43 protein-coding genes (1 of these 43 cut by a window edge) are annotated in these 57,671 nt (G+C 70.2%); 25 read left to right on the forward strand and 18 right to left on the reverse strand.

The features are described 5' to 3' along the window. Positions 1-291: the 3' portion of a hypothetical protein gene (locus tag ACFW9O_RS29650; RefSeq protein WP_384613534.1), read on the forward strand. It extends 993 nt beyond the left edge of the window; only the last 291 of its 1,284 coding nucleotides appear in the window; its start codon lies beyond the left edge, outside the window; its stop codon occupies positions 289-291. A 125-nt stretch (positions 292-416) separates the two neighbouring features. Here the strand turns inward: ACFW9O_RS29650 and pyk are convergent, their stop codons facing one another. From pyk to pta, 3 genes are all read right to left on the reverse strand, one after another. After that, positions 417-1,847: a pyruvate kinase gene (pyk, locus tag ACFW9O_RS29655; protein ID WP_351168738.1), complete on the reverse strand. Its 1,431-nt coding sequence runs from the start codon at positions 1,845-1,847 to the stop codon at positions 417-419. A 74-nt stretch (positions 1,848-1,921) separates the two neighbouring features. Beyond that, positions 1,922-3,142 (reverse strand): acetate kinase, encoded by a 1,221-nt coding sequence (locus ACFW9O_RS29660; RefSeq protein WP_384613536.1) that lies wholly within the window; start codon positions 3,140-3,142, stop codon positions 1,922-1,924. Next, complete coding sequence (gene pta / locus ACFW9O_RS29665; RefSeq protein WP_384613537.1) at positions 3,139-5,220, reverse strand: phosphate acetyltransferase; 2,082 nt, start codon at positions 5,218-5,220, stop codon at positions 3,139-3,141. The genes ACFW9O_RS29660 and pta overlap by 4 nt, the downstream gene beginning before the upstream one ends. A 307-nt stretch (positions 5,221-5,527) precedes the next feature. On the opposite strand from pta, the gene ACFW9O_RS29670 reads away from it, so the two are divergent. Next, positions 5,528-6,553 (forward strand): ATP-dependent 6-phosphofructokinase, encoded by a 1,026-nt coding sequence (locus tag ACFW9O_RS29670; RefSeq protein WP_351168744.1) that lies wholly within the window; start codon positions 5,528-5,530, stop codon positions 6,551-6,553. Positions 6,554-6,631: 78 nt separating this feature from the next. Here ACFW9O_RS29670 and ACFW9O_RS29675 read toward each other — a convergent pair whose 3' ends face one another. The 3 genes from ACFW9O_RS29675 to ACFW9O_RS29685 all read right to left on the reverse strand — a co-directional run bounded on the left by ACFW9O_RS29675 (position 6,632) and on the right by ACFW9O_RS29685 (position 9,744). Next, on the reverse strand, positions 6,632-7,255 hold the full coding sequence (locus ACFW9O_RS29675) for a helix-turn-helix domain-containing protein (RefSeq protein ID WP_384613599.1): 624 nt from the start codon (positions 7,253-7,255) through the stop codon (positions 6,632-6,634). A 165-nt stretch (positions 7,256-7,420) separates the two neighbouring features. After that, positions 7,421-8,095, reverse strand: coding sequence for a response regulator (locus ACFW9O_RS29680; RefSeq protein WP_351168746.1), 675 nt, complete (start codon positions 8,093-8,095; stop codon positions 7,421-7,423). Beyond that, positions 8,092-9,744, reverse strand: coding sequence for a sensor histidine kinase (locus tag ACFW9O_RS29685; protein WP_351168748.1), 1,653 nt, complete (start codon positions 9,742-9,744; stop codon positions 8,092-8,094). The genes ACFW9O_RS29680 and ACFW9O_RS29685 overlap by 4 nt, the downstream gene beginning before the upstream one ends. Positions 9,745-9,898: 154 nt before the next feature. Between ACFW9O_RS29685 and ACFW9O_RS29690 the strand changes: the two genes are divergently transcribed. Further along, a complete protein-coding gene (locus ACFW9O_RS29690; RefSeq protein WP_351168750.1) occupies positions 9,899-11,278 on the forward strand; it encodes a cation:dicarboxylate symporter family transporter in 1,380 nt (459 codons plus the stop codon). A gap of 153 nt (positions 11,279-11,431) precedes the next feature. Here ACFW9O_RS29690 and ACFW9O_RS29695 read toward each other — a convergent pair whose 3' ends face one another. Next, entirely contained in the window at positions 11,432-12,895 is a 1,464-nt protein-coding gene (locus ACFW9O_RS29695) for a glycoside hydrolase family 16 protein (RefSeq protein ID WP_384613539.1), read from the reverse strand. 180 nt (positions 12,896-13,075) lie between these two features. Here ACFW9O_RS29695 and ACFW9O_RS29700 point away from each other — a divergent pair, with 180 nt between their 5' ends. The 7 genes from ACFW9O_RS29700 (at position 13,076) to ACFW9O_RS29730 (ending at position 20,186) form a co-directional block, all read left to right on the forward strand. After that, a complete protein-coding gene (locus tag ACFW9O_RS29700; protein ID WP_329207224.1) occupies positions 13,076-13,480 on the forward strand; it encodes a MerR family transcriptional regulator in 405 nt (134 codons plus the stop codon). A gap of 3 nt (positions 13,481-13,483) precedes the next feature. Continuing rightward, positions 13,484-13,825, forward strand: coding sequence for a thioredoxin (gene trxA / locus ACFW9O_RS29705; RefSeq protein WP_384613541.1), 342 nt, complete (start codon positions 13,484-13,486; stop codon positions 13,823-13,825). A gap of 425 nt (positions 13,826-14,250) precedes the next feature. After that, the gene (locus ACFW9O_RS29710; protein ID WP_384613542.1) at positions 14,251-15,036 is read left to right on the forward strand and encodes a class I SAM-dependent methyltransferase; all 786 of its coding nucleotides are present in this window, start codon (positions 14,251-14,253) and stop codon (positions 15,034-15,036) included. Continuing rightward, positions 15,033-17,681 carry an SUMF1/EgtB/PvdO family nonheme iron enzyme gene (locus ACFW9O_RS29715; RefSeq protein ID WP_384613544.1) on the forward strand — a complete coding sequence of 883 codons (2,649 nt, stop codon included), beginning with the start codon at positions 15,033-15,035 and terminating at the stop codon, positions 17,679-17,681. The genes ACFW9O_RS29710 and ACFW9O_RS29715 overlap by 4 nt, the downstream gene beginning before the upstream one ends. A 53-nt stretch (positions 17,682-17,734) precedes the next feature. Beyond that, positions 17,735-17,941, forward strand: coding sequence for a hypothetical protein (locus ACFW9O_RS29720; RefSeq protein WP_384613545.1), 207 nt, complete (start codon positions 17,735-17,737; stop codon positions 17,939-17,941). 56 nt (positions 17,942-17,997) lie between these two features. After that, positions 17,998-19,212 (forward strand): hypothetical protein, encoded by a 1,215-nt coding sequence (locus ACFW9O_RS29725; RefSeq protein ID WP_384613547.1) that lies wholly within the window; start codon positions 17,998-18,000, stop codon positions 19,210-19,212. 323 nt (positions 19,213-19,535) lie between these two features. Beyond that, positions 19,536-20,186 carry a hypothetical protein gene (locus ACFW9O_RS29730; RefSeq protein ID WP_384613549.1) on the forward strand — a complete coding sequence of 217 codons (651 nt, stop codon included), beginning with the start codon at positions 19,536-19,538 and terminating at the stop codon, positions 20,184-20,186. Positions 20,187-20,216: 30 nt separating this feature from the next. Here the strand turns inward: ACFW9O_RS29730 and ACFW9O_RS29735 are convergent, their stop codons facing one another. Then, positions 20,217-20,552 (reverse strand): hypothetical protein, encoded by a 336-nt coding sequence (locus tag ACFW9O_RS29735; RefSeq protein WP_384613550.1) that lies wholly within the window; start codon positions 20,550-20,552, stop codon positions 20,217-20,219. 71 nt (positions 20,553-20,623) lie between these two features. Between ACFW9O_RS29735 and ACFW9O_RS29740 the strand changes: the two genes are divergently transcribed. Next, positions 20,624-21,151, forward strand: a complete 528-nt coding sequence (locus ACFW9O_RS29740; RefSeq protein WP_384613552.1) for a DinB family protein — start codon at positions 20,624-20,626, stop codon at positions 21,149-21,151. A 102-nt stretch (positions 21,152-21,253) separates the two neighbouring features. On the opposite strand, the gene glgB is transcribed toward ACFW9O_RS29740, so the two are convergent. The 4 genes from glgB to ACFW9O_RS29760 all read right to left on the reverse strand — a co-directional run bounded on the left by glgB (position 21,254) and on the right by ACFW9O_RS29760 (position 29,316). After that, the gene (gene glgB, locus ACFW9O_RS29745) at positions 21,254-23,755 is read right to left on the reverse strand and encodes a 1,4-alpha-glucan branching enzyme (protein WP_384613554.1); all 2,502 of its coding nucleotides are present in this window, start codon (positions 23,753-23,755) and stop codon (positions 21,254-21,256) included. A gap of 49 nt (positions 23,756-23,804) precedes the next feature. Continuing rightward, positions 23,805-25,244, reverse strand: a complete 1,440-nt coding sequence (locus tag ACFW9O_RS29750; RefSeq protein ID WP_384613555.1) for a maltokinase — start codon at positions 25,242-25,244, stop codon at positions 23,805-23,807. Between the two features lie 248 nt (positions 25,245-25,492). Further along, the gene (gene treS, locus ACFW9O_RS29755) at positions 25,493-27,199 is read right to left on the reverse strand and encodes a maltose alpha-D-glucosyltransferase (protein WP_351168766.1); all 1,707 of its coding nucleotides are present in this window, start codon (positions 27,197-27,199) and stop codon (positions 25,493-25,495) included. Then, the gene (locus ACFW9O_RS29760) at positions 27,196-29,316 is read right to left on the reverse strand and encodes an alpha-1,4-glucan--maltose-1-phosphate maltosyltransferase (protein WP_384613557.1); all 2,121 of its coding nucleotides are present in this window, start codon (positions 29,314-29,316) and stop codon (positions 27,196-27,198) included. The genes treS and ACFW9O_RS29760 overlap by 4 nt, the downstream gene beginning before the upstream one ends. 711 nt (positions 29,317-30,027) lie before the next feature. Between ACFW9O_RS29760 and glgP the strand changes: the two genes are divergently transcribed. From glgP to ACFW9O_RS29775, 3 genes are all read left to right on the forward strand, one after another. Continuing rightward, on the forward strand, positions 30,028-32,718 hold the full coding sequence (glgP, locus tag ACFW9O_RS29765) for an alpha-glucan family phosphorylase (protein ID WP_384613558.1): 2,691 nt from the start codon (positions 30,028-30,030) through the stop codon (positions 32,716-32,718). A 252-nt stretch (positions 32,719-32,970) separates the two neighbouring features. Beyond that, positions 32,971-34,761 (forward strand): SpoIIE family protein phosphatase, encoded by a 1,791-nt coding sequence (locus ACFW9O_RS29770; protein ID WP_384613560.1) that lies wholly within the window; start codon positions 32,971-32,973, stop codon positions 34,759-34,761. Positions 34,762-34,993: 232 nt separating this feature from the next. After that, positions 34,994-36,223: an alginate lyase family protein gene (locus tag ACFW9O_RS29775; RefSeq protein WP_384613562.1), complete on the forward strand. Its 1,230-nt coding sequence runs from the start codon at positions 34,994-34,996 to the stop codon at positions 36,221-36,223. 119 nt (positions 36,224-36,342) lie between these two features. Here the strand turns inward: ACFW9O_RS29775 and ACFW9O_RS29780 are convergent, their stop codons facing one another. The 3 genes from ACFW9O_RS29780 to ACFW9O_RS29790 all read right to left on the reverse strand — a co-directional run bounded on the left by ACFW9O_RS29780 (position 36,343) and on the right by ACFW9O_RS29790 (position 42,448). Continuing rightward, positions 36,343-38,376 (reverse strand): M4 family metallopeptidase, encoded by a 2,034-nt coding sequence (locus ACFW9O_RS29780; protein ID WP_384613564.1) that lies wholly within the window; start codon positions 38,374-38,376, stop codon positions 36,343-36,345. A 383-nt stretch (positions 38,377-38,759) separates the two neighbouring features. Then, positions 38,760-40,646: an ABC transporter ATP-binding protein gene (locus ACFW9O_RS29785; protein ID WP_384613566.1), complete on the reverse strand. Its 1,887-nt coding sequence runs from the start codon at positions 40,644-40,646 to the stop codon at positions 38,760-38,762. After that, complete coding sequence (locus tag ACFW9O_RS29790; RefSeq protein ID WP_384613568.1) at positions 40,643-42,448, reverse strand: ABC transporter ATP-binding protein; 1,806 nt, start codon at positions 42,446-42,448, stop codon at positions 40,643-40,645. Before ACFW9O_RS29790 ends, ACFW9O_RS29785 begins: the two co-directional genes overlap by 4 nt. 152 nt (positions 42,449-42,600) lie before the next feature. Here ACFW9O_RS29790 and ACFW9O_RS29795 point away from each other — a divergent pair, with 152 nt between their 5' ends. From ACFW9O_RS29795 to ACFW9O_RS29810, 4 genes are read left to right on the forward strand one after another with little or no spacing between them, the layout of a single operon-like run. Beyond that, positions 42,601-43,515 carry an ABC transporter ATP-binding protein gene (locus ACFW9O_RS29795; RefSeq protein WP_384613570.1) on the forward strand — a complete coding sequence of 305 codons (915 nt, stop codon included), beginning with the start codon at positions 42,601-42,603 and terminating at the stop codon, positions 43,513-43,515. 8 nt (positions 43,516-43,523) lie between these two features. Beyond that, positions 43,524-44,291, forward strand: a complete 768-nt coding sequence (locus ACFW9O_RS29800; protein ID WP_384613572.1) for an ABC transporter permease — start codon at positions 43,524-43,526, stop codon at positions 44,289-44,291. Positions 44,292-44,323: 32 nt separating this feature from the next. Next, complete coding sequence (locus ACFW9O_RS29805) at positions 44,324-45,604, forward strand: sensor histidine kinase (protein WP_384613574.1); 1,281 nt, start codon at positions 44,324-44,326, stop codon at positions 45,602-45,604. A gap of 22 nt (positions 45,605-45,626) precedes the next feature. After that, entirely contained in the window at positions 45,627-46,283 is a 657-nt protein-coding gene (locus tag ACFW9O_RS29810) for a response regulator (protein WP_384613576.1), read from the forward strand. 9 nt (positions 46,284-46,292) lie between these two features. Here ACFW9O_RS29810 and glgX read toward each other — a convergent pair whose 3' ends face one another. Further along, on the reverse strand, positions 46,293-48,413 hold the full coding sequence (gene glgX / locus ACFW9O_RS29815; protein ID WP_351168790.1) for a glycogen debranching protein GlgX: 2,121 nt from the start codon (positions 48,411-48,413) through the stop codon (positions 46,293-46,295). A 269-nt stretch (positions 48,414-48,682) separates the two neighbouring features. On the opposite strand from glgX, the gene ACFW9O_RS29820 reads away from it, so the two are divergent. From ACFW9O_RS29820 to ACFW9O_RS29845, 6 genes are all read left to right on the forward strand, one after another. Further along, complete coding sequence (locus tag ACFW9O_RS29820; protein ID WP_384613577.1) at positions 48,683-49,903, forward strand: Ig-like domain-containing protein; 1,221 nt, start codon at positions 48,683-48,685, stop codon at positions 49,901-49,903. A gap of 204 nt (positions 49,904-50,107) precedes the next feature. After that, positions 50,108-51,361: an Ig-like domain-containing protein gene (locus tag ACFW9O_RS29825; protein WP_384613579.1), complete on the forward strand. Its 1,254-nt coding sequence runs from the start codon at positions 50,108-50,110 to the stop codon at positions 51,359-51,361. Between the two features lie 93 nt (positions 51,362-51,454). Beyond that, positions 51,455-52,222: an enoyl-CoA hydratase-related protein gene (locus ACFW9O_RS29830; protein WP_351168796.1), complete on the forward strand. Its 768-nt coding sequence runs from the start codon at positions 51,455-51,457 to the stop codon at positions 52,220-52,222. A gap of 251 nt (positions 52,223-52,473) precedes the next feature. Next, positions 52,474-52,989 carry an ATP-binding protein gene (locus ACFW9O_RS29835; protein ID WP_384613601.1) on the forward strand — a complete coding sequence of 172 codons (516 nt, stop codon included), beginning with the start codon at positions 52,474-52,476 and terminating at the stop codon, positions 52,987-52,989. A 423-nt stretch (positions 52,990-53,412) separates the two neighbouring features. Beyond that, the gene (locus tag ACFW9O_RS29840; protein ID WP_384613581.1) at positions 53,413-54,204 is read left to right on the forward strand and encodes a polysaccharide deacetylase family protein; all 792 of its coding nucleotides are present in this window, start codon (positions 53,413-53,415) and stop codon (positions 54,202-54,204) included. Next, on the forward strand, positions 54,204-55,391 hold the full coding sequence (locus ACFW9O_RS29845) for a beta-propeller fold lactonase family protein (protein WP_384613583.1): 1,188 nt from the start codon (positions 54,204-54,206) through the stop codon (positions 55,389-55,391). Before ACFW9O_RS29840 ends, ACFW9O_RS29845 begins: the two co-directional genes overlap by 1 nt. A 55-nt stretch (positions 55,392-55,446) precedes the next feature. On the opposite strand, the gene ACFW9O_RS29850 is transcribed toward ACFW9O_RS29845, so the two are convergent. Then, positions 55,447-56,085, reverse strand: coding sequence for a GNAT family N-acetyltransferase (locus tag ACFW9O_RS29850; RefSeq protein WP_384613584.1), 639 nt, complete (start codon positions 56,083-56,085; stop codon positions 55,447-55,449). A gap of 92 nt (positions 56,086-56,177) precedes the next feature. Between ACFW9O_RS29850 and ACFW9O_RS29855 the strand changes: the two genes are divergently transcribed. Beyond that, entirely contained in the window at positions 56,178-56,393 is a 216-nt protein-coding gene (locus ACFW9O_RS29855) for an EF-hand domain-containing protein (protein WP_356424057.1), read from the forward strand. Positions 56,394-56,607: 214 nt separating this feature from the next. Here ACFW9O_RS29855 and ACFW9O_RS29860 read toward each other — a convergent pair whose 3' ends face one another. Beyond that, positions 56,608-57,585, reverse strand: a complete 978-nt coding sequence (locus ACFW9O_RS29860) for a terpene synthase family protein (RefSeq protein ID WP_384613587.1) — start codon at positions 57,583-57,585, stop codon at positions 56,608-56,610. Positions 57,586-57,671: the final 86 nt, after the last annotated feature.

Raw genomic sequence — 57,671 nt, forward strand, 5'->3', positions numbered from 1 at the left:
ATCAAGGACCTTCACCAGCTCACGAAGGGCCCTGGCGGTACCACCGGTCACGTCGAGGCGCGGAGCGGCTCCACGTCCACGATCCGCAACGGCACGGTGACGATGTACACGGAGGAGCTGAAGGGCAACCTCTTCGGCCTCATCCCGATCACCTTCAGCCCGGAGACCCCGCCGCCGCTGAACGTACCGTTCGCGTTCTTCACGGACGTGAAGGTGACCCAGGCAGGACAGTTCGGCGGCACTCTCTCGGTCCCCGGACTGCACAACTACTTCACCGGCGGCATCAGCTAGCCGGTGATCCGGATCCGTCCGGGAGCCGCAACAACGACTGCGGGCCGCGCCTCTTCAGGAGGCGCGGCCCGCAGTCGTCGTCCGGACGGCCGGCGGTCGGCGACAAGGCGCGGACCGCCGGTGCGTCAGTCGCGCTTCTCGCCGCCCAGGTGGTGGACCCGGACCATGTTCGTGGTCCCGGGGACACCGGGGGGCGAGCCGGCGGTCATGACCATGATGTCGCCCGTGTTGTAGCGGTTCAGCTTCAGGAGCTCCTCGTCGACCAGGTCGACCATCGCGTCCGTGTTGGCCACGTGCGGCACCACGTGGGCCTCGACGCCCCAGCTCAGGGCGAGCTGGCTGCGGGTGGACTCGTCCGTGGTGAAGGCGAGGATCGGCTGGGTCGTGCGGTAGCGGGAGAGCCGGCGGGCGGTGTCACCGGACTTGGTGAAGGCGACCAGTGCCTTGCCGTCCAGGAAGTCCGCGATCTCGCAGGCCGCACGCGCGACCGAACCACCCTGGGTACGGGGCTTCTTGCCCGGCACCAGCGGCTGGAGGCCCTTGGACAGGAGCTCCTCCTCGGCGGCGACGACGATCTTCGACATCGTCTTGACGGTCTCGATCGGGTACGCGCCGACGGACGACTCCGCGGACAGCATGACCGCGTCCGCGCCGTCCAGGATCGCGTTGGCGACGTCGGACGCCTCGGCGCGGGTCGGCCGGGAGTTGGTGATCATCGACTCCATCATCTGGGTCGCCACGATCACCGGCTTGGCGTTGCGGCGGCACAGCTCGATGAGGCGCTTCTGCACCATCGGGACCTTCTCGAGCGGATACTCGACGGCCAGGTCGCCACGGGCCACCATCACACCGTCGAAGGCGGCGACGACGCCCTCCATGTGCTCGACGGCCTGCGGCTTCTCGACCTTGGCGATGACGGGGACCCGGCGACCCTCCTCGTCCATCACCTTGTGCACGTCCTTGACGTCCTCGGCGTCCCGCACGAAGGACAGGGCGACCAGGTCGCAGCCCATCCGCAGCGCGAACCGCAGGTCCTCGACGTCCTTCCCGGAGAGCGCGGGGACGTTCACCGCCGCGCCGGGCAGGTTGATGCCCTTGTGGTCGGAGATGACACCGCCCTCGATGACGATGGTGGTGACGCGCGGGCCGTCGACCGAGATGACCTTGAGCTCGACGTTGCCGTCGTTGATCAGGATCGGGTCGCCCTTGGTGACGTCGCCGGGCAGACCCTTGTAGGTCGTACCGCAGATCGACTTGTCGCCGGCCACGTCCTCCGAGGTGATGACGAACTCGTCCCCGCGGACCAGCTCGACGGGGCCCTCGGCGAACTTCGCCAGGCGGATTTTCGGGCCCTGCAGGTCGGCGAGCACGCCGACCGCGCGGCCGGTCTCGGCGGCGGCCTTGCGGACCCGGTCGTAACGGCCTTGGTGCTCCTCGTGGGTACCGTGACTGAAGTTGAAACGGGCCACGCTCATGCCGGCCTCGATCAGAGCGACGAGCTGCTCATGCGAGTCGACGGCGGGACCGAGGGTGCAGACGATTTTGGAACGGCGCATGAGGCGGATCCTATCGGTTTGTTTCGCTGCGGAATATTCCGTCTGGTGGAAGATACAAAGGGGCGCGGGCCCGCTCAGTTGTGGACCAGTGCGAAGGTCTGGCCGGCGATCTCCAACTCTTCGTCCGTCGGCACCACGGCGACCGCCACCCGTGCGTCGACGGGGGAGATCAGTCGCGGTTCACCGGACCGTACGGCGTTGAGATCCGCGTCCACCGCCAGGCCGAACCCCTCCAGTCCCGCGATCGCAGCCTCCCGTACGGGAGCGGCGTTCTCCCCGACCCCCGCCGTGAACACCACGGCATCCACCCGGCCGAGGACCGCCGAATAGGCGCCGATGTACTTCTTCAGCCGGTGGATGTAGATGTCGAACGCGAGCGTGGCACGCTCGTCGCCCTCGTCCACCCGGCGCCGGATCTCCCGCATGTCGTTGTCGCCGCAGAGGCCGACCAGACCGCTCTTCTTGTTCAGCAGGACATCGATCTCGTCCACCGACATCCCCGCGACCCTCTTGAGGTGGAAGGTGACGGCCGGATCGATGTCTCCCGAACGCGTACCCATCACCAGCCCCTCCAAGGGGGTCAGCCCCATGGACGTCTCCACGCACCGGCCGCCGGCGACCGCGGAGGCCGAGGCGCCGTTGCCCAGATGCAGCACGATCACGTTCACGTCGGCCACCGGCCGGCCCAGCAGCTCGGCCGTCCTGCGCGAGACGTACGCGTGGGAGGTGCCGTGGAAGCCGTAGCGGCGGATGCGGTGCGCGTCGGCCGTCTCCACGTCGATCGCGTACCGCGCCGCGTGCTCCGGCATCGTCGTGTGGAACGCCGTGTCGAAGACGGCGACCTGCGGCAGGTCCGGGCGCAGTGCCCGTGCCGTACGGATTCCGGTGATGTTCGCGGGGTTGTGCAGGGGGGCCACCGGGACGAGCCGTTCGATCTCGGCCAGTACCTCGTCGGTGATCACGGTGGGCTCGCTGAACTTCAGCCCGCCGTGCACCACCCGGTGGCCGATGGCCACGAGTTCGGGGGAGTCCAGGCCGAGCCCGTCGGCCGCCAGCTCCTCGGCCGCGGCCTTCAGGGCCTGCTCGTGGTCGGCGATCCTTCCGGTGCGCTCACGGGGTTCGCCGCCGGAGGGGGTGTGCACCAGCCGGGAGGTCTCCTCCCCGATCCGCTCGACCAGGCCGGTCGCCAGCCGCACCCGCTCGCGCATGTCCAGGAGCTGGTACTTGACCGACGAGGAGCCCGAGTTGAGGACGAGCACGCGGCCCGCCCCGCCGGTGGTTCGGTCGGTGGTCATCGGGTCCGCTCCTCGCCCTGCGCCTGGATCGCCGTGATGGCCACGGTATTGACGATGTCCTGCACGAGGGCGCCGCGCGACAGGTCGTTGACCGGCTTGCGCAGCCCCTGCAGGACCGGGCCGACCGCGACGGCCCCGGCCGAGCGCTGGACGGCCTTGTAGGTGTTGTTGCCGGTGTTGAGGTCCGGGAAGATCAGTACGGTCGCCCGCCCCGCCACCTCGGACGCCGGCAGCTTGGTCGCCGCGACGGACGGCTCGACCGCCGCGTCGTACTGGATGGGGCCCTCGATCCTCAGGCCGGGGTGCGAGGCGCGCACCCGCTCGGTGGCCTCCCGCACCTTGTCGACGTCGGCGCCGCTGCCCGAGGTGCCCGTCGAGTACGACAGCATCGCGATCCGGGGGTCCACACCGAAGCGTGCCGCGGTGACCGACGACTGCACCGCGATGTCCGCGAGCTGCTCCGCGTCCGGGTCCGGATTGACGGCGCAGTCGCCGTACACCAGGACCCTGTCGGCGAGGCACATGAAGAAGACCGAGGAGACGATCGAGGCGTCCGGCTTGGTCTTGATGATCTCGAAGGCGGGGCGGATGGTCGCCGCGGTGGAGTGCACCGAGCCGGAGACCATGCCGTCGGCCAGACCCTCCTGGACCATCAGGGTGCCGAAGTAGTTGACGTCCGCGACGACGTCGTGGGCGAGCTCCACCGTCACGCCGCGGTGCGCGCGCAGCAGCGCGTACTGCTCGGCGAAGCTCTGGCGCAGCTCGGAGGTCTGCGGGTCGATGAGCTGGGTCCCGGCGAGATCGATGCCGAGGTCGGCGGCCTTCTTGCGGATGACGTCCACGTCGCCGAGGAGCGTCAGATCGCAGACGTCCCGGCGCAGCAGCACATCGGCCGCACGCAGGACGCGCTCCTCCGTGCCCTCGGGCAGGACGACCCGGCGCCGGTTCGAGCGGGCCTGTTCCAGCAGCTCGTGCTCGAACATCATCGGGGTGACCCGGCCGCTGCGGGACACGGAGATCCCCTCCAGCAGGGCGCCGGTGTCCACGTGGCGCTCGAAGAGACCGAGTGCGGTCTCCGCCTTGCGGGGCGTCGCCGCGTTCAACTTTCCTTCCAGCGAGAAGAGTTCGGCCGCCGTGGGGAAGGATCCACCGGTCACCGCGATGACCGGGGTGCCGGGTGCGAGGCGGGCGGCCAGCCTGAGTATCTCCTCGCCGGGACGCTCGTCCAGGGTCAGCAGGAGGCCCGCGATGGGCGGGGTGCCCGCGCTGTGCGCGGCGAGCGCGCCGATGACCAGGTCCGCGCGGTCGCCGGGGGTGACGACCATGCAGCCCGGGGTCAGTGCCTTGAGGAGGTTCGGCAGCATCGCGCCGCCGAAGACGAAGTTCAGCGCGTCCCTGGCGAGGCCCGAGTCGTCGCCGAGCAGAACCGTTCCGTCCAGCGCCGCGGTGATCTGGGCGACGGTCGGCGCGGAGAGCGCCGGGTCGTCGGGCAGGACCGAGCAGGGGACCGGCAGCGTCGCCGCGAGCCGCTCGGCGATGGCGGCCCGGTCCTCGGACGCCACCCGGTTCACGATCATCGCCAGGACGTCGCAGCCCAGACCGGCGTACGCACGGTAGGCGTTGCGCGTCTCCGCCCGTACCGACGCGGCGTCCTGGCCCCCGCCGCCGACCACAGCGATCACCGAGGCACCGAACTCGTTGGCGAGCCGGGCGTTGAGCGCGAGCTCGTCCGGGAGCTGGGTGGCGGCGAAGTCGCTGCCGAGGACCAGCACCACCTCGTAGTCGCGTGACACCCGGTGGAAGCGCTCGACGAGCCGGGAGACCAGCTCGTCGGTACCCTGCTCCGCCTGGATGGCGGACGCCTCGTGGTAGTCCAGCCCGTAGACGGTCTCCGGGCTCTGCGAGAGCCGGTAGCGGGCCCGCAGCAGCTCGAACAGCCGGTCGGGTCCGTCATGGACCAGCGGACGGAACACCCCGACCCGGTCCACCTGACGCGTCAGTAGCTCCATGACTCCCAGATCGACGACCTGTCGGCCGTCTCCCCGGTCGATCCCGGTCACGTACACGCTGCGCGCCACGCGTGCTCTCCCGTCCTGGCTGGCTGGCATTGCCCTCTTGACGATACCTACCGAGACGGGTAAATCGCCCGCCGGGCGGCACCCGCGCACGGCCGTCGCCGGCCCCTGCCGGACCCGCCCACGACCCGTGCCGCACCGCACCGGAGCGGTCGCAGGCGTGAGACCGAGCGGTCCCCGGCGTGAGACCGGAGCAGTCGGAAGCGCGAGTGCCGGACCGGGCGTGGGACAATCGTCGTGGCTCACGGTACGGGGGTTTGTCGAGCGGCCCCCGAAATGCATGGCCCCAGCGAGCAGGAGACAGAGCACGATGCGCATCGGAATTCTCACCGCAGGCGGAGACTGCCCAGGCCTCAACGCCGTGATCAGGTCGGTCGTGCACCGTGCCGTCGTGGGTCACGGCGATGAAGTCATCGGGTTCGAGGACGGGTTCAAGGGCCTGCTCGACGGGCACTACCGGCCCCTCGACCTCAACGCGGTGAGCGGCATCCTGGCACGCGGCGGCACGATCCTCGGCTCCGCCCGGCTGGAGCGCGACCGGCTGCGCGAGGCCGCCGAGAACTGTGAGGAGCTGTCCCGCCGTTACGGCATCGACGCCCTCATCCCGATCGGCGGCGAGGGCACACTCACCGCCGCCCGGATGCTCTCGGACGCCGGAATGCCCGTCGTGGGCGTCCCGAAGACGATCGACAACGACATCTCCGCCACCGACCGGACCTTCGGCTTCGACACGGCCGTGGGGGTCGCCACCGAGGCCATAGACCGCCTCAAGACGACCGCCGAGTCGCACCAGCGGGTCATGGTCGTCGAGGTGATGGGCCGCCACGCGGGCTGGATCGCGCTGGAGTCCGGAATGGCCGGCGGTGCCCACGGGATCTGCCTCCCGGAGCGGCCCTTCCAGGTCGAGGACCTCGTCAAGATGGTCGAGGAGCGCTTCTCGCGCGGCAAGAAGTTCGCCGTCATCTGCGTCGCCGAGGGCGCGCACCCGGCCGAGGGCTCCATGGCGTACGCCAAGGGCGAGATCGACCAGTTCGGCCACGAGCGCTTCCAGGGCATCGGCAACCGCCTCGCCGTCGAGCTGGAGAGGCGGCTCGGCAAGGAGGCCCGGCCGGTCATTCTCGGCCATGTGCAGCGCGGCGGCACGCCGACTGCGTACGACCGGGTGCTCGCGACCCGCTTCGGGTGGAACGCGGTGGAGGCCGTCCACCGCGGCGATTTCGGCCGGATGACGGCCCTGCGCGGCTCCGACATCGCCATGGTGCCGCTCGCCGACGCCGTCACCCGCCTGAAGACCGTGCCCAGTGACCGCATGTACGAGGCCGAGTCGGTCTTCTGACCGGAACGGGGCCGGTCCTCCGGCCGGAGCCGTGTTCCGGTTGCCGGAACACGGCGCGGACCGGCCGCACGGCCGGGCTCAGATGCCGGCCGTGCGCCAGAACTGCTCGACCACCCGGTCCAGGAACGCCCGCCCGGCGTCGCCCGACGCCCCGGACCGTTCCCGGCCCGTGCTGTCCCAGCTCAGCGTCGTCACCATCAGGGCCTGGTAGTCGCTCTGCAGCTGCTGCAGCACGTCCTGCACCAGGACCCGGTCCAGCGGTACGAGCTTGGCCACCGGCCGGACGTACGCCTGCCAGCGCGTCGTCACCGCCCTGTTCAGCAGCTCCGCCAGCTCCTCGTTGCGGCCGGTCGCCGTGACGAACTGGGCGGCCGACATGTCCAGGGCCTCGCAGAGCGCCATGGCCTGGCGTTCGTTGCCGCGCCAGCGGCCCGAATCCTCCATCCGCAGATACGCGGCACCGGTCGTCCCGAGCTCCCGCGCGAGGTCGTCCACGGTGATGTCCCGGGCCAGCCGGTGCTCGCGCAACGTGATTGCGGCGGCCAGCAGTTCACCGGGCGCGCACCACAGCACACCGGCGAGCGCCATGAGTTCGCGTTCGCCGGGCAGGGCGACACCGCGCTCCCATGCCATCACGGTCTCGGCGGTGATCTGGATTCCGTACTGGGCGCCGAGGCCGTACGCAACATGGCCGGGAGCCATTCCCAGTGCCTCACGCAGACGGCGCGCGGCGGGGGCATTGAAGGGCGGAGTGGGTTGCACGGCCCCACCGTAGGAGCACGGGAAGGGCCTGGCTACAGGCTGTTCCTAACAGTTCACCCTTCGTATGATCCTCCTAGGAGAGGGCGCTCCTCGATCTTCGAACGGTCAGCGAGTTTCGGCCACCCACCGGTACCGCAGTTCCGGGCGTCCCACGTGGCCGTAGCTCGGCCGGCGCTCGGCGCGGCCGGCCGTCACCAGATGCTCCAGATACCGGCGTGCGGTGATCCGGGAGATCCCCAGCTCCTCCGCGGCGGCCGCCGCCGTCACCCCGTCCGGGGACTCCCGCAGGGCCCGGGTCACCGCCTCCAGCGTCGGACCGCTCAGTCCCTTGGGCAGCGCCGCCGGGTGTGCGATCCGCAGGGCGCCCAGCGCCCGGTCCACCTCCTCCTGGCCGCTCGCCTCACCGGCCGCCGCCCGGAACTCGGCGTAGCGCACGAGCCTGTCGCGGAGGGTGGGGTAGGTGAACGGCTTCAGCACGTACTGCACGACCCCGAGCGACACGCCCTCCCGCACCACCGCCAGATCGCGCGCCGACGTCACCGCGATGACATCCGCACCGTGCCCGGCCGCCCGCAGGGCCCGCAGGAGCTGGAGCCCGTGCCCGTCGGGCAGGTACAGGTCGAGCAGCAGCAGATCCACCGGCATCCGGTCCAGCGCCCGCACGGCCTCCGCCCGGGTGTGCGCGACGGCGGCGACCTCGAAGCCGGGTACCCGGCCCACGTACAGCTGGTGGGCGTCGGCCGCCACGGGGTCGTCCTCCACGACCAGTACCCGGATCATGCCCGGACCGCCTGCGCCGGCCGGCCGGTCAGGGGCAGCCGCACCGTGAATTCCGCGCCGCCGTCCTCCCCCCGGCCGAGGACGACCGTCCCGCCGTTGCGCAGGACCGCCTGACGCACCAGCGCCAGCCCGAGCCCGCGGTCCGCCCCGTGCGTCGTCCAGCCGCGCCGGAACACCTCGTCCACGTCGTCCGGGCCGACGCCCGGCCCGGTGTCGGCGACCCTCAGCAGCAGCTCACCGCCGTCGGTGAGCGCGGTGACGGTGACCCGTGGCCGCGTCGCGCCGCGCTGGGCGGGTACGGGCACGTCGCCGCCTCCCGCTCCCGTCTCCGACGCGGCGTCCACCGCGTTGTCGATCAGATTGCCCAGGACCGTCACCAGATCACGCGGCGCGAGAGCCGGCGGCAGCGCCCCGTCGTCGATCAGGCTGTCCTCCGCGAGGACGAGCTCCACACCGCGCTCGTTGGCCTGCGCGGCCTTGCCGAGCAGCAGGGCGGCCAACACCGGCTCGGCGACCGCCCCGACGACCCGGTCGGTGAGGACCTGCGCCAGCTCCAGTTCCGCCGTCGCGAAGTCGACCGCCTCCTCGACCCGGCCCAGCTCGATCAGCGACACCACGGTGTGCAGCCGGTTGGCCGCCTCGTGCGCCTGCGAGCGCAGCGCCTGCGTGAAGCCGCGCTCCGAGTCGAGCTCGCCCGACAGGGCCTGCAGCTCCGTGTGGTCCCGCAGTGTCACCACCGTGCCGCGCTTCTCCCCGCCCACGACGGGGCTGGTGTTGAGGACGATGACCCGGTCCGCGGCCAGATGGACCTCGTCGACCCGCGGCTCGGACGCCAGGAGGGCCCCGGTCAGCGGCGGGGGGAGGGCGAGCTCGTCGACCTTCCGCCCGACCGACCCCGGTGCCAGGCCCAGCAGCTCCCGGCCCGCGTCGTTGATCAGCGCGATCCGGCGCTGTCCGTCCAGCATCAGCAGCCCCTCACGCACCGCGTGCAGGGTGGCTTCGTGGTAGTCGTGCATCCGGCCCAGCTCGCGTGCGTTCATCCCGTGGGTGTGCCGGCGCAGCCTGGCGTTGATCACGTATGTGCCGAGCCCGCCGAGCGCCAGTGCCGCGCCCGCCGCCATGCCCAGGGCGCCGAGCTGTTCGCGTACCTGGTTGGAGACCCGGTCGACGGTGATGCCGGCGCTGACCAGGCCGACGATCCGGTCCCCGTCACGGATCGGCGTGACGACCCGTATCGACGGCCCCAGTGTGCCGGTGTACGTCTCCGTGAAGGTCTCACCCCGCAGGGCCGGGGCGGTGTTCCCGATGAACGTCCTGCCGATCTCCGAGGGGTGCGGATGGGTCCAGCGCACCCGGTTCGGATCCATGATCGTGACGAAGGTGATCCCGGTGTCCGCGCGGACCCGCTCCGCGTACGGCTGGAGCACGGCGGTGGGGTCCGGGGTGCGGATCGCTTCCCGCACGGACGGGGATCCGGCCATGGCGAGGGCGGCTGCCCGTACCTGCCGGTCCGCGGTCTCCTCCGCCTGTGCCCGGCCGGAGGCGTACGCGAAGAAGGCGCACCCGGCCACGACCGCGGCCACGAGCAGGGCCTGCATCGCGAAGAGCTGGCCGGCCAGGCTGCGGGGGAGCGTACGGGACAGGCGCATGGCCCCAGTCTGCACGGCGGGACCCACCGGCCCAAGGTGGCTCGAAAGCGTCCGTGAACGATATGAACGCAAGGGTGACCGCGGTCACAGGGGAGTGGATAGTCACCGGGGCCCCCTGGGACGGGGGAGCGACCGCAACTCCGAGGAGACCACCGTGGCAGAGAAAGTCGCACGACGGGACCGAACGCACTATCTCTACCTGGCTGTGATCGCCGCCGTGGTGCTGGGCATCGCGGTCGGCTTCGTCGCCCCGGGCGTGGCCGTGGAGCTCAAGCCCATCGGCACCGGGTTCGTCAACCTCATCAAGATGATGATCTCGCCGATCATCTTCTGCACGATCGTGCTGGGCGTCGGCTCCGTACGCAAAGCCGCCAAGGTCGGCGCCGTCGGCGGTCTCGCCCTCGGCTACTTCCTGGTGATGTCGACCGTCGCCCTGGCCATCGGCCTGGTCGTCGGCAACATCCTGGAGCCCGGCTCCAGCCTCCACCTCACCGACGCGGCACGCGCCGCAGGTGAGGAGCAGGCGGCGGGGGCGAGCGAGTCCACGGTGGACTTCCTGCTCGGCGTCATCCCGACCACCATGGTCTCGGCCTTCACCGAGGGCGAGGTCCTGCAGACCCTGCTCATCGCCCTGCTCGCGGGCTTCGCCCTGCAGGCCATGGGCTCGGCCGGTGAACCGGTCCTGCGCGGCATCGGCCACATCCAGCGCCTCGTGTTCCGCATCCTCGCCATGATCATGTGGGCGGCCCCGGTCGGCGCGTTCGGAGCGATCGCGGCGGTGGTCGGCGAGACCGGCGTGGACGCGCTGAAGTCGCTCGCGATCATCATGGTCGGCTTCTATGTCACCTGCGCGCTCTTCGTGTTCGTGATCCTGGGCGCGATCCTGCGGGTGGTGGCAGGGCTCAACATCTTCTCCCTGCTGAAGTACCTGGGCCGCGAGTTCCTGCTGATCCTCTCCACCTCCTCCTCCGAGTCGGCCCTGCCGCGGCTGATCGCGAAGATGGAGCACCTGGGCATCAGCAAGCCCGTCGTCGGTATCACCGTGCCGACCGGCTACTCCTTCAACCTCGACGGCACCGCGATCTACCTGACGATGGCCTCGCTCTTCATCGCCAACGCGACGGGCGACCCGCTGAGCATCAGCGAGCAGATCTCGCTGCTGATCTTCATGGTGATCGCCTCGAAGGGCGCCGCGGGCGTCACCGGCGCCGGACTGGCCACCCTCGCGGGCGGCCTGCAGTCCCACCGTCCCGAACTGGTCGACGGCGTCGGCCTGATCGTCGGCATCGACCGCTTCATGAGTGAGGCCCGCGCCCTGACCAACTTCGCGGGCAACGCGGTCGCCACGGTGCTGGTGGGCACCTGGACCAAGGAGATCGACCGGGCGCGGGTGGACGAGGTCCTCTCCGGCCACCTGCCGTTCGACGAGAAGATGATCGTGGACGAGGGCCCCGCGGAGCCGCACGTCCCGGACCCGCATGTCCCCGACGCCAGGGACGGCGGCGAGGAGCGGCCCTCGCTGGTGAAGGCGTAGGACTCGGGTACGTGAGCGCGGCCGGTGCGGTGTTCCGTACCGGCCGCGCCCGCGTTCCCGGGTACAGGGTGTTCGTGCCGGCCCCCGGGGGACGGTGACCGTCTCACCGGCCTGCACACGGGACGCGTTCCACAGGGCGCGGAACCTTGGTCCTCAGCCGAACGGGATGCGGACGACCGACTGGTTGCCGACGCCCACCGTGCCCGTACCGTTGCCGATGGCGTTCCAGATCTCGACCTTCACCGTGCCGTTGGCCAGGTTGCCGTGGCTGCCGGTGGAGGACTTGAGGCCCTTGGCCTGGGTGTAGTGCTCGTACCCGTTGACCGGATCGGTGGCGAAGTAGTTGTACGTCTCCGTGCGGTCCCAGGTCCCGTCACCCGTGCGGTCGTAACTCACCCGCACCTGTTGTCCGTTGGCGACGGTGGTGCCCGAGTCCGCGAACACGTCGAACTGCGTGGCCCCTCCGTCGTACGCCCGGGTGATGCCCGTCGCGGTGAAGGTCTGAGGGCTGTGCGGGGTGCCGTCGTAGTTGCCGCCGCCCGCCGACGCGACCGTCACCGACGAGGCCGAGGACTGGGCGGCGCCGAGACCTCCGCCGCTGCGCAGGGCGAGGGTGGAGGAGCCGGACGGCGGGTCGGTGGGCGGCGGGTCGGTGGTTCCGCCGCCGCCCTTGGTCCAGACGCCCACGTAGTCCACCAGCATGGGGCGGCCCGGCACTGTCGCGGCGGTCGGGGTCGGGCCGCCGAGCGCGTTCGGGAAGGCGCCGCCGATCGCGAGGTTCAACAGGAGGAAGTACCCGGCGTGGTCGGTCATGTTCGCCCACGTCCCGGCGTCCAGCTGGTTCTGGGTGACGCTGTGGAAGAGCTGGCCGTCCACGTACCAGCGCAGGGCGTTGGGGGTGACGGCGCGGTCCCACTCGAAGCGGTACGTGTGGAAGGCGGACTGGCAGCTGGCGCCGGGGCAGGTTCGGCTGTTGCCGAGGCCGGTGGTCTCGTTGCAGGGGCCGCCCGGGTTGACCCCGCAGTGGAGCACGCCCCAGACGGAGTTGATCCCGTTGACGTTCTCCATGATGTCGAACTCGCCGATACCCGGCCAGTTCCAGTAGTTGCCGCGGTACGGGGAACCGAGCGCCCAGAAGGCGGGCCAGTAGCCCAGGGCGGCGTTGCCGGTCACGTTCGGCATCTGGACGCGGCCCTCGATGCGCAGGGTGCCGCCGACCGGGGCCTTGAAGTCGGCCCTCCTGGTCTCGATGCGGCCGGACGTCCAGTTGCCCGCCCCGTCGCGGAGCGGCGTGATGCGCAGGTTGCCGCTGCCGTCGAGGCTGACGTTGTCAGGGCTCGCGGTGTAGTTCTGGACCTCCCCGGTGCCCCAGTTGCCGGGGCCGCCGGGATAGCCGTGCCCTGTGTCGATCTGCCAGTTCGCGGAGGACGGCAGGCTGCGGTTCGCGCCGTTGAAGTCGTCGCTCCACTGCAGGTTCCACCCGGGGGTGGTCGGCACGTCACCGCGGGCGGGCCCGGATCCGGCGACGGTGATCACCCCGGCCAGGGCGAGGGCCAGGGCGGTCAGGGCGGAGAGGACGGTCGTACGTCTGTGGGGGATCGTGCGGCTCGTACGCAAGGGAACCTCCGGTGGGGGCGTGCTGGGAAGGTTGCTTTTGAGAGCGCTCTCACAGGTATTTAGATGCACCCGGGGCAACCGTCAATGGTCCTGGCCGCTCCACTTCCCGACCGGTCGGCCGGGCACCCCTCCCGTCCGGTGCCTTGCCTTGACGCCGACGTCAAGGATTACCGTCGGCGTATGCGAATCGGGGAACTGGCCGAACGCGCCGGGACGACAACACGGACGCTGCGGTACTACGAGTCACGCGGCCTGCTGCACGCACGCCGCGCGGAGAACGGCTACCGCACGTACGACGAGGGCGACCTGCGGCTGATCCAGCAGATCCGGACCCTTCAGGACTTCGGGTTCGACCTGGAGGAGACCCGCCCCTTCGTCGACTGCCTGCGCGCCGGCCACCCGGCGGGCGACGCCTGCCCCGCGTCCCTGGCCGTCTACCGCCGCAAGCTCGACGAGCTCGACTCGCTCATCGGGCAGCTGCGGACGGTGCGTACCGAGGTGGGCGCACAGCTCGCCCGCGCCGAACTGGAGGCGGCGGCCGAGCGTCCCGGCGGCCCCGAACCACGATGTGAACTTGGAGGATGACAGATGATCCACGCAGAAGGTGTCGCCGAGATCACCGATACGACATTCGACGAGGAGGTCCTGCGAGCGGACCTCCCGGTCCTGGTCGAATTCACCGCGGACTGGTGCGGCCCCTGCCGCCAGCTCGCCCCGGTGCTCAGCGCGATCGCGGCGGAGGAGGCCGACCGGATCAAGGTCGTCCAGCTGGACGTGGACACCAACCCCGGTATCACGAGCCGCTACGCGGTGCTGTCGATGCCGACGCTGATGGTGTTCCGGGACGGCGAACCGGTGAAGTCGATGGTCGGCGCCCGCCCGAAGCGGCGGCTGCTGCAGGAGCTGGAGGACGTGTTCGCGGCGGTGTGAGGCGGGCTGCCCGGCTGCTCTCCGGCCGAGCTGGAAGAGGACGCTCGCCATGCCGCGAGGTGGCGGTCGACGGCCAACGAGTCACTGCAGTCCGGTGCGTGCTTGGCGTAGGCGACGAATGCCGCGACTGCGGCAGTGGTCTCACCGAGTTCCGCGGGGCACTCGGACGCGTAGTAGCGGCACTGCAGGGTTTCGGGTGATCGGGACCGCACCGCAGGCTGAAGGCCGCGGCCGCCTGCTCGAACAGGCCTTGGGGTGAGGCTCTGTGCTGCGGGTGGCGGAGCGTCTCACCGAGATCGGCAGAGACAGGAGGCCGCTGCATCGGCGAGGGGCAACGGCGTATTACACGCTGTTGTCGTCCCCGCACTCCGCGATAGCCTCTTACTGTCCACCGCACCAGGGCCGGTGACGCGCGAGGGGGGACCGTGGAGCGGCGCGATGTGCAAGGGCACTACGAAGAACTAGCCGCCGATTATGACGAACACTGGGTGTACGGGCCGGACTACATCCCCTGGATGGCGGCCCGTATCGTCGAAGCCCTGCGGCTGACTGCATCTGACCGTATCGCCGACATCGGTTGTGGCACAGGCCTTTTCGCGCGGGAAGTAGTGAAGGCTGTCATGCCCACTCATCCTGTCCTGTGCGTCGACCCGTCGGAAGCGATGCTGCGCCAGATCGGCAACCCGCCCCTGGCCGACCTGAACCCGGTCGTCGCGTCAGCGGAAGGCATCGCCGACGGAGACGTCGATCTGCCGCACGGTCAGCTCGATGCGATGTGGCTCAAGGAATCAGTCCACCACCTCGCGGATCCGGCGCGGACGTTGCGTGGTCTGGCCGGTCGGCTGGCACCCGGTGGGCGTCTGCTGGTGGTGATGCTCCCGGCCACGATCCGGTACCCGTTGTTCAAGGCGGCACTCACCCGCTTCGAGGAGCTCCAACCGGACCCGGCTGACATCGTGGAGCATCTGACGGCCGCCGGCATGGAAGCCGGGCTGACCCATGTCGAGCACGAACTGCGCATCGACCGCGACAAGTACTTCGGCATGGTTCGTGCTCGCTACATGTCCCTGCTGTCCACGTTCAGCGACGTCGAGATCGAGCAGGGGATCGAGGAGATGAGGGCCGCCCATCCCGAACCCGTCCTTACGTTCCCCGACCGGTTCGCCTTTGTTCACGGGCAATTGGGAGCCGAGCAAGGTGGTAGCCAGTGAGCACCGTGGTCGATGAACGACTGCGTCGGCTTCGAGGGGAACTCGACGATCATTCGCGGATCGCGGACCACCTCGGGCTCGACCTGGAGCGCCCCTTACGCTCCCTCAACGATGGCTATCCCGAGAATGCTGTCGCGCTTGTCGGCAAACTGACCGAACGGCTTCTCAAGGAGCTGTGGCGACACCACAACCTTGAGGGTGACCCTGCGACCAAGGCGCTGAACGACCTGGTCAAGCGTTGCCGCCCGCATATCCGCAGCAGCACGGTGATGGATGCGCTCGACGACATCCGGCGCCTTCGCAACCGTTCCACGCACGACGGATACGAGATCAGCGACGAGGACGGACTGCTGGCCGTGCGCCGGCTCGTCGATGTGCTGGTCTGGTTCACGAACACGGGGAGTGCGGCTCTCCTCGGCGGAGAGCCGGACGTGGCTCCTGAGGTGGCCCGGCGCTGCGAGTTCCTGGCGGGTCTGTACGTCACCTTGGGTTATCGGCAGGCCAAACGCTTCGTACTCAGCCCTGACACGGTCTACCAGTTGTTCTGCCGTGAATCGGGAATGCGGCTGGAGTACGTGGAACTCATGCTCTCCCGGGACGCGGACGATCTGAGCACAGTTCTCGCCTCCACCGGCGGGGAGTTGCTGCGCACGAGGTTGCCCAAACTCACCAGATTCGTCGTTCTTGAGGAGGACGCGGACAGAACGGCGTCCGGTGCACTCCATGATCTGCTGGGGCTGGACTTTCGGATCATCCGCTATGACGGATTCGTGGACACGATCGTCGACCTGGAAACACATCTCGGCGCTCTCTCGTCCCCGGCCGGACCAGCCGAACCCCGGACACCGGTCAGTGTCGCCGTACTGTCCACCGACCCGCACACCGGCGAATCCCAGGTGACGGAATCCGAGGACGCGGCAGAGCTGCTCACCCGGCTCGCACGGGGCAGTGCCAACGTGCTCGTCACAGGCCGTCCCGGAAGCGGGAAGAGCACACTTTTGCGCACTCTCGCGGTCACCCCCGGAACTCGCCGGTTCCGCTTCTACTTCGACCTCGGGCTCAAACCCAAGGACGAGCCGTTCTCGGAGTACGCCGCACGACTCCTGGCACCGGCCATGGCGTCGGACCGCTCCCGTGCCTACGACCTCTTCCTCTACCTGATCCGTTCAGGAACCGCGCTCTGCGTGCTCGACGCCGTCGACGAGGGCGTCGAAGAGTCGAGCCCCGCCGGGTTCCTGAAGCTTTTCGTAGATCTCGCGGCCGTGCTATCGGCCGAGTCCGCGGTGGTCATGAGCTCGCGTGTGTCCTTCCTCGCCGACTCGCCACAGGTTCGCCAGCTGTTGGACAGCGGCGCAGGCCGTTCCGAACAGCTCGTCGAGCAGATGTACGCAAACGGAGTCGACCCGGCCAGGGTCCCGCACTTCCACCTCCTCCGCCTTGCCGAACCCGAAGCGACACCGTTGGAGAAGCGGCTCACCGCCTCGCTGGAGCTTCCTGCCGGGCGTCCTCTTGCCGATATTCTTGGCGCGCACATCACCCGGACCCTGGCCGCGCACGGCCGGGCAGACGACGAGCACCTGCTCGTCTCCCTCGGGCATGCTTTTCTGACAGACCGGACGGTGTTCTCCCTGCTCGACCTGCACCGCTCACTGGGTGCCGGGATGTTCACCGACGGACAGCTCGACTTCGACGCCTGTGTGCTCTCTCCCGTGCTGCGGAAGGTCGGGCCCGATCACGTTGCCTTCGCGCATACGGCGTACCAGGAGCTGCTGGCCGCGCGTTACCTGGCCGAGGACGAACACAGGGACACGGCAGCGGACGTACCGGGCGGTGCATTCCTCACAGAGCAGGTGAGGGCGTTCCTCGCGGGCCTCGCCACCACTTCGGTGAGCGACGACTGCGTGTTGCCGGCCGGGTCGTACTTGGTCGGCCCGGCGGAACGGCTGCTTCTGCGCCGCGTTCCACGATCTGTCCGATTCGACCGTAACGCCGTGACAGTGGCGCGCTATCGCCGCTTCCTCGAAGCGCTGGACGACGACGGCACCTCGCCATGGGACCATCCCGACCAGCCGGCCAATGTCACACACCGCCCCTGGACCGACCGGTTGCGCGAAGCCGACTACTACGCGGACGCACGGTACGACGCGTACCCGGCTGTCTGCGTCAACTGGTGGAGTGCCTATGCCTTCGCGGCCTTCGAGGGCAAGAGGTTGCCTACATCCCTGGAGTGGGAGGCCGCGGCGCGGGGAACAGATGGTCGACTGTTCCCGTGGGGTGACACCCCCGACGCCGGTCTGGTCAACTGCGCGGACTCCTGGGTAGGGCATCCCGTAGTCACGTACCAGGCGTGGTACGAGGACTTCGCGGGTGATGCTGTTCGCAGGGCGTGGGTGACACCTGCCGCCGAACGGCCCGGCAATCTCTCTCCGTTCGGCATCGCGGACATGGTGGGCAACTGCTGGGAATGGACGTCCACCAGCCTCGGCGACCCTGGTGAAGCCGTCATCTGTGGTGGCAGCTACGACAATCCAATGCGCGCGGTACAGGTGAGCAGCAAGGGCATCTACCGTAAGCGCGGTGGGAGTAACGCGGTCGGTTTCCGATGCGTGGAAGACGTCATGGGCACCGAGGGGGCGACAGCATGAGCGGAGAGCCGCACCACGGTTCCATTGTCGACCGACGATCAAGCGGCGGGGGAGTGAACGGAACCCTCGGCTCCTACATCGTGCAGGACGACGATGACCAGCGTTACTACGGCTTCGACTACCGGCAGATCGTGACGGAGGGATTCCGGACCATCCGTACAGGGGAACGCGTCCGATTCCACGTCTCGGACGTCAGCCCCGACCGGGCAGAGTTCGTCATCCGCCTCGATCAGCCCGACGCGTCCGAGTTCTACGGATGACGTCGTCACTCCCACTCGAGACGCTCACCGGCGCGCGTCAGGAGCTGACCGTTGTCGTGCCCGTGCGCCTGCTGCGGATCCCACATTGGGATCATGGCCCCTTTCCGTTCGAGCTGGGTGGCCGCCGCACCGATACCGAGACCAGGGCAACGTATTTCGCCCCTGCCTCGGCCCGCGTCCTGTACGGCGCGCCTGGCAAACCCCGCCGTTGGTACCGGCCGGCCTCGGTCGTACACGACGGCCTGCACCTCATCGGTATGGAGCTTCTTCGGACCGCTACGGCCCGCAACCCTGAACACGCTCTCGCTGTTTTTCACTTCACTGTCTTCAGACCGCTGTTGCCGGTGGTGCGTGCGATAGCCGGACGCTCGGCCACTCACGACACCGCAGCGCTTACAGGCCCGCTGGATCCGGGGGTACTCCTCGCAGGCCTCGCGGAAGTAACCAGCGGTATAGGGACGTTCGCCATCAGCCGTCCCTATACCGTTGCCTTTCTGACCCCCGAGACCGATCACACTCCCGCGCTCCGAGCGAGCTACGAAGGGGTGCTGCCGGACACCGCCGACCGCTGGCTCTGGCAGCTGGCGTCGCGTTCGACCCCCGCCGACTTCCCGCTCGCCCCGGAAACCGCCGCCGTGGAGCTCAGTAGCGCCGTACGCATTTCCGCGGACTGGAGCGCTCTGGTGCTGCGCCAGGGGGCCGCCTTCCTCGGTCACCGTCCCGACACCGGGGACGGTGACTTCTACGCGTTCGGAGCCCTGCACTCACGCACCGTGTACCTCGACGCCTTGCTGCTCGGGTCGCTGCAGCGCGACCACATCGACGAACTCACCGAAGAGCTCTCGGACGTCTTCGACACCCGGCGCCTGGCACGGAGAGTCGCCACTCTGGAGCGCAACATCGCGGTCTTCCGAAGTACCTACTGGCGCCAGCACCTGACCGCACACGGCCCGGCCAACGAACTGCTCCTCGCCTTTCAGAATCAGCACCGGTTGCCCGACCGCTTCGGCGAGATCCTGGCGGAAGCCGCAGACTACAGCCGTTTGGTGCAGACGCAGGAGAGCCAGCAGATCAGTGGCGCTCTGGGAGCGCTCACGATCCTGGGATTGCCGCTCGGAACCTCACTAGGTGTGCTTCAGGTCATCGGCGACGAGTCGGTCAGTCACCTGCTCGTTGCGCTCGGGATCACGGTGGTCGTGACGGCCGGTGCTCTCGCGACGCGTTACGGGCGGCTGGTCCTGTCGTCGCTGCGCGGGGGAGGACGATCGTAGGCGCTGTGCGGGCTCCTCGACTCTGATGTTTTTGCGCCTGGTTGCCATCGTGGCGAGCAGTGCCGGGGGCAGGACAGGACGGCGGCGAGAGGGATGCGAGGCGCGTCCATATTGTGGACTGACGATTGCCCCCGGCCGCGGGCCGGCTGTGTGTTCGCGGCGGTCTGAGCCCCGCGCGGCGGGCAGGCCGGTGTACGGGCGTCGGGACGCCACGAACACCGGCCGCCCCAGAGGTTTACTCGGCTCCGTCCACGTGATCAGCTTCGCCGGGTCGGAAACGGGTGGCCTCGGGGAGAGGCCGTGGGGATGGGGAGCAGGCTCCGATGCGCACACACGCAGGAGAAACGAGCAACGGTGACACGCGGCGCGGAATCGTCTTCGCGACCGCGTACCGTTCGCTGGCCATCTGGCACTACTACCTCCAGCCGACCGAGGATCCGTCGCCGCTCGAGATGGTGGCGAACCTGGTCTACCTGGTGCCCCGCTCGCTGGTCCTCGGCATGCTGATGCTGCTCGACCAGCTGACTCTGCGTTCCATGCAGCGTGCCGAGTACCTCGCCGACTCCGTTGCCGCCCGCGCCGGTTCCACCGAAGCGGCCGTGGCCTTCCTCGACCGGCTGCTCGTCGCGGACTCGGCCGACACCACCGTGTGGCGCGAGAGCAACAAGCTCCGGACCCGCCCGCGCGGCACCGGTCGGGCGGAGGAGTGGGCGGACGGCCTGTGGGAGCTCCTCGCCGCACACATGGAGTCGATCCCGGAGCACGAGTACGAGAGGCAGAGGCGGGTCGGTGCCCGGAGGGGGCACAGCGTCGACGACACCCATCCGCCGACACATCTGCGCCGCGAGTGCCTGCTCGTCGGCGCGGTCATGCCTGCGGCCGTGGTGACGGACGACGACCGGGAGCAACGGATCGCCGCGGAACTCGCCGACGCGCGCAGGCAGGTGGCCCGGCAGATCGTGCGCGGCGACTAGACGCCCACGCACGGGCCGGCAGCCTCCGCGTCACCTCCTGCGGACGGCCATGGTCACCGCGAGGGCCAGGGTCCCGAACAGCACCGCCACCGCGAACGAGGCGAAGAAGAGGACCTCGATCCATCCCGCGTTCGCACCGGTGACCGCGCCGCTTCCGGATACGCACGTCACCTCAGGAGGGAAGACCTGTCTGCGCACGTCGCCGCAGGCGTTGGGCAGGTCGTCGTTGATCGCGTACGCCTTGATCCAGCTCAGGGCCCAGGAGGCGAGGAAGACGACGAACGAGGCCGTGGCGACGCCCCAGAGTTGCTTCGGGCCGGACGGAGACGCGTCGGTCCGTGCCGCGGACGTCGTGGGCTGTGTCATGGGCGGGAGCGTATCCGGTCGGCGAGGCGCGCCTGCTGGTGCCCGTGTGCGGTCGTGCGGAGGATGAGTCCATGACATGGACGGCACCGCCGGTGGAGCGTACGGCGCAGCTCGGCTATCTGGGCACCCTGGACGAACGCCGCATGCTGGAGGGCTGGTTGACCCGGCACCGGGAGACCCTGCTGGCCAAGTGCGCCGGACTGGATCCGGAGCGGCTGGCCCGGCCGGCTGTGGAGCCCTCGGGCCTCTCGCTCCTCGGCCTGGTCCGGCACATGGCGGAAGTCGAACGATGGTGGTTCCGGAGACAGTTCAGGGGGGAGGACATCGGCGATGTCCATGCGGGCCCCTCGGACGGGAACGAGGGCCTCGACGGAGTCGACCCGGCCGGCGCGGAGCGGGACTTCGGGCTCTTCAGGGCCGAAGTCGCCGCCTGCGACGCGGCGGTGGCGGGGCACGGTCTCGACGAGGTCTTCGCGTCCACGGGCGGACGCCCCCTGAGCCTGCGCTGGGTCTATCTGCTGATGATCCAGGAGTACGCCCGCCACAACGGCCACGCCGACCTGCTGCGGGAGCGTACCGACGGGGTGACGGGGGACTGAGCGACCACGTTCCCGCCCCCGGGCCGCGCAGCGGTGAGCGGTGAGGGACGGGGCCCGTGCGGCTGCGCCGCGGGGCCCCGCCTCCGACCTGTCTCCGGGCGGTCAGGCCGGCCGGAACCACACCGTCGCCAGCGGCGGCAGCGTCAGCGTCACGCTCGTCTCCCTGCCGTGGGCCGGCACGTCCTCCGGCTTCAGCGGGTCCTCGTTGCGGACGTCGCTGCCGCCGTACCGGGCCGCGTCCGTGTTCAGGATCTCCACCCAGGCCTCCGGGCCTCCCGGTACGCCCAGCCGGTAGTCGTGCCGCACCACCGGGGAGAAGTGCGAGACCGCGAGCAGCGGCGAGCCGTCCGCGTCGTAGCGCAGGAACGCGAACGCGTTGTCCTCCGCCGCGCCGCCGTCGATCCAGGAGAAGCCCTCCGGGTCCGTGTCACGCTGCCACAGCGCAGGCAGCGCCCCGTACACCGCGTTGAGGTCCGTGACCAGGGTGCGTACCCCGCGGTGATCGCCGGAGGCCTCGTACGTCTCGTCGAGCAGCCACCAGTCCGGGCCGTGGCCCTCGGACCACTCCGCGCCCTGCGCGAACTCCTGCCCCATGAAGAGGAGCTGCTTGCCGGGATGGGCCCACATGAAGCCGAGGTAGGCGCGGTGGTTGGCGCGCCGCTGCCACCAGTCGCCGGGCATCTTGCTGACCAGGGCCTGCTTGCCGTGCACCACCTCGTCGTGCGAGATCGGCAGCACGTAGTTCTCGCTGTACGCGTACACCATCGAGAAGGTCATCTCGTTGTGGTGGTACTTGCGGTGGATGGGCTCCTTGGACATGTACACGAGGGAGTCGTGCATCCAGCCCATGTTCCACTTGAGGCCGAAACCCAGGCCGCCGTGCTCCGTGGCGCGGGTGACGCCCTCCCAGGCCGTGGACTCCTCCGCCATCGTGACGACACCGGGGTTGCGCCGGTAGACCGTCGCGTTCATCTCCTGGAGGAAGGCGACCGCATCCAGGTTCTCCCGGCCCCCGTGCTCGTTCGGCGACCACTGGCCGTCCTCGCGGGAGTAGTCGAGGTACAGCATGGAGGCGACGGCGTCGACCCGCAGGCCGTCGATGTGGAACTCCTCGCACCAGTACGTGGCGTTGGCGACCAGGAAGTTGCGGACCTCCTTGCGGCCGTAGTCGAACTCCAGCGTGCCCCAGTCCGGGTGCGCCGCCCGGTTCGGGTCGGAGTGCTCGTACAGCGGGCGGCCGTCGAACTCCGCGAGCGCCCAGTCGTCGCGGGGGAAGTGCGCCGGCACCCAGTCCATGAGGACACCGATGCCCGCCGCGTGCAGCGCGTCGACCAGGAAGCGGAAGTCGTCCGGAGTGCCCATCCGGGACGTCGGCGCGTAGAAACCGGTGACCTGGTAGCCCCAGGAGCCGCCGAAGGGGTGCTCCGAGACCGGCATCAGCTCGACATGCGTGAAGCCGAGGTCCTTCACGTACGCGGGCAGCTGGGTCGCGAGCTGACGGTAGTTCAGGCCGGGCCGCCAGGAGGGCAGATGGACCTCGTAGACGGAGAACGGGGACGCGTGCACCGGGCGGTCGCCGCGGTGCGCCATCCAGTCGCCGTCCTGCCACTCGTGGTGCGAGGCGGTGACCACGGAGGCGTTCGCCGGCGGTACCTCCGCGTAGCGGGCCATCGGGTCGGAGCGCTGGGTGTGCGAACCGTCGGGGCGGCAGATGTCGAACTTGTACAGGGTGCCCTCGCCGACCGCCGGGACGAACAGCTCCCACACACCGGTCGAGCCCAGTGAACGCATCGGAAAGCCGGTGCCGTCCCAGAAGTTGAAGTCACCGGTGACGCGGACCCCGCGCGCGTTCGGCGCCCAGACGGTGAAGCGCGTGCCCGCGACGCCCTGGTGCTCCATCGGCTGCGAACCCAGCGCCCGCCACAGCTCCTCGTGACGGCCCTCGCCGATCAGATGCAGATCGAGATCGCCGAGCGAGGGCAGGAAACGGTACGGGTCCTCCACCTCTGTCTCGTTGTCCTCGTACGCGACGAGCAGCCGGTACTCCGGGACGGCCGGCGTCGGCAGCACACCCGAGAAGAAGCCGTCGCCGTCGCTCTGCAGTTCCGCCCGCAGACCCTGCGCCAGGACGGTCACGGAACGTGCGAACGGTCGCAGCGCACGCACCACGACCCCGCCGCGGGTCAGGTGCGCGCCGAGCAGATCGTGCGGGGCGTGGTGCTCACCGGCGAGCAGCCGGGCCCGGTCCCCGTCGTCCAGGGCCGTCGCCGGAAGGGCGCCCTTGCTGCCGCCGCCGCGCCGGGGGCGGGGTGGGGCGGTGGCGGTGGCGGCGTCGGCGTCGGCGTCGGCCTTGGGGGCCTTAGGTGCCTTGGGCGTCTTGGGCGTCTTGGCGGCGGCCGCCGGCTGCTTGGCCCGGGACCGCTTGGCGCGGCCTGCCGGGGACACGGGGGCCGCAGGCTCGGAGGCGGGCTCGATGGTCGCGGACGGGGCCTTGATGTCGGCCGTGACCGGCTGAGGGGCGGTGATCTCGGTGGTGACCGGCTGGGGAGCGGCCGGGACCTCGATGGGCTCGGACGACTTGCGGGACGGCTTGCGGGCGGTCACAGGGACTGCCTCCTAGGAGGTGAGGAGGGGAGGGACGGGGGTGCCGGGCTCACGCGGTCGTCGTGGCCAGGCGCTGGATGGCGGCCATCGGGACCGGCAGCCAGTCGGGGCGGTGCCGGGCCTCGTACAGCACCTCGTACACCGCCTTGTCGGTCTCATGGGCGCGCAGCAGTTCCGGCTCGCTGCGGGGATCGGTTCCCGCGCCCCGTGCGTAGCCCTCGCAGTACGCGGCGCGGCAGCGGGCCGCCCACTCCGGATTCCACGGGCGGTGCGAGCGCGCCGCGTAGTCGAAGGAGCGGAGCATCCCCGCGACGTCGCGCACCGGGGGCTGCGGGCTGCGGCGCTCCGGCAGCGGCTTGGCGGGTTCCCCCTCGAAGTCGATCAGTGACCAGAAACCGTCGGGCCCGCGCAGCGTCTGGCCCAGATGCAGATCACCGTGGACCCGCTGCGCCGCCCAGCTGCGGCCCGTGTGCCCCAGCGCGGTGACGGCGTCGAAGGCGGCACGTAGTCCCGGTACGTAGGGCACGAGCGCCGGGACCGCCTCCGCGGCTGCCTCCAGCCGCTCGACCATCCCCGCGACCAGGTGCCTGGTCTGCGCATGGGCGAGAGCGGGCGTGGGCAGAGCGGCGGCGAGCGCCGTGTGCACCTCCGCCGTGGCCCGTCCGAGCGCATGCGCCTCGGGCACGAAGTCGCACCCCGCGCCGAGCGACGCGAGGGCGAGCTGCCAGCCGTCCTGCGCACCCCGCAGGAACGGCTGCAGCACCCCGAGAGTCAGCGGCTCCCCGGTGCCCGTGTCGGGCGTCGACGCCTCGAACCAGGCGACCGGCGCCGGCACCCGCCCGCAGCCCTCGCGGCTGAGCGCGAGCGGCAGCTCCAGATCGGGGTTCGCGCCGGGGAAGACCCGGCGGAAGATCTTCAGGATGTAGGCGTCCCCGTAGACGAGCGAGGAGTTGGACTGCTCGGTGTCCAGGAAACGGGGGGCGAGCCCCTCGGGGATCGGCGCCGCCCGGTCGAAGCGGAGCGGGCCGAGGGTCCCGGGGCGACGGAGCCGTTCCAGCAGGAGATCGGCGACGCGCGGGTCGTGCAGCCCTTCGTACAGGGTGCGGCCCGCCAGCGGGCCGTCCGTGACCTGGCCGATCCGGGCTGCGGCCAGCCGCGTGGGCAGGGCGGTGCGCACACCGAGCAGGAGTTGGTAGCAGTCGCCGTGCGCCTGGGCGGCCGTGTCCGGCTGGTGGGCCCGGACGAGCAGATGCAGCAGTCCGGGGCCCGCACCGGCTGTGTCCAGAGGCAGTATCTCGGTCGCCGCCACGAGGGAGAAGCCGGTGACCGGCCGTCCCTTGCCCGCGAACCACCGCTGCCGGGGGAGCCATTCGTGGAGCAGGGGGGTGAGCGACGGGAGAAGCGCCGTCGTCCGCGTGTTCGTTCTTCTCTTTGCGATTCTCGCTGTGCTCTTGGCCAGGGCGACTCGAGTGGATGCAGCCTCCGACATGGCATCGCGTCCTTTCCCCGGGCACACCACAGGATGCGAAGAGTGTCCCGGATTGCGGCAATGGCTGTCCGGCTGTGCGGGACGTGTCGGGTGAGGAAAGTCCGTACGGACTCGACAAATGGGCCCGAAGGGCTCCAGGAGCCCTGAAGAGCTCGATATGTGGGGAGAGTGCCCCGTGCGGGGCGGCGGAAACCGCCCCGCGGGTGGCGCCGGAAAGTGAGGCGCCGTCAACTGTCCGTCAGCTCCGGTCAGCTGACCGGAGCTTCCTTCCGCAACCGGAACCAGTAGAAACCGTGCCCCGCGAGAGTCAGCAGGTAGGGCCACTGACCGACGGCCGGGAAGCGCACCCCGCCGATCAGCTCCACCGGATGACGCCCGTTGAACGCCCGCAGATCGAGCTCCGTGGGCTGCGCGAACCGCGAGAAGTTGTGGACGCACAGCACGAGATCGTCCTTGTACTCGCGGGTGAACGCGAGCACGGCGGGATTCGACGACGGCAGTTCGCTGTACGAGCCGAGACCGAAGGCCGGATTCTGCTTGCGGATCTCGATCATCCGCCGCGTCCAGTGCAGCAGCGACGAGGGCGAGGCCATCGCCGCCTCGACGTTGGTGACCTGGTAGCCGTAGACCGGGTCCATGATCGTGGGGAGGTAGAGCCGTCCCGGGTCGCTGGAGGAGAAGCCGGCGTTGCGGTCGGGCGTCCACTGCATCGGGGTGCGTACGGCGTCGCGGTCGCCCAGCCAGATGTTGTCACCCATCCCGATCTCGTCCCCGTAGTAGAGGATCGGGGAGCCGGGCAGGGACAGGAGCAGCGCCGTGAACAGCTCGATCTGGTTGCGGTCGTTGTCCAGGAGGGGCGCGAGGCGACGGCGGATGCCGATGTTGGCCCGCATCCGCGGATCCTTGGCGTACTCCGCGTACATGTAGTCGCGCTCTTCGTCCGTGACCATCTCGAGCGTGAGCTCGTCGTGGTTGCGCAGGAAGATGCCCCACTGGCAGCCGGACGGGATCGCCGGGGTCTTCGCCAGGATTTCCGAGACCGGGTAACGGCTCTCGCGCCGTACGGCCATGAAGATCCGCGGCATGACCGGGAAGTGGAACGCCATGTGGCACTCGTCGCCGCCGGCCGGGAAGTCGCCGAAGTAGTCGACGACGTCCTCGGGCCACTGGTTGGCCTCGGCCAGCAGCACCGTGTCCGGGTAGTTGGCGTCGATCTCCTTGCGGACCCGCTTGAGGAAGTCGTGGGTCTCGGGGAGGTTCTCGCAGTTGGTGCCCTCGCGCTGGTAGAGGTACGGCACCGCGTCGACGCGGAAGCCGTCGATACCGAGGTCCAGCCAGAAGCGGAGAGCCGAGATGATCTCCTCCTGCACGGCCGGGTTCTCGTAGTTGAGATCGGGCTGGTGCGAGAAGAACCGGTGCCAGTAGTACTGCTTGCGCACGGGGTCGAAGGTCCAGTTGGACGTCTCGGTGTCGACGAAGATGATCCGGGCGTCCGGGAACTGCTTGTCGTCGTCCGCCCAGACGTAGTAGTCGCCGTACGGCCCGTCCGGGTCCGTGCGGGACTGCTGGAACCAGTCGTGCTGGTCGCTCGTGTGGTTCATGACGAAGTCGATGATCACGCGCATGCCGCGCTGGTGCGAGGCATCGACGAACTCCACGAAGTCGGCGAGGTCGCCGAACTCCGGCAGCACGGCGGTGTAGTCGGAGACGTCGTAACCACCGTCGCGCAGCGGTGACTTGAAGAACGGCGGCAGCCAGAGGCAGTCGACACCGAGCCACTGCAGGTAGTCCAGCTTGGCGGTGAGACCTTTCAGGTCGCCGACGCCGTCGCCGTTGGAGTCCTGGAAGGACCGGACGAGTACCTCGTAGAAGACGGCGCGCTTGAACCAGTCGGGATCGCGGTCCTTGGCGGGAGTGTCCTCGAACAGGTCGTGGACGGGCTCATTGACGATCATGGCGTGGGTGACCCTCCGGTCGGCGGGGACGGTCGCAGAACGACGACGTGCGCGGGCGTCACACCCGGCTCCAGACGCACATAGAAAGTCCTGCCCCAGTGATAGGTGGCGCCGGTGAGCTCGTCGCGCACCGGCACGCTCTCGTGCCGGTCGAGGCCGAGATGCGGCATGTCCAACGAGACCGTGGCCTCCTGGGTGTGGTGAGGGTCGAGGTTGACGACCACCAGAACGATGTTCGAACCGCAGCGCTTGCTGTAAGCGATCAGCGCCTCGTTGTCGACGGAGTGGAAGTGCACGTCGCGCAGTTGCTGGAGCGCCGGGTGGCGACGCCGGATCCGGTTGAGGGTGGTGATCAGGGGTGCCAGCGAGCGGCCCTCACGTTCCGCCGACTCCCAGTCCCTGACCTTGAGTTGGTACTTCTCCGAGTCCTGGTACTCCTCGCTCCCCGGATGCGCCGGGGTGTTCTCGCACAGCTCGAAGCCCGCGTACACGCCCCAGGAGGGGGACAGCGTCGCGGCGAGCACAGCCCTCGCCTCGAAGGCCGGACGGCCGCCGTCCTGGAGGTAACCGGGAAGAATGTCGGGGGTGTTCACGAAGAAGTTGGGCCGCATGTACGAGGAACTTTCGCCCGAAAGCTCCTGGACGTACTCGGTGATTTCCTGCTTGCTGTTACGCCAGGTGAAGTACGTGTACGACTGCTGGAAGCCCACCGCGGCCAGCGTGCGCATCATCGCGGGGCGGGTGAAGGCCTCGGCAAGGAAGATCACGTCGGGGTCGGTGCGGTTGATGTCGGCGATCACCTTCTCCCAGAAGATGACCGGCTTGGTGTGCGGATTGTCCACGCGGAAGATCCGAACGCCGTGGTCCATCCAGAAGCGCAGGATGCGCACGGTCTCCGCGACGATGCCGCCCAGGTCCTTGTCGAAGGCGATCGGATAGATGTCCTGGTACTTCTTCGGCGGGTTCTCGGCGTAGGCGATGGACCCGTCGGACCGGTGGTGGAACCACTCGGGGTGTTCCGTCACCCAGGGGTGGTCCGGGGAGCACTGGAGCGCGAAGTCCAGCGCGATCTCCATCCGCAGGGTGCGCGCCGTCTCGACGAAGTAGCCGAAGTCCTCGAGCGTGCCGAGCTCCGGGTGCACGGCGTCGTGACCGCCCTCGGCCGAACCGATCGCCCAGGGCACTCCCGGGTCGTCGGCGCCGGGGGAGAGGCTGTTGTTGGGGCCCTTGCGGTGAGAGGTGCCGATGGGGTGGATCGGGGGGAGGTAGACGACGTCGAACCCCATGGCGGCGACGGCCGGCAGCCGCTCCGCGGCGGTGCGGAAGGTGCCGCTGACGATCCGCGGAGGCTGTGCGGGCAGCTCCGCCTGCACGGCCGCGCGCTTCTTCGCGGCCGCGGAGGTCGGGGAAGCCGGAGAGCCCGCGGCGGCCTTGGACGCCTTCGTGGCGCGTGGCTTGCGCGAGGGCTTCACGGGGGCGGCCGCCTCCGGCCTCGCGCCCTCGGACCGCGGGAACAGCTCGTACCAGGAGCCGTACAGCGCGCGCCTGCGCTCCACGGTCAGGGGCATCGGGCGGGAGGCGGTGACCAGCTCGCGCAGGGGATGACGGCCGAGCGCCTCGTTCACCTCGGGGGTGAGCGCGGCGGCGAGCCGGGAGGCCGGCGGCATCTCGGTGTCGCGCAGGGCGTCGACCGCGGCCAGAACCGCCTCGCGCCCGTCCCGCTTCGGTACGCCGTCGGCGGCCCGCTCGTACAGCTCGGCCCCCTCGGCGAGGACCAGTTCGGTGTCGATGCCGGCGGGAATCTTGATCTGCGCGTTCCCGCGCCAGGTGGTGACCGGATCGCTCCACGCCTCGACGGTGTAGGTCCAGTGGCCCTCGGCGGACGGGGTGACATCGGCACCCCATCGGTCCGTGCCCGGGGCGAGCTCGTGCATCGGCGTCCAGGGACCGGGCCGTCCGCTCGGATCGGCGAGGACGACGTTGGCTGCCACCGCGTCATGGCCTTCGCGGAAGACGGTGGCGCTGACCTGGAAGGTCTCACCTGCGACGGCTTTGGCCGGCCGTCTGCCGCAGTCGACGAGAGGACGGACGTCCAGGACGGGAATGCGACCGATCATGGAATCACCTGGGGGCTGGAGCTCGGCATGCGCGGACCGCGGCGTGGGCGTGAAGGGCTGACCGCGCGCGCCGCGATGGTGGGGTTGCGTCCTTTGTAGCTGCTCAGTTGTCGGCTGGCGGGCTGTGTGCATGGCCGCTCCTGTCCGCGTTCACTCGAATGGACTCGAATGGCAGGTGCGCGGGGGGTTCGTGCTCGGATCGGGGGCACCTGGGATGTGCTGCGCGAGCCGTGGTCGGGCCGAGTACCGGGGAAGCCTTCCCACCGTTTTCGGGCGGCCAACCCGACGGCGTGTTAACTCCTGGGTGCACTCGGTGCACGCGCTGTGCGCCGCGCGCCGGTCCCCGGCCGGCGCGTGGACGCACCACCGCAGCCTTCCTTGTGGTGCGAAGCGCCACAAGGTCGCGCGACGAGGGGAAATCAGCCATATCACCCGTGACGGATGTGTGCGCATCTGGCCCATGCGGCCACCGGGGCCGATGAGGTGCCCGGGACCCGCGGGACGGGCGTGACTCCCGAGGGCTCGGGGGAGGGCGCACACGGTGCAACAGCCGGGCCGGGGGCGAGCATGCCGATCGGCGCCGGACCCACTGAGCCGGTCGCGCGCCGTGGATGCGCACGGCGCCGCGCCGCTACCGTCGAGGGTGACGGAGAGGACGCACACCGTGGTGCGTCCCCTCGGATCCGTACGTCCCCTGTAAAGGTGGGATACGTGAAGGCCATTCGTCGATTCACCGTGCGTCCCGTCCTCCCCGAACCCCTGCAACCGCTCAGCGACCTCGCCCGCAACCTGCGCTGGTCCTGGCACACCGAGACCCAGAACCTCTTCCAGGCCGCCGACCCGGAGGGCTGGCGGCCGGCGGACGCCGACCCCGTGCGCCTGCTGGGCGCCGTGTCCGCCGGACGCCTCGCCGAGCTGGCCGGGGACCAGCAGTTCCTGCGGCGGCTCACCGAGGTGTCCGAGGACCTCCGCGAGTACCTGGGCGGCCCGAGGTGGTATCAGAACCAGCTCTCCCAGGGCGCGGAGCTCCCCGCGGCCATCGCCTACTTCTCACCCGAGTTCGGGGTCACCGCGGCTCTGCCCCAGTACTCGGGCGGCCTCGGCATCCTGGCCGGAGACCATCTCAAGGCCGCCAGCGACCTGGGCGTCCCGCTCATCGGAGTAGGGCTGCTCTACCGGCACGGCTACTTCCGCCAGAGTCTGTCCCGGGACGGCTGGCAGCAGGAGCACTATCCCGTCCTCGACCCCAACGAACTGCCGCTCACTCTCGTACGGGAGGCGGACGGCACCCCCAGCCGGGTGGTGCTCGCCCTTCCCGGCGGGCGGTCCCTGTACGCCTCGATCTGGCAGGCCCAGGTGGGCCGCGTCCCCCTGCTGCTGCTCGACTCGGACGTGGAGGAGAACGCGCCGGGCGAGCGCGATGTCACCGACCGGCTGTACGGCGGCGGCAGCGACCACCGCCTCCTCCAGGAGATGCTGCTCGGCATCGGCGGGGTGCGCGCCGTGCGGACCTACTGCCGGCTGACCGGGCACGCCGCGCCCGAGGTGTTCCACACCAACGAGGGACACGCCGGGTTCCTCGGCCTCGAGCGGATCCGTGAGCTCTCCGAGACGGGCCTCGACTTCGACCCCGCCCTGGAGGTCGTGCGGGCCGGCACGGTCTTCACCACGCACACACCGGTGCCCGCCGGGATAGACCGATTCGAACGCCAGCTGGTCGCCCGGCACTTCGGTGACGACGGTGAACTGCCGGGCGTCGGCGTGGACCGGATTCTCCGGCTCGGCATGGAGACCTACACCGGCGGCGAGCCGGGTCTGTTCAACATGGCGGTGATGGGGCTGCGGCTCGCCCAGCGGGCCAACGGCGTCTCCACCCTGCACGGTGCCGTCAGCCGGGAGATGTTCTCCGGGCTCTGGCCGGGATTCGACCCCGCCGAGGTGCCGATCACCTCGGTGACCAACGGGGTCCACGCGCCGACGTGGGTCGCGCCCGAGGTTCTCCGGCTCGGCGCCAGGAAATTCGGCACCGAACGCGCGGAGAACGCGCTGGCGGGCGCCGAGGTCGGCGAGACGGCGGGCGTCGGCAGCGCCGACGGCGGCCGGGCCGGGACCCCCAGACGCTGGGACGCCGTGACCAACGTCCCCGACCGCGAGATCTGGGACCTGCGCCGCGGGCTGCGCGAGCAGCTCGTGACCGAGGTGCGCAAACGCCTCTACGCCTCCTGGCGCAGGCGCGGCGCGGGCACGGCCGAGCTGGGCTGGATCGACGACGTGCTCGATCCGGACGTCCTGACCGTCGGCTTCGCCCGCCGGGTGCCCTCGTACAAGCGCCTCACGCTCATGCTGCACGACCGCGACCGGCTGCGGGAGCTGCTGCTCCACCCGACGCACCCGATCCAGATCGTCGTCGCGGGCAAGGCGCATCCCGCGGACGACGGCGGGAAGCGGCTGGTCCAGGAGCTGGTGCGGTTCTCGGACGACCCGCGCGTGCGCCATCGCATCGTCTTCCTGCCGGACTACGGCATGGGCATGGCGCAGAAGCTCTACCCGGGCTGCGACGTCTGGCTCAACAACCCGCTCCGGCCGCTGGAGGCGTGCGGCACCAGCGGGATGAAGGCGGCGCTCAACGGCTGCCTCAACCTCTCCGTACGCGACGGCTGGTGGGACGAGTGGTTCGAGCCGGACTTCGGGTGGGCGATCCCCACCGCCGACGGCTCCGCCACGAACGAGGAGCGGCGCGACGAGCTGGAGGCCAACGCCCTCTACTCGTTGATCGAGGAGCGGGTGGCCCCGCGCTTCTACGACCGCAACGACGAGGACCTGCCCGAGCGGTGGATCGAGATGGTCCGGCGCACCCTGGTCACCTTGGGACCCAAGGTTCTGGCGGGACGCATGGTTCGTGAGTACGTGGAGCGGCTGTACGCCCCGGCCGCCCAGGCACGCAAGGCACTGGATCCCGCGGCGGCCCGGCAGCTCGCCGACTGGAAGGCCAGGATCCACGCCGCCTGGCCGCAGGTGGCCGTCGACCACGTGGAGGCATCGGCCGACACCGTCGTCGGCGGTTCCGCGGAGCTGGGGTCGACCCTGGCGCTCCGGGTCCGGATCGCACTGGGCGGCCTGGAACCGGACGACGTGGAGGTGCAGGTGGTCGCCGGGCGGGTCGACTCCGGCGACGCGATCGCGGAGGCCCAGACGTTCCCGCTGAAGCCTGCGGGCGGTCATGATCTGGAGGACCGCTGGCTGTACGAGGGCCCCCTCGCGCTCGACCGTACGGGCCCGTACGGCTACACCGTGCGCGTACTGCCCTCGCACCCCCTGCTCGCCTCCAACGCGGAGCTCGGACTGGTCGCGGTGCCGAACGCGGCGACGAGCGAGGACGGGGGCGGCGTCCTGCTTCGCTGACGGCATGTCACATCCGGTGGCCCGGCACCCGCGCGGTGCCGGGCCCTTCCGTTCCCGCGGCCCCTGGGCCTGCGCGCTCCGTCCGGCTGCGGCAGGCCGCGGGCACCGGCCCGCCGGTAGATGGCCGTGGCACCGGCAGGGGTGCAATCACCGTGATCTGGCTAACATGACAGCGTCGGCAGATGCTGGAGTGGCTCCGGAGTAACCGTCGAGGCATCGAGGCGTCCGCGGACGCGACTGGAGGTCAGCACGGTGAACGGCGGCGAGAGCCGAGCGAGACGCCTGAGCCGTCGACTTGCCGCACAGGGCATCGCCTCCCGGAGGCTGCACGTCCGGCCCGCGAGCACCGTCGGCGCACTGCGGGGCGACCGTTTCACCACAGCTGCGCGGCTGCGCTGGCTCCATGCGGCGAGCACCCGGATCGGCACCTCCCTCGACCTGGAACGGACGGCGCAGGAGCTGGCCGAGTTCAGTGTCCCCCGGCTGGCCGACGGGGCGGCCGTCGACCTCCTGGAGTCCGTGCTCCTCGGCGAGGAGGGCGAACGCGTCACCGGCGCGGGGGTGCCGGTCACCCGCGCCATGGCGGTCAGGGCCGTCGAGTCGCTGTCAGGTCTTGAACCCGCCCCGGTCGGCAAGGTGGTCGACCGCAGGCAGTACCGCGAGACGCTGCTGACCCTCCACTGTCTGCGTAACCGTCAGTCGGTTCTGGTCAGCCGGATGACCGACGAGGACTACCAGCGCGTCGCGCCGACGGCCAGTGCCGCGGTGGCGATGCGGCGCCAGGGTGTCCACAGCTACATGGCCGTACCGCTGATCGCCCGCGGCGTACTGCTCGGATCCGCCGACTTCGTACGTGCCGGTGACAGTCCGCCCTTCAACCGGGCCGACGTGGAACTGGCGGGACAGCTCGCCGCCATGGCCGCGGTCTTCATGGACAACGCCCGGCTCTACGGACGCGAGCGCGAGCACGTCGTCTCGCTCCAGCGCAGCCTGCTTCCGCGCGCCACACCGCACACCCCCGGGCTGAAGGTGCACGCGCAGTACGCGCCCGCCTTCGACGCGCACGGCGTGGGCGGCGACTGGTACGACGTGGTGGCGCTGCCCAGCGGGCGTACCGCGCTGGTCGTCGGCGACGTGACCGGGCACGGTCTGCCCGCGGCGGTCACGATGGGGCGGCTGCGCACCGTCGCCCGCACGCTCATGACGCTGGACATCGAGCCCGACCGGGTGCTCGCCCGGCTGGATCTGGCCACTCGCGACCTCGAGGACGACCAGGTCGCCACCTGTCTGTGCGCGGTCTACGACCCCGCGGACTCCACCTACACCATCGCGAGCGCGGGCCATCCGCCGCCGCTGCTGGTCGGCCCGGACGGTGTGCCCCGCTTCCTCGACGTGCCGGTCGGCGCACCGCTGGGCGCCGGGGTCATCCCGTACGACCCGCTGCGGCTGCGGGGGCCGGCGGGCGGCCGGCTGGTGCTCTACACCGACGGCTTGATCAAGACGCGCGTGGACGACGTGGACGCCCAGCTGGAGGGGTTGCGCGCCACGGTCGCCGCGATGGCGCCCGAGCAGCTCGACGACGGCAGTCTGCTCACCTCGCTGCGGGCGGCCGACGGCCGCTTCGACGAGGCGGTGCTGCTGGTCGCCGGAGGGCACGAGCTGTCCGACGACGTCAGGCTGCAGGTGTGGGACCTGCCCTCCGACGGCAACCCGGCCTCCACCGCCCGGAAGCTCGTCACCGAGCAGCTCGCGCGGTGGAGCCTGTCCGAGCTCGCGGACGTCACCGAACTGGTCGTCAGCGAGCTGGTCGGCAACGCCCTGCGGTACGGCGGCGGCCCCGGCAAGCTGCGGCTGCTGTGCGACGACCGGCTCCGGGTGGAGGTCTCGGACACGGGTCCCGATCTGCCGCAGATCCAGCACGCCGATGTGAGCGACGAGGGCGGCCGCGGGCTGCAGCTCATCAACCTGCTGTGCCGCAGGTGGGGTTCGTGCCGCACGGCGACCGGCAAGGTCGTCTGGGCGGAGCAGAACCTGCCCCGCTAGGCGGTCCGCTCTCCCGGCCCTCCTCCGTCGTGCGGCCCTGCCGTAAAGCCCTGTCCCGGCGCGGTCCTGCGCCGTCCTGCCTCCCGGTGCCGTTCGATTCCTGAACGCGACGTCTTGACGTGTCCATGTGATGGCTTTACGTTCCTCACTCATCGCAGGTTCACAACTCGGCTCATCGTTCATCTACATGAACCGAGTTGATGGAACACCTCCCACCGGAAGGCACCCCCACATGCGTACCGGCACCATCGCTCGCGTCATCGGTACCGCCGCCGCCCTGGCCGCGCTGATCACCACGGCCTTCACGGCCCCCGCCATGGCCGGCCGGCCCGCCCCGGCCGGAGCTGCCCCCGACCGGGCCGTGACAGCGGCCGCGCCGGCCGCCTTCACCCACCCCGGCGTCCTGGTCAGCCGCCCCCAGCTCGACTTCGTACGGGCGAAGGTCCAGGCGGGCGCCCAGCCCTGGAAGGGGGCGTACGACCAGATGCTGGCCAGCAAGTACGCCTCGCTCACCCGGACCGCCAAACCCCGTGCGGTCGTGGAGTGCGGCTCGTACTCCAACCCCAACTACGGCTGCACCGACGAGCGTGAGGACGCGATAGCCGCGTACACCCTCTCGCTGGCCTGGTACATCAGCCAGGACAGCCGCTACGCCCAGAAGGCGATCCAGATCATGGACGCCTGGTCGAACGTGATCACGGACCACACCAACAGCAACGCACCGCTGCAGACCGGCTGGGCCGGCTCCTCCTGGCCGCGGGCCGCCGAGATCATCAAGTACACCTACAGCAGCTGGCCGAACTCCGGCCGCTTCGGCACGATGCTGCGCACCGTGTACCTGCCCGAGGTGACCAACGGCTCGCACAGCAACGGCAACTGGGAACTGTCCATGACCGAGGCCGCCATCGGCATCGCGGTCTTCCTCGAGGACCGCGCCGCGTACGACAAGGCCGTGACCAAATTCCGCGGGCGCGTCCCCGCGTACATCTATGTGACCGCCGACGGTTCACTGCCGAAGGCGGCGCCCGGCAGCGGTCTCGACACGCGGGACGAGATCATCAGGTACTGGCAGGGGCAGTCGACCTTCATGGACGGTCTCTCCCAGGAGACCTGCCGCGACCTCACCCACACCGGCTACGGGCTCTCCGCCATCTCCCACATCGCCGAGACCAGCCGCATCCAGGGCCAGGACCTCTATCCCGAGGTCGCCGACCGGCTGCGCCACGCGCTCGGCCTGCACGCCAAGTACCAGCTGGGCACGGCGGTTCCGTCCTCGCTGTGCGGCGGCTCGCTCAAGGACAGTCTGGGCCCCGTCACGGAGGTCGGGTTCAACGCCCTGCACAACCGCATGGGTTACGCCATGTCGAACACCCAGACGCTCACCGAGCGGCAACGGCCCGCCGCGTCGAACAACCTGTTCGTGGCCTGGGAGACCCTGACCCACGCGGACAACCCCGCCTGAGCCGGCGGCACGACCGGCACGCACGACGGCCCGGGGGAGCGATGCTCTCCCGGGCCGTCCCGCGTACGTCAGTTGCTCAGTCGCTGCAGTTCTGCGGCAGCAGGTGCCTGCTCACCCTGTCAGAAGGTCAGCTTGACGCTGTTGAAGGTCCCGGTGTCGCCCGAGTAGGCGTCCTGGATCTTCAGGTTCCACGTGCCGTTCGCCACCTCGGACGAGGCGTTGACCGTGTAGGTCGCCACCACGTTGTCCGCGGAGTCGCTCGAGGAGGAGTTCTTCAGCCGGTAGGCCGTACCGTCCGGGGCGACCAGGTCGAGGACGAGGTCACCGCGGTAGGTGTGCGTGATGTTGACCGCGACCGAGAGGTCGCTCGGCGCGTTGCCCGTGATGCCCGTGACGGCGACGGGGATGTTGTTGGTGCTCCGGTCGGCGAGTGCCTTGACGGTCGTGTTCTGGAAGACCGTGCCGCCCGGGTCGGGGTCGCCGCCGCCGGGGCGGGCTCCCACGTTGATACCGGCCCACGCGTGGGCGACCGCGGCGTACTCGGTGCTGGTCGTGCCGTACAGCTCACCGGCCACGGCGAGGGTGCCGGTGCGGGCGGCCGCGTAGTTCGTCGTCGAGGTGAACTTGGTGGTGAGCGCCTTGAACCAGATCTGCGCGGCCTTGTCCCGGCCGATGCCCGTCACCGGAAGGCCGTCGGAGGTCGGGGAGTTGTACGAGACCCCGTTGACGGTCTTGGCGCCGCTGCCCTCGGAGAGCAGGTAGAACCAGTGGTTCGCCGGGCCCGAGGAGTAGTGGACGTCGACCGAGCCGATGCCCGAGTACCACGCGTCCTTGGACGCGCCGTCCTTGCTCGGCTTGTCCATGTAGCGCAGCGGGGTGCCGTCGCCGTTGATGTCGATCTTCTCGCCGACGAAGTAGTCGCCGGGGTCCTCCGCGGTGTTGGAGTAGAACTCGACCGCGGCGGCGAAGATGTCACTGGTCGCCTCGTTGAGGCCGCCGGACTCGCCGCTGTAGTTGAGGCCCGCGGTGTTCGAGGTGACGCCGTGCGTCATCTCGTGGGCGGCCACGTCCAGCGAGGTCAGGGGCGCGGCGTTGCCGCTGCCGTCCCCGTACGTCATGCAGAAGCAGCTGTCGGACCAGAAGGCGTTGACGTAGTTGTTGCCGTAGTGGACGCGGGAGTACGCGCCGACGCCGTCGCCCCGGATGCCGCTGCGGCCGTGGATGTTCTTGTAGTAGTCCCACGTCTCGGCCGCGCCGTAGTGGGCGTCGGCGCCCGCGGTCTCCAGGTTCGACGGGCTGCCGTTGCCCCAGATGTCGTCGGTGCCGGAGAAGAGCGTCCCGGTGCCCGACGTGCCGCGGTTCAGGTTGTACGTCTTGTGGTTGCCGCGCGTCGCGTCGGTGAGGTTGTACGAGCCCGAGGTGCCGAGCGTCACCTGACCGCTGTACTGGGTGTTGCCGGTGCCCGTCTCGATGGCCTGCCACTCGTAGAGCTTGGCGCCGGAGGAGGCGTCGGTGATGACGTGCAGCTCGTTCGGGGTGCCGTCGTGCTGGAGGCCGCCGACGACGGTCTCGTACGCGAGCTGGGGAGTGCCGCTCGCCGTCCAGACCACCTTGCGCGGGGCCTTGCTGGCCTCGGCCTTCTTCGAGCCCTCGGCCTTCGCCGCGGTCAGGGCCTGCTTCTCGGCGGTGGCGGGAGCGACGTCCGCCGTGGTGCCGACCGCCTTCAGCTGGGCACCGGTGGCCTTGGACGCCTTCGTGACGCCCTCGGTCCTCCCGGCCTTCGTCTCGGCGACGACCAGGTCGCCACCGAGGACGGGAAGGCCGTCGAGGGTGCGCTCGTAGCGGGTGTGCGTGGTGCCGTCGACGTCCTGGACGACATCGCGGACGACGAGCTTCTCCGTGGCGCCGAGACCGAGCTCCTTGGCGGTGGCCGCCTTGGTGGCGTTGGCCTCGCGGAGGAGTTCGGCACGCTGGGCGGGGGAGAGCTTCGCGGGCAGCGAACCCGGGTCGGCGCCCTTGGCGGCGGCGGCCGAGGCGGCGGCGGAGTCGGGAGCGGCGGTGGCCGCGCCGGTCTGGACTCCGACGGCGAGGAGGGCTGCTGCGGCTATCAGAGCGCCGGTCGCGGTGGCACGACGGCTGGATCTGGATCTCACGCGGACTCCTTCTGCGAGGGGGGTGACAGCCGGCTGGGTGAGCCGGCCGGGCAGAGCAGGCGGTGCGCAGAACGGGGGAAGAGTCCCAGCAGAAAGGGGTGTATGTCAGGACCGCGTCAACATATTGGCCGGAAGTCGTCCGTTGCCGGAATGGTCATGTTCGTTAAGCGGACGTTTCGCTGTATGACATCCGGGTGCCGTAAAGCGGGCGCCGGGACCGCCCGGGGCCAGAATTCGCAGGGTGAGTTGAGATTTCGTTCGAATCCATGGTGTTCGAACGGCGACGCGGCAAACGGACGATGACCACGTGCTGAGACGGCGCGGAACTGTGGCCAGTTCTGCGCCGTCCCTCGGCGGTCACATGCCTACCCGTCGGTACTCCGTCAGGCCAGGCTCTCCCGCCACGCACGGTGCAGTCCGGCGAACCTGCCGTCCGAGCCGATGAGTTCGGCCGGGCTTCCGTCCTCCACGATCCGGCCGTGCTCCATCACCAGCACCCGGTCCGCGATCTCCACGGTCGACAGGCGGTGGGCGATCACCACCGCCGTACGGCCGTGCAGCACGGTGTCCATGGCGCGCTGCACCGCCCGCTCGCCGGGGATGTCGAGCGAGCTCGTCGCCTCGTCGAGGATCAGCACGGCGGGGTCCGCCAGCAACGCGCGGGCGAACGCCACCAGCTGACGCTGGCCGGCCGAGATCCGGCCGCCCCGCTTGCGCACGTCCGTGGCGTAGCCGTCGGGAAGGCTGCTGATGAAGTCGTGCGCGCCGATGGCCTTGGCCGCGTGCTCGATCTCCTCGGCAGTCGCGTCCGGACGGCCGATCGCGATGTTCTCCGCGATCGTCCCCGAGAACAGGAACGCCTCCTGGGTCACCATCACCACGCCCCGCCGCAGCTCCGGCATCGCCAGATCGCGCAGATCGGTGCCGTCCAGCAGGACCCGTCCCTCGGTCGGATCGTAGAAACGCGCCAGCAGCTTGGCGAGCGTCGACTTGCCCGCGCCCGTCGAACCGACCACGGCCACGGTCTGGCCCGCCGGAATCGTCAGACCGAAGCGGGGCAGGACCTCGCCGCCCGTCCGGTAGGCGAACCGCACCTCGTCGAACGTCACCTCACGGCCCGGGTGCTCACCGGCGGGGGAGGGGAGTTCCTTCGGTGAGGCCGGCTCGGGAACGGTGGGCGTCTGCGCCAGCAGACCGGCGATCTTCTCCAGAGAGGCAGCCGCCGACTGGTAGGAGTTGAGGAACATCGCGAGCCGGTCGATCGGGTCGTACAGCCGCCGCAGATACAGCACGGCCGCGGCCAGCACCCCGAGTGCCAGTGTCCCCGACGCCACCCGGTAGGCGCCCCACAGCACCATCGCGGCCACCGCCGTGTTGGCGACCAGCCGGGAACCGACGACATAGCGGGCCATCTCCAGCAGCGCGTCCCCGTTCCGCCGCTCGTGGCGGTGGTTGAGCACCGAGAAGTCCGCGTCGTTGCCCCGCTCCCTGCGGAAGGCCTGCACGGGGCGGATCCCGTTCATCGTCTCGGCGAACTTCACGATGACCGCGGCGATGGCCGAGGAACGCGCCGAATAGGCCTCGGCCGCCCGGCGCCGGTAACTCCGCACCAGCAGGTACAGGGGCGCGAAGGAGGCGACCGCGATCGCGCCGATGCCGAGATCCAGCCACAGCAGCATCAACGAGATCGACACGAACGACAGGACCACACCGATGAGTTCCTGGAGCCCCTCGCTCAGCAGCTCGCGCAGGGACTCCACATCCGTGGTCGAGCGCGAGATCAGCCGGCCGGAGGTGTAGCGCTCGTGGAAGTCCACGCTGAGCGCCTGTGCGTGGCGGAAGATCCGGCCGCGCAGATCGAGCAGCACGTCCTGGTTGATCCGCGCGGCGGCCCGGATGAACGCGTACTGCAGCGCCCCCGCGCCGACCGAGCACACGCCGTACCCCACGCCCACGGCGATCAGAGGCCCGTAGTCGTGGTCCCGGAACGCGGGCACGCCGCTGTCGATGGCGTACGCGACCAGCAGCGGCCCCGCCTGCACGGCGACCTGCTGGACCAGGAGCAGGAGGGACGCCACGACCACCCGGGCCCGCAGGGGGCCGAGCAGCGAGGTCAGCAGGGCCCAGGTCGAACCGGGTGGCGCGGGAAGGGCGTCGTGGTCGAAGGCGTCCCCGGGGCCCGGCAGGTCCGGCTCCGTCCGGGGAAGGTCCTCTTCGGCGAGGACGGGTCCGGCGGTGGCGGCCGGACCGCCGGCGGTGGCACTGGTCATCGGGAGCTGCCCTCCTCGGCAGTGAGCACACGGGCGTCGTCCTCGGCACCGGACATCAGCCAGGCGTATTCGGCACTGGTGCGCAGAAGTTCCTGATGGGTCCCGACGGCGCTGATCCGGCCCTCGGACAGCAGAGCCACCCGGTCGGCCAGCATCACCGTGGACGGCCGGTGCGCGACCACCACGGCCGTCGTCTCGTCGAGCACGCGCCGCAGTGCCGCCTCCACCAGTGCCTCCGTGTGCACATCCAGGGCGGAGAGCGGGTCGTCGAGCACCAGGAACCGTGGCGCGCCGACCACCGCGCGGGCCAGTGCGAGGCGCTGGCGCTGGCCGCCGGAGAGACTCAGCCCCTGCTCCCCCACCTGGGTGTCGACACCCTGCGGCAGGTCGTACACGAAGTCGGCCTGCGCCACCGCGAGCGCCCGGCGCAGCTCCTCCTCACCCGCACCGTCCGCGCCCATCAGCACGTTCTCCCCGACGGTCGCCGAGAAGAGCGTCGGCTCCTCGAACGCCACCGAGACGAGTTCGCGCAGCCTCGGCCGTCCCATCGTGGCGATGTCCTCGCCGTCCAGCAGGATCCGCCCGCCGGAGACCTCGTGCAGCCGGGGGACGAGCGCCGTGAGCGTCGTCTTCCCCGACCCGGTCGCCCCCACCAGGGCCATCGTCTCGCCGGGCCGGACCCGCAGGTCGATCCGGGCCAGTACGGGTACGGAACCGGGCTCGGCGTCCGGGTAGCGGAACTCGACCCCGTCGAAGACGATGCCCGCGCCGCCCCGGCCGGCCACCGTGTCCGGGGCGTCCTCGTCCAGCTCCTCGGCCACGTCCATCACCTCGAAGTAGCGGTCGGCGGCCGTCGCGGACTCCTGGCTCATCGCCAGCAGGAAGCCGATCGACTCGACCGGCCAGCGCAGCGCGAGCGCCGTCGACAGGAACGCGACCAGCGTCCCGGCCGACAGCTCGCCGTCCGCCACCTGGATCGTGCCGAGCACCAGCGCGGCACCGATCGCCAGCTCCGGGATGGCGGTGATGAGCGCCCAGATCCCCGCGAGCAGCCGGGCCTTGCCCAGCTCCGTACCGCGCAGCCGCTGCGCCAGCGCGCGGAAGGCCTGCGCCTGGCTGCGGTTGCGGCCGAAACCCTTCACGATGCGGATGCCCAGCACGCTCTCCTCGACGACCGTCGTCAGATCACCGACCTGGTCCTGTGCCGAGCGCGCCACCAGTGCGTACTTCGTCTCGAACAGCGAGCACAGGACCATCAGCGGCAGCGCGGGCGCCAGGAGCACCAGCCCCAGCGACCAGTCCTGGGCGAACAGGATGACGAAACCGACCAGGATCGTGGTGGTGTTGACCAGCAGGAACGTCAGCGGAAAAGCCAGGAACATCCGCATCAGCATCAGATCCGTGGTCCCGCGCGAGAGCAGCTGCCCCGAGGGCCAGCGGTCGTGGAAGGCCACCGGAAGCCGTTGCAGATGCCGGTAGAGATCGGCGCGCATCGACGCCTCGACCCCCGCCAGCGGCCGCGCCACGAGCCATCGCCGGAGCCCGAACAGCCCCGCCTCGGCGATCCCCAGCAGCAGCAGGTAGAGCGCGCCCAGCCATACTCCGCCCGGGTCCCGGTCCGCGACGGGACCGTCCACCATCCACTTCAGGACGAGGGGGATCACCAGGCCGAGACACGACGCCAGGACCGCCACCAGAGCGGCACTGAGCCAGCGCATCCGCACCGGCCGGACATAGGGCCACAGACGCATGAGGGAGCGCACGGCGGACCGGTCCGTGGGCTCTGCAGGTTTTTCGGGCATCAGGAGCGAGCCTATGGTTCGCCACTGACATCGCTCATCTGGTTTTCCGGACACTCCGCGCCGGTCGGAGGCCTCCGTCAACCGATCGGCGGATGCCGGTTCGAGCGTGACGGCGGATACCGCGGCACCGGGCGGGGCGGAATTCTCGACGTATGCCAGTCATCGAAGTGAACGCGGTACGCAAGGCGTACGCGGGGCGGGTCGTGGTCGACGGAGTGAGCTTCTCCGTGGAGGAGGGGGAGATCTTCGGGATCCTCGGGCCCAACGGAGCGGGCAAGACCACCACCGTCGAATGTGTCGAGGGACTGAGGATCCCCGACGCGGGCACGGTCCGGGTCGCCGGACTCGACCCCGTCGCCGACCGCGACCGGGTGACGCTCCTGCTCGGCGCCCAGCTCCAGGAGAGCGAACTGCAGCCCAAGCTGACCGTGCGGGAGGCGCTCGAGCTGTACAGCGCCTTCTATCCGCAGCCCGCCGACTGGCGGTCGCTCGCCGAACGGCTCGGGCTGGACAGCCATCTGGACAGCCGCTTCGCCAAGCTGTCCGGCGGTCAGAAGCAGCGGCTGTTCATCGCCCTCGCCCTCATCGGCAACCCACGGGTGGTCGTGCTCGACGAACTGACCACCGGCCTCGACCCGAGGGCCCGCAGGGACACCTGGCGGCTCATCGAGGAGATCCGGGCCGGCGGGGTGACGGTCCTGCTGGTCACCCACTTCATGGAGGAGGCCCGGCGGCTCTGCGACCGGGTCGCGGTGATCGACAAGGGCCGGCTCGTCGCGCTCGACACCCCTGCCGGGCTGATCGGCCGGACCGCGGGCTCCACCGTCATCTCCTTCACCCCGTCGCAGCCGCTCCCGGCGACCGAGCTCGCCGGACTGCCCGGTGCCGTCTCCGTCTCCGTCGCGGAGTCCGACGGCGGGATCGTCGTCCACGGCGACGACGACACCGCCAACGCGGTCATCTCCCTGCTGGCCCGGCACCGCGTCACCGCACGCCACCTGCGCGTCCTGGAAACCAGCCTGGACGACGCCTTCCTCGACCTCACGGAACGGGCCGCCCGGACATGACCACAGCCATGAGCACAGCGCGCACCACCGCAACGAACGGCCCGCTCGCCGCGGTCCTCCGGGCGGAGACCCGTCTCTTCCTGCGGGAGCCGGGCAGCCTGTTCTGGATCCTCGTCTTCCCGACGGCCCTCCTGACGGTCCTCGGGCTCATCCCGTCCTTCCGACAGGACGACGCCGCCCTCGGCGGGAGGAGCGTCATCGACCTGTACGTACCGGTGGCCGTCCTGCTCGGCATGATCATGGCCGGTCTGCAGGCCATGCCGCCGATCCTCACCGGCTACCGCGAACGCGGCATCCTGCGCCGGATGTCCGCCACCCCGGTACGCCCGTCCGCGCTGCTGACCGCCCAGATCGCGCTGCACGGCGCGGCCTCCGCCGCTTCCGCCCTGCTCGCGATGGCCGTCGGGCGGATCGCGTTCGGGGTGCGGCTGCCGGAACAGGCCCTCGGCTACCTGCTGGCCCTGCTCCTGGCGGTCGCCTGCGTCCTCGCCCTCGGCGCCACGATCTGCGCGCTGTCCCGGACGACCAAGGCCTCGGCGGCCGTCGGGTCGGTGGCGTACCTCCTGATGATGTTCACCGCCGGCGTCTGGGTGCCCGTCCAGACCATGCCCGACCTGCTGCGCCGGATCGTCGGGGCTACCCCGTTCGGCGCCGCCTCCCAGGCACTGGACCAGGCGGCCTCGGGCAGCTGGCCGGACTGGGTGTACCTGGGGGTGATGGCGCTGTGGACCGCGGCACTGGGGGCGGCAGCCACCCGGCTCTTCCGCTGGGAGTGACCCGGGAGGCGGTGTCGGGGAGACTGCCGTCCATGGGTGACGGGGGAGTCGCGGTGCGCGGCGGCACGACGGTCGAGCAACGCTACGAGCAGTTCTACCGGTACGGGCCGTACACGTTCCTGGGCATCGCCGTCGTGATGGCCGCCCTGTCATCCGGCCTCGTCGGGATGTCCCACGCCGACCTGTACGCCGCCGGGATCCTGGCCTCCGCTGCCGGTGCCCTGCAACTGTGGTGGGGCCGCACCCGGTCGGGGGCCGCCCCGCGGGCACGTGCCGGACAGGCCTACTACGTCCTGCGGACCGTGCTCGGCTTCGCCCTCTGCTGGTGCAACCCGTTCTTCTCCGTCTACGCCATCATCGGCTACTTCGACGCGGCCGTCCTGCTCCCCGGACGCTTCGTCCGCGCCGGACTCCTCTGCACCGCCGTCACGATGGCCGGCGCGCAGTCCGGCAGCGGAATGCCACCGGTCTCCCTCACCAACTGGGCGGCTTTCGGCGCGCTCTTCGTCCTGCATGCCTCCCTCTCCCTCCTGTTCGGCAACCTCGCCGCCCGGGAGGCCGAGAAGGCCCGGCGCCAGACCGAGACCATCGGCGAACTGGAGCGCACCAACACCCGGCTGGAACAAGCCCTCGCGGAGAACGCGGCCCTGCACGCCCAACTCCTCGTCCAGGCACGGGAGGCCGGAGTCGCCGACGAGCGCCGGCGGCTGGCCGCCGAGATCCACGACACCCTCGCGCAGGGACTGACCGGAATCATCGCCCAGCTCCAGGCCGCCACCTCCACGGCGGACGCCGATCCGTCCCTGGCCCGCGAGCACCTGGACCGTGCCGCCGGGCTCGCCCGGCACAGCCTCGGTGAGGCACGTCGCTCCGTGCACAACCTGGTGCCGGCCGCGCTCGAGGACGACGATCTGCCCGGAGCGCTCACGAAGACGGTCACCCGATGGGCCGAACGCACCGGCGTGCGCGCCGGCTTCACCGTCACGGGCGCCGTCGAGCCGCTCCACGACGAGGTCGGCGCCACCCTGCTCCGTATCGCCGAGGAGTCCCTGGCCAACGCCGCCAGGCACGCCGGAGCGTCGCGGGTCGGCGTCACGCTCTCCTACATGGGCGACGAGATCACCCTGGACGTACGCGACGACGGCCGCGGTTTCGACCCGGACGCGCTCCCGCCGTACAGCGGCTCCGGCGGATTCGGCCTCGGCGGGATGCGGTCCCGCGCCGAACGGATCGCGGGCACGGTCACGGTGGAGTCCGAACCCGGACTGGGCACCGCGGTCAGCGCCAGAGTGCCCCTGGTCCACCGTGGCTGACGGACAGTACGGTGGGCCCGACATGACTGAGGCCACGGACACCGCACGCGTCATCACCCTCCTCGTCGTCGACGACCACCCCGTCGTCCGCGACGGCCTGCGGGGCATGTTCGCCTCCGCCCCCGGCTTCGACGTGCTCGGTGAGGCGGCCGACGGGGTGGCCGCAGTCGAGCTCGCCACCCGGCTGGACCCCGACGTCGTCCTGATGGACCTTCGGATGCCGGGCGGCGGGGGAGTGGCCGCCATCGCCGAACTGACCCGGCTCGGCGCCCGGTCCAAGGTGCTCGTCCTGACCACGTACGACACCGACTCCGACACCCTGCCGGCGATCGAGGCGGGCGCGACCGGCTACCTCCTCAAGGACGCGCCACGCGACGAACTCTTCACCGCGGTCCGTGCCGCCGCCGACGGCCGCACCGTGCTCTCGCCGGCCGTGGCGTCCCGGCTCGTCGCGCGGGTGCGCACGCCGGCCGCTCCCGGCCACGAGTCGCTGTCCGCGCGCGAGCGCGAGGTGCTGTGCCTCGTGGCCAGGGGGACGTCCAACCGCGAGATCGCGGCCGAGCTGTTCATCAGCGAGGCGACCGTGAAGACCCACCTCACCCATGTCTTCGCCAAACTGGGTGCCAAGGACCGCGCCGCCGCCGTCGCCGTCGCCTACGAGCGGGGCATCCTCGGCTGAGCCGCTCCCTCACCCCGTCACCCGCAGCAGCAGCACCGACCTCCCCGGCACCGTCAGCGTCGTACCGCCCCCGTGGACCGTGCCGGGGGCCGTGGACTGGTCCTCCCGGGAGGTGTCCAGGAGCAGTTCGTACGACCGCGCCCAGGGCGCTCCCGGCAGGTGGAAGTCGCACGGGGTGTGCCCGGCGTGCAGGACCGCCAGGAAGCTGTCGTCGGTGATCTGCTCGCCCCTGGCGTCCCGGCCCGGGATGTCGCGCCCGGAGAGGTAGAGGCCGAGCGTCGCGGCCGGTGCGTACCAGTCCCCCTCCGTCATCTCCGCGCCCTGCGGGGTGAACCACGCCAGGTCCCGCAGCCCGTCGGGGGCCTGGGGGGTCCCGGCGAAGAAGGCGCGGCGGCGCAGTACCGGATGGGCGTGGCGCAGGGCCAGCACCCTGGAGGTCAGCTCGGTCAGCTCCCGCCACTCCGGCCGGTCGAGGAGCGACCAGTCCAGCCAGCCGATCTCGTTGTCCTGGCAGTACGCGTTGTTGTTTCCGCCCTGCGTACGGCCCATCTCGTCGCCCGCCACGAGCATCGGCACCCCCGTCGAGAGGAGCAGCGTGGTGAGCAGGTTGCGCAGCTGGCGGCGGCGCAGGGCGTTGATTCCGGGATCGTCGCTCTCGCCCTCCGCGCCGCAGTTCCAGGCGCGGTTGTCGTTCGTGCCGTCACGGTTGCCCTCACCGTTGGCCTCGTTGTGCTTGTGCTCGTAGGTGACCAGGTCGCGCAGGGTGAAACCGTCGTGGGCGGTGACGAAGTTGACGGAGGCGTACGGGCGTCTGCCGCCCCAGGCGTACAGGTCGCTCGATCCCGTGAGCCGGTAGCCGATGTCGCGTACGTCCGGCAGCGCGCCGCGCCAGAAGTCCCGTACGGCGTCGCGGTAGCGGTCGTTCCACTCGGTCCACAGCGGAGGGAAGGCGCCCACCTGGTAGCCGCCGTTGCCGACGTCCCACGGTTCGGCGATGAGCTTGACCCGGCGCAGGACCGGGTCCTGGGCGATCACCGCGAGGAAGGGGGAGAGCATGTCGACGTCGTGCATCGAACGGGCCAGGGCCGCCGCCAGGTCGAAGCGGAAGCCGTCGACGCCCATCTCCGTCACCCAGTAGCGCAGCGAGTCGGTGATCAGGCGGAGCACCTGCGGCTGCACCACGTGCAGGGTGTTGCCGCAGCCGGTGTAGTCCGCGTAGCGGCGGGCGTCCGGCTGGAGGCGGTAGTAGCCGCGGTTGTCGATGCCGCGCAGGGACAGCATCGGGCCGAGCTCGCCCGCCTCCGCGGTGTGGTTGTAGACCACGTCGAGGATCACCTCGATCCCGGCGTCGTGCAGGGCGCGCACCATCTTCTTGAACTCGCCGACCTGTCCGCCCGCCGTGCCGCTCGCCGCGTAACCCGCGTGCGGCGCGAAGTAGCCGATCGAGTTGTAGCCCCAGTAGTTGTGCAGCCCGCGCCGCAGCAGATGGTCCTCGTGGGCGAACTGATGGACGGGGAGCAGCTCCACGGCCGTCACGCCGAGCCGCTGGAGGTGGCCGACGGCGGCGGGGTGGGCGAGCCCGGCGTAGGTGCCCCGCAGCTCCGGCGGGATGTCCGGGTGGAGCTTGGTGAAACCGCGCACGTGCAGTTCGTAGATGACCGAGTCCGCCCACGGGGTCTTGGGCCTGCGGTCCTCCACCCAGTCGTCGTCGTCGTGCACGACGACGCCCTTGGGCACGTACGGCGCCGAGTCCCGGTCGTCGCGCACGGTGTCGGCGACATGCTGCTGCGGCCAGTCCCTCACATGGCCGTACACCTCGGGCGGCAGGGTGAACGAACCGTCCACCGCCCGGGCGTACGGGTCGAGGAGCAGTTTCGCCGCGTTCCAGCGGGCGCCGGTCCAGGGGTCCCAGCGGCCGTGCACCCGGTAGCCGTAACGCTGTCCGGCCCGTACGCCGGGGACGAAACCGTGCCAGATCTCATGGGTGAGTTCGGTCAGGGGCAGCCGTGTCTCACGGCCCTGCGCATCGAAGAGACAGAGCTCGACGGCCTCCGCCCCGCCGGCCCAGAGGGCGAAGTTGGTGCCCGCGACTCCGTCCGGACCGACCCGGAACCGGGCTCCGAGCGGCATCGGGGCACCCGGCCATACGGGTGGTCCGGCCGGCTCCTTCCGTACCGCCGGTCCGCGCTCCACCACCCTCCCGATCGTCGGTGACGCTTCCTCCTGCTCGGCTGTGCTCGACACCTCTCGGCCTCCCGCGGCTCGTCGGAGGCGGCACCGCAGACAGGGCGCACGGCGTCCCGGCCGCGGCCCTCCCGGTGTGGTCCTCCCCCTCTGTTCTGCCCACGGCGGGGCCCGCACTCACGTTTCCCCCGCCCTCCCCTTGTCGTTGGGGGGACGTGAACCACGTAGCGAAGAGAGCACGGGCGGGTTCGGCCGCCGTGCTGACATGGGCAGGACTGCTCACCGTGCTGGCCGTACTGACCGGCTGCAGCGGGGGCACGTCGTTCTTCGGGGACAACCGATCCCCCGACGACGTCATCCGGATCGTCCCCAAGGACGGCGCCGAGAACGTCGGAGCCAGGAGCCGGATCGAGGTCACCGTCCCCGACGGATGGCTCGAACGGGTCAAGGTGACACGGATTCAGGACGCGGAACGGGAGGAGGTGCGGGGCCTGATCGCGAAGGACGGCCGGTCGTGGGCGCCCCGGGACGGCGGGTACCGGCTCGGACTGGCGGGGAAGTACAGCGTGGAGGCGGTCGCCGTCGACGGGGACGGCCGGCGCTCGGCCCGCAACACCACCTTCACGACCCTCGTACCCGAGGACCGCTTCATCGGCTACTTCAAGCCGGAGAACCGGTCCACGGTGGGCACCGGAATGATCGTCTCCTTCGACTTCAACCGGCCGGTCGAGCACCGGGCCGCGGTGGAGAAGGCCATCAGGATCACCGCGGAACCCGAGACCGAGGTGGTCGGCCACTGGTTCGGGAAGGACCGCCTCGACTTCCGCCCGGCCACGTACTGGAAAGCCGGCACGCAGGTCACCGTGGATGTGGGGCTGCGCGATGTCGAGGGTGCGCCCGGCGTGTACGGCAGCCAGAAGAAGAAGGTCACCTTCCGGGTCGGCAGGTCGCAGACGTCCGTGGTCGACGCCCGGAACCACACCATGGAGGTACGCAGCGACGGCGAGCTCGTCAGTACGGTGCCCATCACCGCGGGCGCGAAGAAGACGACCACGTACAACGGGAAGATGGTGGTCTCCGAGCTGCACGAGGTGACCCGGATGGACAGCCGCACCGTCGGCTTCGGCGGCGAGTACGACATCAAGGACGTACCGCACGCCATCCGGCTGACCAAGTCGGGGACCTTCCTGCACGGCAACTACTGGGAAACCCCCGACATTTTCGGCAACGACAACACCAGCCACGGCTGTATCGGCCTGCGCGACGTGAAGGGCGGCAGCTCGGACACCCCGGCCGGATGGTTCTTCGAGCGGACGCTCGTGGGCGATGTCGTCGAGGTGATCAACTCCGCCGACACGACGGTCGCTCCGGACAACGGGCTCGGTGGGTGGAACCTCGGATGGGACCGGTGGAAGGCCGGTTCGGCACTGCGCTGATCCCCGGTCCGACCTGCGCAGGTCCCGGAGACGCGGTCTCCGGGACCACCGGGGGTCGGGGCTGCGTGACTTGGGACGGAACGGTGACATTCCGGAGGAGTTCTCCCGGCGCCCGGTGTGATTATCTTGCGCCGAGCGTGCACGTACGGCGCGCGGGGGTGCGGGCCATGGCGGGGCCAGGCCGTGCGAGGGGAGACGAGCACATTGAACGGGCAGCCGATATCGGGGGCATCGGCCGGGGCGGGCAGAGGACGGCGTGGGCGTGGGACCCCCGGACTTCTCGCACTGGTACTGGGTGTGCTGCTGTTGCTGGTGACGGCATGCGGCGGGGGCGGCGACGCCGACGGGGCGAAGGACGGCAAGGGAGCGGGCGCGAAGGTCGACGACACCAGCGCCTCGCAGGCGGTGGTGACCATCGCACCCAAGGACGGCGCCGATGACGTGGCGACGAGCGGGGCGCTGAAGGTCTCGGCCGCCCAGGGCAAGCTGAGCACGGTCAAGGTCGCCGACCCCAAGGGCAACGCGGTCGAGGGCAAGATATCCGCCGACGGCCTCAACTGGGTGCCCGACCGGCATCTGGCCGCCGCGACCAAGTACACGGTGCACGCGGTCGCCAAGGACACGAAGGGCCGTCAGTCGGCGAAGGACACCACCTTCACCACGCTCGTCCCCCAGAACACCTTCATCGGGCAGTACACGCCCGAGGACGGCTCGACCGTCGGCGTCGGCATGCCGGTGTCGATCCACTTCACCCGGGGCATCACCGACCCGGCCGCGGTGGAGCGGGCGATCAAGGTCACGGCGGAGCCCGCCGTGCCGGTCGAGCCCCACTGGTTCGGCAACGACCGCCTCGACTTCCGCCCGGAGGACTACTGGGCCGCGGGCACCAAGGTGACGCTGCGCCTCGACCTCGACGGCGTCGAGGGACGGCCGGGGGTCTACGGCAAGCAGGCCAAGACCGTGAAGTTCACCATCGGCCGCAGCCAGGTCTCCACCGTCGACGCGAGCTCCAAGCGGATGAAGGTGGTCCGCGACGGCAAGCAGATCAAGGACATCCCGATCTCCGCGGGCGCCCCGTCGACGACCACGTACAACGGGCAGATGGTCATCAGCGAGAAGCTCAAGGTGACCCGGATGAACGGTGACACCGTCGGCTTCGGCGGTGAGTACGACATCAAGGACGTGCCCCACGCGATGCGGCTGTCCACGTCGGGCACCTTCATCCACGGCAACTACTGGGGCGCGTCGAGCATCTTCGGCTCGACCAACACCAGCCACGGATGTGTCGGTCTGCGCGACGTACGCGGCGCCTGGGACGGCAAGACCCCGGCCGCCTGGTTCTTCGACAACTCGCTGATCGGTGACGTCGTCGTCGTGAAGAACTCCAAGGACAAGGTGATCCAGCCGGACAACGGCCTCAACGGCTGGAACATGGACTGGTCGGAGTGGACCGCTTAGGTCCTCCCGCCGCCCCCCGCGCATGGGACGGGCCCGATGCTGTGACCAACGGCACCGGGCCCGTCGGCGTTAGTCGTGGTTAACCTGCCTTCCATGACCGTAACCCTCGAAGTAAGCGACAACGTCGGCACGATCCGGCTGGACCGGCCGCCGATGAACGCCCTGGACGTCGCCACCCAGGACCGGCTGCGCGAGCTCGCCGAGGAGGCGACCCGGCGCGACGACGTGCGTGCCGTGATCCTCTACGGCGGCGAGAAGGTGTTCGCGGCGGGCGCGGACATCAAGGAGATGCAGGCGATGGACCACACGGCGATGATCGTGCGCTCCAAGGCCCTGCAGGACTCGTTCACCGCCGTGGCGCGGATTCCCAAGCCCGTCGTCGCGGCCGTCACCGGGTACGCGCTGGGCGGCGGCTGCGAACTGGCGCTCTGCGCCGACTTCAGGATCGCCGCGGACAACGCCAAGCTCGGCCAGCCCGAGATCCTGCTCGGGCTGATCCCGGGCGCCGGCGGCACCCAGCGGCTCGCCCGGCTGGTCGGTCCGTCCAGGGCCAAGGACCTGATCTTCACGGGCCGTCATGTCAAGGCCGAGGAGGCCCTGAGGATCGGCCTGGTGGACCGTGTGGTGCCCGCCGCCGAGGTGTACGAGCAGGCGCACGCCTGGGCCGCCCGGCTGGCCCAGGGGCCCGCACTGGCGCTGCGCGCCGCGAAGGAGTCCGTCGACGCGGGCCTCGAGACGGACATCGACACCGGGCTGACGATCGAGCGGAACTGGTTCGCCGGTCTGTTCGCCACCGAGGACCGGGAGCGCGGTATGCGCAGCTTTGTGGAGGAGGGCCCGGGCAAGGCCAAGTTCCTCTGACCGGAAGCCAGTTGGGTACACAGGGGCGTGCGTTCATCCGTGCGGGCGGATTAGCCGGACCTTAAGAGAGCCTTAAGGTCCGGTGTGCGTCCCCTCTGTGCAATTACCCGACGAAGCCGCGTCGACGCAGCTCACCCTGGCTGCCGGAGGTGACGTTCTGCCCCTGGCATATGTCAAACCGCCCTCTCGGAATGGTGGATTCCGGTGAGGGGATTCCGCAGGAACGGTCACAGGGAGCGCTCGGTGCGGCCATGATGGTGGGCATGGCGGGCCTGGAGGGTGTGGAACAGCCGCGACCGCGCAGCAGCGCGACCGCGGCACGCTGGATGCCGGCCGTCGATGACGAACAGGCGTTCAAGGCGCTGGAGTTGTTCGGAAATCCGACGGAGGACGAAGTGCGGCTGCCCTCGCGCCCGGAGTCCGCGGCCACCGCCCGCCGGCTCACCTCGTGCGTGATGCTGCGTCAGTGGGCGCTGCCTCCGCAGACCTCGGAACACGCCGTACTGCTCGTCTCCGAGCTCGTCGGCAACGCGGTGCGGCACACCGGGGCGCGGGTCTTCGGGCTGCGGATGCTGCGCCGGCGGGGCTGGATCCGGATCGAGGTGCGGGACCCCTCGCGCGGGCTGCCGTGTCTGATGCCCGTCCGGGAGATGGACATCAGCGGGCGGGGGCTCTTCCTCGTCGACAAGCTCTCCGACCGCTGGGGCGTGGATCTCCTGCCCCGCGGCAAGACCACCTGGTTCGAGATGCGCACCTCCGACCGCTGAGGCCCGATGGCTGGGCCGCCCGATGGCGGGGCCGGCCGCCGGAACGTACAGAAGCCCCCGGTCGGCCGTGGTGCGGCGCGTCGGGGGCTTCTGTGGGGGCCGTGGAATGGGGGGTGTGTCCACGGCCGCTCTCGGGACCTGGCTCGGGTCGGAGGAGGTCGTGTCCTCGACTATGGCAGACGGGCGACCCTGCCGCCAAAACGGTAAACCGGTCAAACCGTGCCGAATAGTCATATTAAGCTTCTGAATCACAGGTGTGATGAGTCACTGGCCTGGCTTTCTTTGCATGAGTATGGGTTTCGACGGGTGATTCATTGATCATCTTTAAAATGCGTCAATCATCGCATTCCGCTCATCTCGCCCTACTGTGTCTCGGGTCTCGGGGAATCAGCACCCGAACCGAACCCCGCGAGGTGGACGGCCATGAACGGTCGCAGGACACCGGTTCCCCGGCGCATCGCCCTGCGCGCGACAGCGGGCGTCCTCCTGGCCGGTTCCGCCGCCGCAGGCTGTGCGCGGGACGCCACCCCTGTCCACGCTCCGCAGAAGGGCCACGAGCCCCAGCAGTCCCGCGGCGCCGTCCCCCCTGCCCCCGCCCCGCACCGTTTCCCCGGCCGGCCGGTCCAGATCGAGCACGGCCCGCGCGACCGTAACCGTGTCGCCCTCACCTTCCACGGCCAGGGCGACCCCGTCCTCGCACGCACCGTCCTCGCCGAGGCCGAACGGGCCGGAGCCCGGCTCACCGTCCTCGCCGTCGGGAGCTGGCTCGACGAACACCCCGCGATGGCACGCCGGATCCTCGACGGCGGCCACGACCTCGGCAACCACACCCAGCGCCACCTCGACATCAACGCGATGGACGAAGCGCAGGCGTACGCCGAGATCACCGGCTGCGCCCAGCGGCTGCGCCGCCTCACCGGCTCCATCGGCACCTGGTTCCGCCCGTCGCGCGCCCAGTACGCCACCCCCCTCGTCCAGGACCTCGCCCGCCGGGCCGGCTACACACACGTCCTCGCCTACGACGTGGACTCGCTCGACTTCACCTCGCCGGGCGTCGCCGCCGTCACCCGCAAGGTCGCAGGCGAACTCCGCAACGGATCCGTGGTGAGCCTGCACTTCGGCTACCGGGACACCGTCGCCGCACTGCCCCTCCTCCTCAACGAAATCGGCCGGCGCCAACTGCGCGCGGTGACCACGACGGAGCTGCTGACCTGATGCTTCCCTCCCTGCGCACCACCACAGCCACGGCCCTGGCCGGGGGCGTACTCGTCGCGGCTCTCGCCGCCTGCCAGGCGCCCGCGGACCCCGCCCGGCCCTCCCGCACCGAGGCCGCCGCACGACAGGCCGAGCCGGAACGGGCCGCGACCCCGCCGGGACTGCCGGGGATGCCACCCGTCCTCGACCCCAAGGACGTCTACGCCGCCGACCGCGCGGGAATGCTGTCACCGGCCGTCAAGGACTTCCCGTCCCGGGTGTACGTCCCCAACACCAACTCCAACACCGTGTCCGTGATCGACCCCGCGACGTACAAGGTCATCGAGACCATCCCCGTGGGCCAACAGCCCCAGCACGTCGTCCCCTCCTGGGACCTGAAGACGCTCTGGGTCAACAACGACGTGGGCGACAGCCTCACCGCCATCGACCCGGCCACCGGGAAGACCGGCCGTACGCTCGAGGTCTCCGACCCGTACAACCTCTACTTCACCCCGAACGGCAAGTACGCCGTCGTCATGGCCTCGCTCGACCGCGAACTGGTCTTCCGCGACCCGAAGACCATGGACCGGGCCAAGACCGTCCCGGTGAGCTGCTCGGGCGTCAACCACGCGGACTTCTCGGCGGACGGGCGGTACTTCATCGTCTCCTGCGAGTTCTCCGGCGAACTCCTCAAGGTCGACACGGAGAAGATGGAGGTCGTCGGACAGCAGAAGCTGCCGATGCAGGGAGCCATGCCGCAGGACGTGAAGATCTCCCCGGACGGATCGACCTTCTACATCGCCGACATGATGGCGCACGGCATGTGGGTGCTCGACGGGAAGAAGTTCACCACCCCGAAGCTGCTGCCCACCGGCAAGGGCTGCCACGGGCTCTATGTCAGCCGGGACTCCAAGGAGATGTACATCTCCAACCGGGGCGAGGGTTCCGTCTCCGTCTTCGACTTCGGGAAGAAGGAGCTCACCAAGAAGTGGCACCTGCCCGACGGCGGCAGCCCGGACATGGGCGGCGTATCGGCGGACGGCAAGGTGCTCTGGCTGTCCGGGCGTTACGACGCCGAGGTGTACGCGATCGACACCACCAGCGGCAAGCAGCTGGCCAGGATCCCGGTCGGCAGCGGGCCGCACGGGCTGGCCGTCTACCCGCAGCCGGGCCGCTACTCGCTCGGCCACACCGGCGTCTTTCGCTGACCGCACCGTCGGGCCCGGCACCACCCCGGGCCCGACCGCACCGTCCGGATCGGCACTACCCCGGGATCAGCAGCGCCTCCGAGCCCACCGGCCTGAACCCCGCCGCCTGGAACGTCCGTACGCTGCGCGCGTTGCCCGGCGACTGCTGCGACCACACGAACGGGTCCGGCACCAGCTGCCGGGCCGCCCGCGCCAGCCGCGCCCCGAGCCCCCGGCCGCGTGCCGCCTCGTCCACCTCGATCGCGGTCTCCCAGTGCCCGGCGACCCCTCGGCCCAGCAGCACCACACCGCCGTCCGCGGCCCAGACGCGTACCTCGTCCCGGTACTCCATCGCCCGCGCCACCCGGGGGTGCTCGGGGTCCTGGATCTCCCGCAGGGGCAGTTCCGGGCCGCCCGGCAGCGCGTCGGCGACCGTCAGCAGATCGATGGTGTTCGTCCGGCGTCCGGTGCGGGCCAGCAGCGCGCACAGGAAGTGCGGGTTCATGGTGGCGCCCAGCGCGTCGGCCGGGGTGGCGGCCAGCGTGGACCGTATCCATCGAGGATCCTCGTCGGTGAACACCACCGAGTGCGCGGTCAGCGCGAGCACACCGGCGTCGCGGACGCTCGGCTGTTCCACGATGGTGGTGGTGCCGTCCGGCGCGGGAAACGCCCCGCGCGCCGCCGCGGCGAGGATTTGGGCAAGCGTGTCGGCCATGCCTCCATGATCACCGACCGGCCGCCGCACCGCGCCGGATTTCCGCCCGATAATCTGACCACGTCAGCAACGCTTTACGAAGGGGCGGGACAGTGGCGGACATCGAGTCGGCGCGCAAGGCATTCGAGCAGTTCGACCAGAACGGCGACGGCCTGATCACGGCGGTCGAGTACAAGAGCGCCATGGCGCAGCTCGGCGACCCGTTCGTCACCGAGACGGTGGCGCAGGCGATCATCAACGCGCATGACGCGAACGGTGACGGACAGCTCACGTTCGAAGAGTTCTGGGCCGTTCAGAACAAGGGCTGAGTGCGGTGGGCCCCCGGCCGGTGACGCGGGGGCCGACTCGTCGGCGGAGCCTGACGGATCTGGCCGATTGTGACCGGTGCGGCCGGTGGTCCGGTGATCGTCCCCGCTCGGCCGCGTCCCGTCACGGCATGGTGGAGCCCGCCCCGATCACGGCCGACAGGGCCCGGGGACCCCGCTGCCGGGATCCTCGGGCCCTGTCGTGGCGCGTACGCCCTCAGGCGGCGAAGTACTGGGACAGCGTCTCGCGCCGGTCGACCTCGACCAGATCAGGACGCGTATAACGCTCGGCGCGCGCGTGGTAGTCGAAGTCGCCGCGGACCAGACCGCGATAGTCCCGCGCACAGCGCTCCAGTGCCGCGCGCGTCTGTCCGTCGATACCCGCGGCCTCTATTTCCTCGGCCAGTTCCTTTTCGGCACGCTGAACTCGCTCGGCGATGCGTGCCAGTTGAATTCCGGCCTCGTCGACAGCCTCCTGGAGAGTGGACCTGCGGTCCCGCTGAATGAGGCGGACAGCATTGTGCTCGTAACCGAGAACTGCTTCCTTCTCGAAGGAGCAGATGTCGTTGCACAGACCCGAGTGGTCGGTCACCGCGTTCCGCAGTGCGATGTATGCGGGAAGGCTGCGGGCCGATTCCGGGAGATCGATCCCCGCGGTGATCTCATGGAGGTCCAGGAAGGGCTGCATCGCCACCGAGTCGCGGCGGTGCTTCACGAAGTCGGCCCGGCTCGGCACCTGTCCGGCGGCGCGTTCGACGGCCTCCGCGTAGTAGGTCCACAGCCAGGACACGGTGTCTCGGCGGAACTGCCGGATCCAGACGGGTGACCTGCCCAGGCAGGTCCGCTCGCGCAGGCCGTGCAGTGCGCGCTCCATGGGGCCGTGCGGTTCGGCGCCGTCCAGGACGTCCACCAGGCGGGCGATCGCCTCCTCGCACATGTGCGGGTCGCGTCCGGCCGGTCCGTCGTCGAACTCGTCGTCGACGAGGAACGCCCAGAAGAGCCACTGGCAGAAGAGATCGAGATGCTTCTGCGAGGCCTCAGGGAATATCAGGGATATCCAGAGTTCGGGGCGGGTTCGGAGCATCTTCTTGCGGGCGACCGGAGTCAGGGCCAGACCGTTCGCATCCGCCCATTCCCAGGCGGCCTTCTTCGTTTCCTCCACACCTGGGTTACACCCTGCGCTCTGGAACGGCATATGAAACACCGGTAAAACAATCTGGCTCATTGGTGCCCCTCGTCGAGAATGCTGCGAATGAAGGATGGGAGCGGGGATTTCATCGG

The sequence above is a fragment of the Streptomyces sp. NPDC059499 genome, from assembly GCF_042749285.1.
GTDB lineage: Bacteria > Actinomycetota > Actinomycetes > Streptomycetales > Streptomycetaceae > Streptomyces.

Bases quoted from the DNA above. Each gene is read 5' to 3' on its own strand.
- pyk (WP_351168738.1), bottom strand. From the start codon at position 1,847: ATGCGCCGTTCCAAAATCGTCTGCACCCTCGGTCCCGCCGTCGACTCG.
- ACFW9O_RS29660 (WP_384613536.1), bottom strand. From the start codon at position 3,142: ATGACCACCGACCGAACCACCGGCGGGGCGGGCCGCGTGCTCGTCCTC.
- ACFW9O_RS29670 (WP_351168744.1), top strand. From the start codon at position 5,528: ATGCGCATCGGAATTCTCACCGCAGGCGGAGACTGCCCAGGCCTCAAC.
- ACFW9O_RS29675 (WP_384613599.1), bottom strand. From the start codon at position 7,255: ATGGCTCCCGGCCATGTTGCGTACGGCCTCGGCGCCCAGTACGGAATC.
- ACFW9O_RS29680 (WP_351168746.1), bottom strand. From the start codon at position 8,095: ATGATCCGGGTACTGGTCGTGGAGGACGACCCCGTGGCGGCCGACGCC.
- ACFW9O_RS29685 (WP_351168748.1), bottom strand. From the start codon at position 9,744: ATGCGCCTGTCCCGTACGCTCCCCCGCAGCCTGGCCGGCCAGCTCTTC.
- ACFW9O_RS29700 (WP_329207224.1), top strand. From the start codon at position 13,076: ATGCGAATCGGGGAACTGGCCGAACGCGCCGGGACGACAACACGGACG.
- trxA (WP_384613541.1), top strand. From the start codon at position 13,484: ATGATCCACGCAGAAGGTGTCGCCGAGATCACCGATACGACATTCGAC.
- ACFW9O_RS29730 (WP_384613549.1), top strand. From the start codon at position 19,536: ATGCGCACACACGCAGGAGAAACGAGCAACGGTGACACGCGGCGCGGA.
- ACFW9O_RS29735 (WP_384613550.1), bottom strand. From the start codon at position 20,552: ATGACACAGCCCACGACGTCCGCGGCACGGACCGACGCGTCTCCGTCC.
- ACFW9O_RS29740 (WP_384613552.1), top strand. From the start codon at position 20,624: ATGACATGGACGGCACCGCCGGTGGAGCGTACGGCGCAGCTCGGCTAT.
- ACFW9O_RS29750 (WP_384613555.1), bottom strand. From the start codon at position 25,244: ATGTCGGAGGCTGCATCCACTCGAGTCGCCCTGGCCAAGAGCACAGCG.
- treS (WP_351168766.1), bottom strand. From the start codon at position 27,199: ATGATCGTCAATGAGCCCGTCCACGACCTGTTCGAGGACACTCCCGCC.
- ACFW9O_RS29760 (WP_384613557.1), bottom strand. From the start codon at position 29,316: ATGATCGGTCGCATTCCCGTCCTGGACGTCCGTCCTCTCGTCGACTGC.
- ACFW9O_RS29775 (WP_384613562.1), top strand. From the start codon at position 34,994: ATGCGTACCGGCACCATCGCTCGCGTCATCGGTACCGCCGCCGCCCTG.
- ACFW9O_RS29785 (WP_384613566.1), bottom strand. From the start codon at position 40,646: ATGACCAGTGCCACCGCCGGCGGTCCGGCCGCCACCGCCGGACCCGTC.
- ACFW9O_RS29790 (WP_384613568.1), bottom strand. From the start codon at position 42,448: ATGCCCGAAAAACCTGCAGAGCCCACGGACCGGTCCGCCGTGCGCTCC.
- ACFW9O_RS29795 (WP_384613570.1), top strand. From the start codon at position 42,601: ATGCCAGTCATCGAAGTGAACGCGGTACGCAAGGCGTACGCGGGGCGG.
- ACFW9O_RS29800 (WP_384613572.1), top strand. From the start codon at position 43,524: ATGAGCACAGCGCGCACCACCGCAACGAACGGCCCGCTCGCCGCGGTC.
- ACFW9O_RS29805 (WP_384613574.1), top strand. From the start codon at position 44,324: ATGGGTGACGGGGGAGTCGCGGTGCGCGGCGGCACGACGGTCGAGCAA.
- ACFW9O_RS29810 (WP_384613576.1), top strand. From the start codon at position 45,627: ATGACTGAGGCCACGGACACCGCACGCGTCATCACCCTCCTCGTCGTC.
- glgX (WP_351168790.1), bottom strand. From the start codon at position 48,413: ATGCCGCTCGGAGCCCGGTTCCGGGTCGGTCCGGACGGAGTCGCGGGC.
- ACFW9O_RS29830 (WP_351168796.1), top strand. From the start codon at position 51,455: ATGACCGTAACCCTCGAAGTAAGCGACAACGTCGGCACGATCCGGCTG.
- ACFW9O_RS29835 (WP_384613601.1), top strand. From the start codon at position 52,474: ATGATGGTGGGCATGGCGGGCCTGGAGGGTGTGGAACAGCCGCGACCG.
- ACFW9O_RS29840 (WP_384613581.1), top strand. From the start codon at position 53,413: ATGAACGGTCGCAGGACACCGGTTCCCCGGCGCATCGCCCTGCGCGCG.
- ACFW9O_RS29845 (WP_384613583.1), top strand. From the start codon at position 54,204: ATGCTTCCCTCCCTGCGCACCACCACAGCCACGGCCCTGGCCGGGGGC.
- ACFW9O_RS29850 (WP_384613584.1), bottom strand. From the start codon at position 56,085: ATGGCCGACACGCTTGCCCAAATCCTCGCCGCGGCGGCGCGCGGGGCG.
- ACFW9O_RS29860 (WP_384613587.1), bottom strand. From the start codon at position 57,585: ATGCCGTTCCAGAGCGCAGGGTGTAACCCAGGTGTGGAGGAAACGAAG.